The sequence below is a fragment of the Parapusillimonas sp. JC17 genome, assembly GCF_052180245.1.
Lineage (GTDB): Bacteria > Pseudomonadota > Gammaproteobacteria > Burkholderiales > Burkholderiaceae_B > Parapusillimonas.
In genome coordinates, this window is sequence record NZ_CP197474.1 from 2,197,830 (window position 1) to 2,253,392 (window position 55,563).

Here is a 55,563-nt window from a genome sequence, read left to right on the forward strand (position 1 = left end):
AAAAGCGCTGATCGACGGCAACAGGCTGCCCCAGGGGCTTTCATGCCCCGCCGAGGCCATCATAGGCGGCGACGCCTCGCACGCTGCGATCTCGGCTGCGTCCATCCTGGCCAAGACGGCGCGCGATGCGGACTGCCTGCTCTTGCACGAAACCCATCCGGAATACGGTTTCGATCAGAACAAAGGCTATGGCACGGCGCTCCATCTGGAGCGGCTGCAGGCGCACGGCCCTTGTCTCGCGCACCGGCGCAGCTTCGCTCCGGTACGGCTGCTGCTGGGCTCGCCCGAAGAGGCGAGCAGGACCGGTCAACGTATTCGCCGATGAAACTCATCAGTTCCCGCGACAATCCTCTGTATAAACGCCTGCTGCGGGTGGCGGACGGCAAGCGGGATCCTGCAGTCGAGCGCGGGCGCGAGGGCTACCGTGTCCTGCTGGAAGGCGTGCATCTGTGCCAGTCATGGCTGGAGCGCGTGGGCGAGCCCGAGCTCGCCTTGTTCGATATACAGCGGCTGGAGGCCCACGAAGAGCTGCAGGCGCTTGCGCAGGCGCTGCATCCCGATTCCCGCATAGGCCTGGACTCCCGGCTTTCCGCAGGCTTGTCGCAAGTCGGACACGGGCAGGGCGTCTATTTCCTGGTATCCGCGCCGGCGCCCGAACTGCCGTCCGTGATCGACCATAATTGCCTCTGGCTGGACCGCATCCAGGACCCCGGCAACGTCGGCACGCTATTGCGCACGGCGGCGGCGGCCGGACTGCGTCATGCTTACCTGTCGCGCGGATGCGCCGCCGCATGGTCGGCCAAGGTGCTGCGCAGCGCACAGGGCGCGCATTTTGCATTGTCGATACACGAACACGTCGACTTGCCGGCGGCCTGCGGAAAGCTTCGTGTTCCGCTGGTGGCGACATCCCTGAGCGACGCGACCGCGCTTTATGATGCGGAACTGCCCCGGAACTGCGCCTGGGTATTCGGAAACGAGGGGCAGGGCGTAGACGCCGGACTGCTCGCACGCGCGGACCTCAAAGTGTTCATTCCGCAGGCGGAAAACGTGGAATCGCTGAACGTCGGCGTGGCGGCCGGCGTCTGCCTGTTCGAGCAGCGCAGGCGGGCAGGGGGTCAGACCCCGCATGGGGTCTGACCCCACTGCCTGAAGGGACAGACCCCGTACGGGGTCTGTCCCTATCCAACCCTATAGCCGTGGGGTCAGACCCCGTACGGGGTCTGACCCCTGCATCTCGTCATGGGGTCTGGCCCCTGCACCCCGTCAATACATCCGCCGATTGAGTCCGACCTCGTCCAGCACTTTGGACGAGATCTCTTCGATGGACTTGGTGGTGGTCGACAGCCAGGGGATGTTTTCCATGCGCATCAGGCGTTCTGCTTCCGCCACTTCATGCCGGCATTGCTTGATGGACGAATACTGGCTGTTGGGCCGCCGTTCGTTGCGGACCTCCGCCAGGCGGGATGGCAGGATGGACAGGCCGAACAGCTTTTTACGGAAGGGCATGAGCGTGGCCGGCAGCGAACCGCGATCGAAATCTTCGGGGATCAAAGGGAAGTTGGCGGCCTTCACCGCGTACTGCATGGCCAGATAAAGACTGGTGGGCGTCTTCCCGCAGCGCGACACCCCAACCAGGATGACGTCGGCTTCCTCGAGGCCATGGACAAACTGGCCGTCGTCGTGGGCCAGGCTGAAGTTGATGGCTTCGATGCGGTCGTGATATTGCTTGGTGAGCCCGCCCATGTGCGAACGGCCCACCGAATGGTTGGATTTCATGCCCAGCGCGGTTTCGATATGCTGCACGAAGGTGCCGAACAGATCGAGAAACGTGCAATTGGCGCTGCGGATTTCCTGCGCGATGTCCTGGTTCACCAGGGTGCTGAACACCAGAGGCGGCGCGCCTTGCTCGTCGGCGCAGCGATTGATGCGCACTGCGGCGGCCGCGGCTTTTTCAAGGGTGTCCAGAAAGGGCATGCGTATGGCTTCGAATTTGACCTGCTCGAATTGGGACAGTACTGAGTTGCTGAAGGTTTCAGCCGTAATGCCCGTGCTATCGGAAACGACAAAAACGGTGCGTTCGATCAAAGGTGCTGACATGGAATAAACTAAATGCAGAGTAGGCCAGAAAAGGTACAATCGCCAAAGATTAACAGTCACCGTACCAGCAGGCAAGGCTGGTTTGCTTAGTACGCTGCCACAAGGGGTCAGACCCCACAGGCAACAGTATGCGGACATGGGGTCGGACCCCGTACGGGGTCCGACCCCGGCAACAGATGGGTCCGACCCCATGCCGCAACATGGCGCGCATTAAGCAAACAAGCTTTCTTTATATTAGTCAAAGGTGACTTTATGTCTTATGTAGTGTCTTTCGAGCAGCTCCGCATGACGGATGTCGACTCGGTAGGAGGTAAAAACGCATCGTTAGGTGAAATGATCAGTCAGTTGGCGGGGGCCGGTGTCCGGGTTCCCGGCGGGTTCGCGACCACCGCTGACGCATTTCGCGAGTTCCTGAAATCCACGTCCCTCGACCAGCGCATCGCCGATCGCCTCACGACGCTCGACTCCGAAGACGTGCGCGAGCTGGCCAGCGCGGGTGCCGAGATTCGCCAATGGATCATCGACACGCCTTTCCCCGCCGCGCTCGAACAAGCCATACGCAAGGCGTTCGCCGAACTCGATGCCGACGGCAAGGGTTCGTTTGCCGTACGCTCGTCCGCCACCGCGGAAGACCTGCCCGATGCGTCGTTTGCGGGCCAGCAGGAAACCTATTTGAACGTGGTCGGCATCGAAGAAGTCCTGGAGAAAATCCGCCACGTCTTCGCGTCGCTGTATAACGACCGCGCCATTTCCTATCGCGTTCACAAAGGCTATGCCCATGCCGACGTCGCCTTGTCCGCCGGCATCCAGCGCATGGTGCGGTCCGACCGCGGCAGCGCCGGCGTGATGTTCACGCTCGACACCGAATCCGGCTTCAACGACGTGGTCTTCATCACCTCGTCCTATGGCCTGGGCGAAACCGTGGTGCAGGGCGCGGTCAATCCCGACGAGTTCTATGTCTTCAAGCCCACGCTGGCGGCCGGGCACTATCCCATCATCAGCCGGCGCATCGGCTCCAAGCTGATCAAGATGGAATTCGACCCCGAGCGCACTTCGGGCCATGCCGTGCGCACCGTCGACGTGCCCGTGTCCGAGCGCAACCGCTATTCGCTCACCGATGAAGAGGTCATCGAGCTGGCCCGCTACGCCGTCATCATCGAGAACCACTACAAGCGTCCCATGGACATCGAATGGGGCCGCGACGGCATCGACGGCAAGATCTACATCCTTCAGGCTCGTCCTGAAACCGTCAAGTCCCAGCAACAGCATGCGGACGTGCAGGAACGCTATCGCCTGAAGGCCACCGGCGAAGTCCTGATCACGGGCAGGGCGATCGGCCAGAAAATCGGCTCGGGCAAAGTCCGCATCGTGGGCGACATCTCGGAAATGGACCAGGTCAAGGCCGGCGACATTCTGGTCACCGACATGACCGACCCCAACTGGGAACCTGTCATGAAGCTGGCGTCGGCCATCGTCACCAATCGCGGCGGCCGCACCTGCCACGCGGCGATCATCGCGCGCGAGCTGGGCATCCCTGCCGTCGTGGGCTGCGCCACCGCCACCGATGTGCTGACCAATGGCAGCGAGGTCACGGTTTCCTGCGCCGAGGGCGACGAAGGGCGCATCTACGATGGCCTGATCGAAACCGAGATCGAAGAAGTCCAATGGGGCGAGATGCCCGACATCGGCCTGAAGGTCATGATGAACGTCGGCAACCCGCAACTGGCTTTCGACTTCTCGCAGATTCCCAACGACGGCGTCGGCCTGGCCCGGCTGGAATTCATCATCAACAACAACATCAACGTCCACCCCAAGGCGGTCCTCGACTACCCCAACGTGGACGGCGAGCTCAAGCAGGCGGTGGAGTCGGCGGCCAGGGGCTATGCCAGCCCGCGCGCTTTCTTCGTAGAGAAGCTCGCCGAGGGCATCGGCACCATTGCCGCTGCGTTCTATCCCAAGCCGGTCATCGTGCGCTTGTCCGACTTCAAGTCCAACGAGTACCGCAAGCTGGTGGGCGGTTCCCGCTACGAGCCCGAGGAAGAGAACCCCATGCTGGGCTTCCGCGGCGCATCGCGCTATGTGTCCGAGGACTTCGCCGAGTGCTTCCGCATGGAATGCGAGGCGCTGAAGAAAGTGCGCGATGAAATGGGGCTCACCAACGTCGAGATCATGGTGCCTTTCGTGCGGACCCTGCCGCAGGCCGCCAAAGTGGTGGATCTATTGGCCAGCCATGGGCTCGAGCGCGGCCGCAACGGATTGCGCCTGGTCATGATGTGCGAAGTGCCGTCCAATGCGATTCTGGCCGAGCAATTCCTGCAGTATTTCGACGGATTCTCCATCGGGTCGAACGACATGACCCAGCTCACGCTGGGCCTGGACCGCGATTCGGGCATGGAGCTGCTGGCCGCCGATTTCGACGAGCGCGACGAGGCCGTCAAATTCATGCTTGGCCGTGCCATCAAGGCATGCCTGGCTGCGGGCAAGTACGTGGGCATTTGCGGCCAAGGCCCCAGCGACCACGCCGATCTGGCTCAATGGCTGAGGGATGAAGGCATTCTCTCGATGTCGCTGAACCCGGACACGGTGGTCGACACTTGGCAGCGACTGGCCAAGTAGGACGGCCGCCGGGGGTCAGACCCCGTACGGGGTCTGACCCCTAGTTCGGGTGGGGTCTGACCCCACCTCGCTTAAATTAGTGTCAGACCCCGCCCCGAGCCGGGGGTCTGACCCCGCCTTGCCGTAAGTCTTCAAAAAAATGCCCACGATGCAGTCGGCCTTGCGCTCGATGCTGTCGGCCGTCTGTTCGCCGGATGCCCCCAGCAAGTTCGGAATCAGGTCCACCTCGCATAAGCAGCGTAAGTGCATGGCCATTACCGCCGGATCCGCATCGGCGCGCAAGGCACCTGCCTGCACCTGCTGCTCCAGGGTGTTGCCGATGGTTTCCCAAACCCGGTGCGATCCCAGTTCATAGAAGCGCTTGCCGATATTCGTGCTGCCCCCCACCGAAATGGCCACGCGCAGGATCTCGGTGGTTTTCGGCGCGTTGATCAAGTCCAGCAGCGATCGAACGAAGTCGCGCAGCTGCAAGGCCAGGTCGCCATCCGCCTGCAACAAAGCCAGGATATCCTCGGCATGTTTTCTGCCTGAGAAGAGCATGGCCTCGAGGAGCAGCTCTTCCTTTGAGGCGAAATAGTTGTAAAGCGTGGCTTTGGAGCCCCCGACCCGCGCTGAGATCAGCGACATGGAAGCGGCCTCGAAGCCCAGTTCGCGAAATGTATCGAGGGCGACAGCCAATATCGCGTCGCGCCGCTCTTCGCTTTTCGTCCTCATGGTTATTCCTCATTAACTGAACTTATCCGTACAGTTTTGCTTGACGCTGGCTTTTTGTCAAGCTTAAAATGACCGTACCATACGGTTATAATCTTCCCGGATTCCATCAATGAAGCAACAAAAGATATTTCGTCGCCTTGGGTCTCTGTCTGGCCTGGCGTTTGTCGCCGCGCTTGCCGGCTGCAGCGAGCCCGTCGCACAAAGCGGTCCGCCGCCCTTGCCCGAGGTCGGGGTCGTCACGACTCAGACGCAAACCCTGTCGATGACGACCGAGCTGGCCGGTCGCACCAATCCCTACATGGTGTCCGAGCTGCGGCCACAGGTTGGCGGCATCCTGAAAGAGAGGCTGTTCAAGGAGGGCGGCGAGGTGAGGGCCGGCGATATCCTCTATCAGATCGACGACGCCATTTTCAAGGCGCGGCACAACAGCGCCAAGGCGGCGCTGGCCAAGGCGGAAGCGAACCTGAAAGTGACCCGCTTGACTGCCAGCCGATACAAGGAGCTGGTGAAGATCAATGCGGTCAGCAAGCAGGAGAACGACTCCGCACAAGCGGAACTGCTCCGGGCCCAGGCCGATGTGGCGGCTGCCAAGGCAGCCCTGGACATGGAGGCCATCAACTTGGCCTACACCCGTGTGGAAGCGCCTATTTCAGGACGCATCGGCCAGTCCAGCGTCACGCCGGGCGCGCTGCTGTCGGCCAATCAGCCCGACCCCCTGGCCGTCATTCAACAGCTCGATCCCATCTATGTGGATGTCACCCAATCGAGCGTGGAGCTCTTGCGGCTACGCGAGGCGCTGGCTTCGGGCGCGCTCAAAAGATCAGACACAGCGGCCGCCAGCGTCAAGCTGAAACTGGAAGACGGCTCGGTCTATGAGCACCCGGGAGAGCTGCAGTTCTCCGAGGTCCGCGTGGAGCCCGGCACCGGCATGGTCACCCTGCGCGCCGTATTTCCGAATCCGGACAACAAGCTGCTGCCCGGCATGTATGTACGCGCGCAGATCGAGGAAGGGCTGCGCGACGATGCGATGCTGCTGCCCCAGCGCGCCGTGATGCGGGACGGGAAGGGAACGCCGACCGCACTGGTCTTGAATCCGGACAACAAGGTCGAGCTGCGCGTGCTGGAAACATCGCGCGCGATAGGCGATCAGTGGCTGGTCGAGCGTGGCATCAGTCCGGGCGAACGCCTGATCGTGGAAGGCGTGCAGAAGGTGCGCCCCGGCGCCGAAGCGCGTGCCGTGGAAGCCGGCGCGCCGGCGCCCTCGCTTGCCGCAACATCCGCCGCAGCGCAATAAGCCCCCCGACCTCAGGAACAACACGACATGTCTCGATTTTTCATCGACCGCCCGATCTTTGCCTGGGTGATCGCCCTGGTGATCATGCTGGCGGGCGGAATTTCCATCTTGAATCTGCCGGTCGCGCAGTACCCCGACATCGCGCCGCCGCAGGTCACCATCCGCGCGGCATACCCGGGCGCATCCGCGCAGACCGTGCAGGACACGGTCACGCAGGTGATAGAGCAGCAAATGAAGGGCATAGACGGCATGAGCTACATGTCGTCCACCAGCGATTCCAACGGCAGCACGTCCATTACCATCACTTTTGCGGCGGGCACCGACCCCGATATTGCGCAGGTGCAGGTGCAGAACAAGCTGGCAATCGCCACCCCGATGCTGCCACAGGAAGTGCAACGCCAGGGAGTCCAGGTAACCAAGTCCACCATGAACTTCGTGATGGTCGTCGGCCTGGTGTCCGAAGACGGCAGCATGAGCGGCACGGATCTGGGCGATTACGCCATGTCGAACTTGCGCGACCCCTTGAGCAGGGTGGAAGGCGTGGGCGAGATCGAAATCTTCGGCAGCCAGTACGCCATGCGCGTCTGGCTGGATCCGGACAAGCTCAGCAGCTACAGCCTGATGCCGCAAGACGTTGCGGCCGCCATACGCGAGCAGAACGCGCAGGTGTCGGCGGGGCAGGTAGGGGCTTTGCCGGCTTTGCCGGGCCAGCAGCTCAATGCGACGGTCACCGCCCAGTCCCTGCTTCAGACGCCCGAGCACTTCGGCAACATCTTGCTGCGCTCCACACCCGACGGCGCCGCCGTGCACCTGCGCGATGTCGCACGCATAGAGCTGGGCAGCGAAAGCTACAACGTGTTGGCCCGCTACAATGGCCAACCGTCCGCCGGCATGGGCTTCAAGCTCGCCACCGGCGCCAACGCGCTGGATACGGCAGAGGCCATCAAAGCAGGCGTCGCGCAGCTGGAGCAATCCTTTCCACCGGGGATGAAGGCGGTCGTCGCCTTCGACACGACGCCTTTTGTGGAGATCTCCATCCAGGGCGTGATTTCCACCCTCATCGAAGCGATCATCCTCGTTTTCCTGGTGATGTATCTGTTCCTGCAGAATATCCGCGCCACCCTGATCCCCACGATCGCGGTGCCGGTTGTACTGCTGGGTACATTCGGAATCCTGGCGGCGTTCGGATATTCGATCAATACGCTGACGCTTTTCGGCGTGGTGCTGGCCATCGGCCTGCTGGTGGACGATGCCATCGTGGTCGTCGAGAACGTTGAAAGGTTGATGGCCGAAGAGGGGCTGGGGCCGCTCGAAGCCACCCGTAAATCCATGGATCAGATCACCGGCGCGCTGGTGGGCATCGGCCTGGTGATATCGGCGGTGCTGGTTCCCATGGCGTTTTTCGGCGGATCCACCGGCGTGATCTATCGGCAGTTCTCCATCACGATCGTTTCGGCGATGGGGCTGTCGGTGCTGGTGGCGCTCATCCTCACGCCCGCACTGTGCGCCACCATGCTCAAGCCCGTTTCCAAGGGACACCACGAGGACAAGAAAGGCTTCTTCGGCTGGTTCAACCGGGTATTCGACCGCGGCACCGCCAAGTACCAGTCGGGCGTCGGCAAGATGCTGGGCCGCGGAAAGCGCTATCTGCTGATCTACGGCGGCTTGGTCGTAGTGACGGGCCTCCTGTTCGTGCGCATGCCGACCTCCTTCCTGCCGGATGAGGACCAGGGCGTACTGTTCTCGCAGGCCATCCTGCCCGCAGGCGCCACCCAGGAGCGCACGGTTGCCGTGCTTGACACCATAGACCGCCATTTTCGGGAGGTCGAAAAAAATAATGTGGAATCGGTCTTTACCGTCGCGGGTTTCAGCTTCGCCGGAGCAGGCCAGAACGGAGGGCTCGGCTTTGTCCGCCTGACCGATTGGGATGAGCGCAAGGGCGACGAAAATGGCGTGGCCGCGATTGCGGGCAGGGGCATGGGCGTGCTGTCTCAGATCAAGGACGCGATGGCGTTCGCGTTCGCGCCGCCGGCCGTCCTTGAACTGGGAAACGCCAAGGGCTTCGACTTCTACCTGCAGGACTTGAGCGGGCATGGGCACGAAAGCCTGACGGAAGTCCGTAATCAATTGCTTGGCATGGCGGCGCAGAATCCCTTGCTGGTCGCGGTCCGGCCCAACGGGCAGGAGAACACACCGCAGCTGGAGATCGATGTGGACGAAGCCAAGGCGGGCGCGCTGGGACTGTCCATGACCGACATCAACAATACGTTGTCCTATGCGTGGGGCGGCGCCTACGTCAACGATTTCATCGACAAGGGGCGTGTGAAGAAGGTCTACATGCAGTCGGAAGCCGATGCGCGCAAGGCGCCCGAGGACTTGTCCAAATGGCATGTCCGCAACAAAGAAGGCGACATGGTTCCGTTCTCGGCCTTCGCGACCATGCGGTGGACTTCCGGCTCGCCGCGCCTGGAGCGCTATAACGGTCTGCCCGCGATGCAGATCCAAGGCGAACCCGCGCCCGGTGTCAGTTCAGGCGACGCCATGGCGGCCATCGAGGAAATCGCCGCCAGCTTACCCGAGGGTTTCGGCATCGAATGGACCGGCCTGTCCTATCAGGAACGAATGTCGGGTTCCCAGGCGCCTGCGCTGTTCGCGTTGTCGCTGCTGGTGGTCTTCCTGTGCCTGGCGGCGCTTTACGAGAGCTGGTCCATTCCGCTGTCCGTGATGCTGGTAGTGCCCTTGGGCGTGCTCGGCGCCTTGCTGGCGGCCGGCGGCAGGGGATTATCCAACGACGTGTATTTCCAAGTGGGACTGTTGGTGACCATCGGCCTTGCATCGAAGAACGCCATCATGATCGTCGAGTTCGCCAAGGATCTGACCAACCAGGGCAGGACAGTCGTCGAGGCGGCGGTTGAAGCGTCTCGCATGCGCTTGCGGCCCATCCTGATGACGTCGATCGCCTTCGGCCTTGGCGTGCTGCCGCTGGCGCTCTCCACCGGTGCAGGATCGGGCAGCCAGAATGCGATCGGAACAGGAGTGCTGGGCGGTACCATCGCAGCCACCTTCATCGGGATCTTCTTTATCCCGCTGTTCTTTGTCGTGGTAAGCCGGTCCGGTTCCCGCCGACAGGCCCGGAAGCCTGAGGGACGGGCGGTCGATGGACTTGCCACGGAGGAAAGCTGATATGAAACGCAATATCTCGGCCTTCGCGGCTACGGTCCTGCTGCTGAGCGGATGCGTCAGCATGGCTCCCGACTATCAGCGCCCCGGCATGCCGGTGGCCACGGCATGGCCGACAGGCCCTGCCTATGGCAACGAAACCGGGCAGGATACGGCGGACAAGCCGGCTGCTTCGATCGGCTGGCGGGATTTCGCTTTGGATCCCAGGCTGCGCGCCGTGCTGGCGTTGGGGCTGGAGCACAATCGCGATCTGCGGGTGGCCGCGTTGAATATCGAACGCTCGCGCGCTCAATACCAGATCCGCAGCGCGGATACGTTGCCTTCCGTCGGCGCTTCCGGTTCGGCGACGACTCAGCGCATGCCCGCCGACCTTTCTCCCAGCGGCGAGGCGGGCATCAGTCGGCAGTACTCGGCCGGGATCGCAGCCAGCGCGTACGAACTCGATCTGTTTGGCCGAGTGCGGAGCCTGAAGGACGAGGCGCTGCAACGCTATCTGGCGACCGAAGAAGCGCGCAGGTCCGTGCAGCTGGGCCTGGTGGCGGAAATCGCCAATGCATATTTGTCACTGGGTGCGGACAACGAGCGCCTGGTCCTGGCAAGACACACGCTGGAGAACCGCAACGCCGCCTACCAGCTCATGAAGCGGCGCCATGAACTGGGCACGGCTTCCATGCTCGACCTGCGCCAGGCGCAGACCGTCGTGGAGGGCGCCAAGGTGGATGTCGCGCGCTTTACCAGCGATGTCGCGCAGGGCATGAATATGCTGACCTTGCTGGTGGGCGCCCCGGTGCCGCCGGACCTGCTGCCGTCGGAGCAGGGCGACGGCCGGCTGACGCTGGCCGGACTGGACGCCGGCTTGCCGTCCGAAGTCTTGCGGCAGCGTCCCGACGTGCTGGAAGCCGAGCATTTGCTGCAGGCGGCCAATGCCAACATCGGCGCCGCGCGCGCCGCGTTCTTTCCCAGCATCACGCTGACGGCTTCCGCAGGCACGGCAAGCAGCGCTTTGTCGAGCTTGTTCGATGCGGGGACCGGCTTCTGGAGCTTCGTCCCGCAGGTCCACCTGCCGATTTTCGATAGCGGCCGGAACCGGGCCAATCTCAGGGTGTCGGAAGCGGACCGCGACATTGCCGTGGCGACCTACGAAAAGTCCATCCAGAATGCCTTCCGTGAGGTGGCGGATGCGTTGGCGCGGCAAGGAACCATCGGTGACCAGGTGGATGCGCAGAGCGCGCTGGTGGAGGCGGCGGGGGACTACCAGGCCTTGTCGCAGGCCCGATTTGAAAGAGGCCTGGACAACTACCTGAACGTGCTGGATGCGCAGCGCAGCTTGTACGCCGCGCAGCAAGGACTGATCGACTTGCGGCAAGCGCGTAATAGTAATCATATACTGTTGTACAAAGCGCTGGGCGGAGGCTGGCAGGGATCGTAAGGGGTCAGACCCTGTGGGTCTGACCCCGGGTCCGTCCGGGGCGTCATGAGGGGTCAGACCCTTAGGGTCTGACCCCAGGTCTGTCCCCGTGCTTGGGTCAGGGGTCAGACCCCGCACGGGGTCTGACCCCTCAAGTCAATACATCAGAGACATTCATGGCATACCATGCACAGCTTGCCACATCACTTGGAACCATGCTGTTCCGGTCCGACGGCGAGCATCTCACAGGCCTGTTTTTCATCGGCCAGAAGGACTGCCCCAGTCTTCCAGGCCTGCCGGAGGCGCGGCCGGAGCGTCGGGATCCGACTGCGGGTCTCATGGGAGGACGGCCGATCAAGAACATCCGTATCGGGTCCAGCCAGGGCGAGCTGCCTTTATGCGATGCGGAGTCGAACGGTGGCGCATCGTTTCAAGACTCGGTCTTGCCCAAGCCATCGATCCCGCCCGGGTCGGAGCTCTTGCTCATGCAGGACGGCACGCCTTCCTCGACGCTCGATCTGTTTCGCGCCTCGGCGGCAGAGCTGGCGGAATACTTTTCCGGTGAAAGAAAGGTCTTCAGCCTGCCTTTGAAGCTGGAGGGCAGCGGTTTCCAGAAAGAGGTCTGGGACGCGCTGCTCGCCATTCCCTATGGCCACTGCGTTTCCTACAAGGACGTGACGCTGTCGGCGGGCAAGACCGCCCAGCATGTGCGCGCGGTAGGCTCGGCAGTGGGCCGCAACCCGGTATCCATCATCGTCCCCTGTCATCGCGTGCTGTCGAGCGCCGGAACGCTCAACGGCTACACCGGCGGCCTGGACCGCAAGTACGCGTTGCTGCAGCTCGAGGGCTGGGGTCAGACCCCAAATGGGGTCTGACCCCAAAACCGCGACACCTGTGATGGACCGGGGGTCAGACCCCGTATGGGGTCTGACCCCGAAACCGCGATGCCTGCGATGGACTGGGGTCAGACCCCGTACGGGGTCTGACCCCTTGGACAACCTCTCGTCCCTTTAGTTGTCCCGCCGGGCATTCCGGGTGTCGTGCTTCATGATGCGTTCTTTTTCGCGCGCCCAGTCTTTATCGCGCGCGGTGTCGCGCTTGTCGTGCAGTTTCTTGCCGCGCCCCAGGCCGAAGTCCAGCTTGATGCGCCCGTTCTTGTAATGCAGGTTCAGCGGCACGAGCGTATAGCCGCGTTGTTCCACCTTGCCGATGAGCTTGTTGATTTCCTCGGCCTTGAGCAGAAGCTTGCGGGTGCGGGTCGCGTTGGGATGGATATGAGTGGAAGCGGTGGGCAACGGGCTGATGTGCATGCCCAGGATCCAGAGTTCGCCGTCGCGCACAATGACGTAGCTTTCCTTCAGTTGAACGTGTCCGGCCCGGATGGCTTTTACCTCCCAGCCCTCCAGCACGAGCCCGGCTTCGAACCGTTCCTCGATGAAGTAGTCGTGCGTTGCTTTGCGGTTGTCGACAATGCTCATGAATCAATAAAGTTTTAAACTGTAAAATCAATACATTCTATCCATTAACTCCTTTCGATGCATAAAGTACAGCGTTCCGTCCTTGTTCCTCACAGCAATGCGCAAATGTTCGACCTGGTCGCCGATGTCGCCAGCTATCCGCAGTTCATGCCGTGGTGCGGCGGCGCCACCGTGCACCGGCAAGACGAACACGGCATGGAGGCCTCCATCACCATCAGCATTGCGGGCATCAAGCAAACTTTCACCACGCGCAACGAACACGAGTACCCGACGCTGATCACCTTCCACCTCGTCGACGGTCCTTTTTCCATGCTGACGGGCACCTGGGAGTTCCTGGAGCTGGCTCCGGACGCCTGCAAGGTGGTCTACACCATGGACTACGCATTTTCCAGCCGGGCGCTCGAAGCGGTGGTGGGGCCCATCTTCAACCGCATCGCCACCAGTTTCATCGACTCCTTCACGCAGCGCGCGCAAACGGTTTATGGCGGATGAAGCCGGTGGCCTTCAATGCAACGCAATGCCCATGGATACCATCCGGATAGAGCTCGTATATGCCGAACCGGCCAGAGTCTGGCTCAAGCCGTTGGCGCTGCCCCAGGGCAGCACGGTAGGGGACGCGATTGCCGCCTCCGATTTTTCCAGCCAGTTCCCGGACTATCCGATGCAAGAGCTCAAAGTCGGGGTGTACGGGCAGCTTTGCGATACGGAACGGCTGCTGTCGGACTCGGATCGTGTCGAAATCTATCGGCCCTTGGTGTTCGACCCGATGGAATCACGGCGCCGCCGGGCGCTGCATCGCAAAGCCTTCATGACCAAGTCCAAGAATCGTCCGCGGCGTCGCAAGGTGCGCATCGCCGCCGGCCTGATTCCGGCCGACCGGGAATCAACAACCTAACGACGGCCGCTACGGTGTAGGCAAGATTGTCGCGTAATTGACAAATAAGCCTATGATATTGCGCTAATGTGCTTGCGGGGCATACGCATGCCAACGACAAGGAGACCGCATCATGGATTTCCGTCTTAGCGACGAACAACAGGCTTTCGCTCAAGCGGCGCGCGATTTCGCGCTTGGCGAGCTCGAACCGCACGCGGCCCGCTGGGATGCCGAAGGAATATTTCCGCGCGATACCTTCGCCAAGGCGGGCAAGCTTGGCTTCTGCTCCATCTATGCGCCCGAGTCCATCGGCGGCCTGGGCCTTCCCCGGCTGGATGCCACCTTGGTCTTCGAGGAAATGGCGGCCATCGACCCCTCCACGACGGCATTTCTGACCATCCACAATATGGCAACATGGATGATAGGCACATGGGGCGGGCAAGGCTTGCGCAATGAATGGGGCCCGATGCTGGCCAGCGGCGAAAAACTGGCTTCGTACTGCCTGACCGAGCCGGGCTCCGGGTCGGATGCCGCTTCGCTGGCGACACGCGCGGAGAAGACAGGCGGCCATTACGTGCTCAACGGCTCAAAGGCATTCATTTCCGGTGCGGGCGATACGGATATCCTGGTCGTCATGGCGCGCACCGGTGCGGCCGGGCCGGGAGGTATCTCGGCTTTCGCGGTTCCAGCCGACACTCCTGGCATCAGCTACGGCCGCAAAGAAGAAAAAATGGGCTGGAACAGCCAGTCCACCCGTCCCATCACCTTCGATAACGTCCAGGTGCCCCAGGAAAACCGGTTGGGCGAGGAGGGCGAGGGCTTTCGCTTCGCCATGAAGGGTCTGGACGGAGGGCGCATCAACATCGCAACCTGCTCGGTGGGCGCCGCTCAGGGCGCCTACGATGCCGCCCGGCGTTACATGGGCGAAAGACGCCAGTTCGGCCGCGCCTTGTCGGAGTTCCAGGCCTTGCAATTCAAGCTCGCCGACATGGTCACCCACATCGTCGCCGCACGGCAAATGGTCCGGCTGGCGGCCGCGAAGCTCGATGAGGAAGACCCGCAGGCGCCCAGCTATTGCGCAATGGCCAAGCGCCTCGCCACTGATTTGTGCTTTCAGGCCTGCCTCGATGCGCAACAGATACATGGCGGCTACGGCTACCTGAAGGACTATCCGCTGGAAAGGCTGGTGCGCGACACACGCGTCCATCAGATACTGGAAGGCACGAATGAAATCATGCGCGTCATCGTTGCGCGGCAGATACTGGAAAAAGGAGCAGACATCCGATGACTTCCCCTGTGCTTTTCGAGGAAATCGCCACCGCCGGCGGCCGGAAGGCCGGCCTGGCTGTTCTGAACAGCCCGCAAACGCTCAATGGCTTGTCGCTGGACATGTGCAAGGCGCTGGCGGCACGGCTCGAGCTATGGGCATCGGATCCCGCCATCGCGCTCGTGATGCTGCGTGGCGCCGGGAACAAATCGTTCAGCGCGGGCGGTGATCTGCACGGACTTTACAAAGCCATGCAGAACAATACAAGCGGCGACGCCTGGGCCAATGAAACGGCCCGGGAATTCTTCGACGTGGAATACAGGCTGGACTACCGCATACATACCTATCCCAAGCCCATACTGTGCTGGGGCAGTGGCATCGTCATGGGCGGCGGCGTAGGCCTGATGATGGGCGCCAGCCATCGGGTCGTGACCGACAGCACACGCTTTGCCATGCCCGAAATCTCCATAGGGCTCTTCCCGGATGTCGGCGGCACCTGGATGCTCTCGCGCCTGCCCGGCGGTGTAGGAAACTTCCTGGCGCTTACCGGCGCGCAGCTGGGCGCGGGCGATTGCCTGGCGCTCGGGTTGGCCGACTACCTGCTGGGCAGCGAAGATTGGGATGCGTTGCTGGCGCGCATACAGGCTGCGGCATGGCCGGATTCGGCGGACGGAGCATCCGAGCAATTGCGCGAACTGCTGCTTGAGCTGGGAAGCGGCCACGCGTGGCAGGCCGGCCCGCTGCAACGGAACCTGCAAGCCATACGCCGCGCCTGCGACGGCGACGACTTCCTTGCGGTCTGCAGCGGCATCACAGCCTGGGCGCAAAGCGACGACCCCTGGCTCAAGCGCGCGGCGGATACTTTCCTGGCGGGCTCGCCGGGGTCCGCTCGGCTCAGCTTCACGCTGCTTCGCCGGGCACGCCTGATGTCGCTCGCCGATGTCTTCCGGCAGGAATACATCGCGGCGCTCCAGTGCGGCGTGCAGGGCGATTTCCAGGAAGGCATACGCGCCTTGCTGATCGACAAGGATAAGCAACCGAAATGGAATCCTTCCAGCGTGGAACAGGCTTCGGAAACCTGGGTCCAGCGCTATTTCCAGCCGCCATGGCCGGAGGGACAGCCGCATCCGCTGACTGATCTGGGCACATCGGCCGGCTGAGCACCGGTCAACATTCATCAACGCATCAAGGAGAGGGTATGAGCCGTATCGCATTCATCGGGCTAGGCAACATGGGCGCACCAATGGCCCGCAATCTGCTCAAGGCGGGACACGAGCTGGTGGTGTTCGACCTGGTGCCCACCACCGTCAAATCGTTGGTGGACGTGGGGGCTCGCGCCGGCGCCTCCGCTCACGAGGCCGTGCGCGACGCGGAAGTGGTCATCAGCATGCTGCCTGCAAGCAGGCACGTCGAGGGCCTTTACCTGGGCGAACCGCCGCTCCTTGACCACATCGCCGAAAACACCCTGGTGCTCGAGTGCAGCACGATCGCGCCGGATTCCGCGCGCAAGGTCGCCCATGCGGCTTCGGAACGTGGCATCCGCATGGTGGATGCTCCTGTTTCGGGCGGCACGGCGGGTGCAGTGGCCGGCACGCTGACATTCATCGTCGGCGGCGAGATAGAGCACCTTGAAGCGGCCCGGCCTTACCTGGAAAAAATGGGCAAGAACATTTTCCATGCCGGCGCAGCCGGCGCGGGCCAGGTCGCAAAAATCTGCAACAACATGCTGCTGGGCATCCTGATGGCGGGCACGTCCGAGGCCCTGGCGCTGGGCGCGGCCAACGGCCTGGATCCCAAGGTGCTGTCCGACATCATCGCCAAGAGCTCCGGCCGAAACTGGGCGACCGAGCTCTACAATCCATGGCCGGGCGTAATGGACAACGTGCCGTCCTCCAAAGGCTATGCCGGGGGATTCGGCGTGGACCTCATGCTGAAGGATCTAGGGCTGGCGGCGGAAGCCGCCTTGGGCACCGGCGCCAGCACGCCGCTGGGGGAACTGGCCAGGAACCTTTATTCGCTGCACAGCAAGCAAGGCCATGGCGGCCTGGACTTTTCCAGCATACTGACGCTGTACCAGCGCCAGGCCGGGGGTTAAGCCGGGGGTCAGACCCCGAATGGGGTCTGACCCCAACCAAAAAAGGGCCCGGCTCAGTCCCCGAACAGGGTCTGACCCTTCTGCACCCGCAGCGCAGGCCCCGTCGCTGACTTCAGCCGGAAGTCCGCCGCATCAAGGTCCGCCAGCTGCACTTCCATCAGCACGTGCAAGGTGCCGTCCAAATCGTTTGCCGCGTTGACGATACGCCCGCAGGGCGCATCGGGCCGGTTGCCATCGAAGGTATCGACGCCGGCAAGGGTGGCGGCGTCGATACCGGGGGCCGCTTCCGCCACGGCATGCACCATGCGCCGCTTGACGGTACCCCGGTAATGGCTGCGCGCGACCACTTCTTGCCCTGGATAGCAGCCTTTGCTGAAGCTTACGCCGCCGATGAGGTCCAGGTTCAGCGTCTGGGGGATGAATACATCTTGTGTGGCGGCCTGCACCCACGGCAATCCGGCCGCGATATCGGCCACGTGCCATGGGCTGCTGTGGCCGGCGCTGGATTCCGGCAGGACTTGGGAGCCGGATATCAGCCACCAACGCGTCCCGCCTTCCGCTGCAGGCGCGCAAATCCAGCTGCCATGCGTGTCGTGCACGACCGTCCATGGCTCGACGGGAGGCGGAAACCCGATCTGCACGCCAGAGCCTGAAGTCTGCTGGGCGGCATGCCCCGATGACGGGGACGAAGCCGGAATGGCGCCGTGGATCTTCAGTGGCACCAAGCCAAGCTTGACCTTGGCGCGCAGCACGAACATGGACAAGCGCTTCAGCAAGGCTTCGGCCAAGTCGGTTTTCACCAGCATGCGTAGCGCGGTATCGTCAGAGGATTCGGCGCGCCATACCACCATGCTGGCCAGAAGCCTGCCCTTGGCGGTGCAATAGCCGGCCAGGCAGGCGCGGCCGCCATCCAGCGCGGAAACATCATTGGTCAACTGCCCTTGCAGAAAGGCGACGGCATCGGCGCCGCGCGCTTCGATGACCGACAGATCGGGCAGGGGAAAAACGAAACCGGAAAATGAAGTCATGGATTGCAGCTCTTGTAAACAGGGTACGCTCGTAGCGTTTATGATAATGGCCTCATGAAAAAACTCAAATTCGCCATTCTCTTCCTGATTCTTGCCGTCGCACTGGGCGCTACCGCCATATCCGGCTATGCCTGGTATTGGTCGGAGCATCCCGTCGAAATGGATCATGACCGTGTCGACTACATCGTCGAGTCGGGCAGCCGGCCGCGCAGCATCGCCCGCAGCATGCGGGAAGCCGGCATAGACATCCACGAAGACGGCTTCGTACTGCTGTCCCGGCTGACCGGCAGCGACACGCTGCTGCAGGCGGGCGCTTACGAGGCGGTAAAAGGGGATACGCCGCGCACGCTGCTCGAACGCATGGCAAGCGGCGACATGACCCAGACGCGCCTGACGCTGGTCGAGGGATGGACCTATCAACGTATCCGCCAGACTCTGCGCGAACACCCGCAAGTGAAGCAGACGCTGGGGGACATTTCAGACGAGGATCTTCTCAAGCGGCTGAGATCCGGCCAGAGCAGTCCCGAAGGACTGTTCCACCCGGACACCTATGTATTCGTACCGGGCTCCAGCGACTTCGACATCCTGCGCCGCGCCTACGAGGCGCAAGAAAGCATGCTGGGCAAAATGTGGGAAGAGCGCGATCCGGAGCTGCCGCTCAAGTCGCCCTACGAAGCGCTCATCCTGGCGTCCATCGTCGAGAAGGAAACCGGGCACAGCGAAGACCGGCAACGCGTGGCCGGCGTCTTCATCAACCGCCTGCGCGTCGGCATGCCCTTGCAGACCGATCCCACCGTCATCTACGGCATGGGCGAAGCCTACCAGGGCCGCATCCGTAAACGGGACTTGACCACCGACACACCGTGGAACACCTATACCCGTCCAGGCCTGCCGCCCACGCCCATTGCAAGCCCCGGACGGGCGGCCTTGCTGGCCACCCTGCACCCCGAAGGGCACAAGTTCTTCTACTTCGTGTCCCGCGGCGACGGCACCAGCGAATTTTCAACGAACCTGGCCGCGCATAACCGCGCCGTCGCCAAATACATCTTGAAGCGGCCATAAGGCCTGGGGTCAGACCCCATGCGGGGTCTGACCCCCACGGCTCGATGTTTTGGGGTCAGACCCCGTACGGGGTCTGACCCCAGCGTCATGTTTCTGGGGTCAGACCCCGCCTGGGGTCTGACCCCTCGATCCGGCGCCAGGCTTCGTCGACCCGGCCGGCCAATTGATCCAGTGTGCCATTGTTGTCGATCACGATGTCGCCCGGTGCGATGGCGATGCCGTGCTCGGAGGAATGGTCGTCGATGCGCTGCGTGCTGCGCCGTATATGCCAGACCAGGCCGCCGCGCCGGCGGATGTAGCTTGCTTCGTTCTCGAAACGGATGTCCTTGAGGATGAGGAAATCCGTATGCGGCGCAATTCGAGCGCGACGGGTGGGAGGCGTCACCGGACGCTCCATCCGGCGTTGCATGAAGTCCGGATAGTCGTCCAGCGCAAAACGGCGAAGCAGCTCGAACATCTCGTTCGGCGTCATGCGCCAAAATGCATCTTCACTATCGCCGGCTTCCAGGTTCCAGGCCTGGCAGCAGGACAGACCGAATATGGCCTCGGCGCCAAGCCTGAATACCGCGTCCGGGTCTTGCAGGCGCGAGCCGTCGACATCGCCCGCCCGCGCGGGGGCATTCAGTTCCCGCTCGGCCCGCATCAGCCAGTGATCGGGATCGTGGCCCCGCATCCACTCGGTGCCCACGCGCTGAAAGAGCTGGCGTGGGGAACGGCCCCAGAGCGCTATGGTGTTTTCCTTCCCATCGTCGCCCCAGGCCTGGTCGTCGGACAGGCCGAACAAGACTTGGCACCCCTCCTTCAGCGGATCCGCCAGGGCATAGGCGGCAACCCTGTCATGCTCGAGCAGCATGCGGGCGACGGTATCCTTGCCAGAGCGGGCGAGCCCGGCCAGACCGATGATGCGTTTTGACGAGGAGGGGGGATTTGCGCTTGTCATACCTGGCGTTTCCATACAGTGCCCGCCATTTTACAGACCAAGAATATAATGGCGAGATGCCAATGAAAGCCCTGAACCCTAAACCGCGCGGTCTGCAATCCCGGAATCGGGCGGTCCATCGTGTTGCAACCATTCGCGCCAGCTGTGGATCCGCCGCCGGGCGCATCTTGTGCCCATGAGCGATCTCCTGCCTTTCCTGCCCTGGCAACAAGATATCGCCGAGACATGGCTGGGGCAACGCGACCGGTTTGCGCATGCCTGGCTGATCCACGGTCTTGCAGGCATCGGCAAGCGCCAGTTCGCGCTCGCCGCCGCTGCCAGTTTGTTGTGCGAATCCCCCCAGGGGGGAATGGCATGCATGCACTGCGCCGCCTGCCAGTGGCTGTCCAGTGGAAACCATCCCGACCTGCGTCGCATACGGCCCGATGCCCTTGCGGCGGAAGAAGGCGCGGCCACTGCCGAGCAGGACACCGAAGGGCCAAAGAAAGCGCCTTCCCGCGACATCCGGGTCGAACAGCTACGCACATTGGGCAACTGGTTCAACACTGCCACTCATCGGGGTGGATGGCGCGTGGCCTTGCTGTATCCGGCCAGGGCGATGAACGTGGTCACCGCCAACGCGCTATTGAAAGTCCTCGAAGAACCGCCGGCGCATACGGTGTTCCTGTTGGTCGCCGACGCACCCGACCTGCTTTTGCCAACCCTGGTTTCACGCTGCAGGCGTTTGCCACTGCCCGTGCCCGGGGCCGAGCAGAGCTTGCAGTGGCTGGAGTCCGAAGGCATCGCGAACGCCGATCAATGGCTCGCCGCGGCTGGCGGAGCCCCTCTGTTGGCGCGCCAGCTTGCGCAATCCGGCAGCGGCCCGTGCCCCGACTGGCTTGCCGGCTTCATTTCGGGGCTGGCCGACGGGCGCGGGCAGGAGATAGGCGCCTTGGCCGACGAACTCGAAAAGGTCGCCCCGGAAATCTGGATAGATGCCTTGCAACGCATCTTCGTCGATCTGTCGCTGGCGTCCGTGGGAACGCCGGTGCGTTATTTTCCGGCACTGGCGCGGCATACGCAGCGGGTTGCAGCCCAGGCTTCCGCGGCGCAGCTTTCGGAAATGGGGAAGTGGCTGGCGCAGCAGCGCGCAGTGGCCAATCATCCGCTCAACGCCAAGCTCTTCACCCACAGCGCATTGCAGCGCAGTGCGCTGGCTTGCCTGCCGGCGGGCTGAACGCAGCCGGCCTAAAATCGCTACACTGACGCTTTGGATTGCGGACACCGGTGCCCGCGTCCGCACAGAACAATAGAACCTTGAGATCATGTTTGTAGATTCGCATTGCCATCTGGATTTTCCCGACTTGGCCAACAAGCTTCCGGAAATACTCGACCGCATGGCGCAGAACCAGGTGACGCATGCGCTGGTAGTCAGCGTGAACATGCCCGATTGGCCCCGGCTGATGGAGCTCGTGGCGCCGCACCCGAATCTCTTTGCGTCGGTGGGCGTGCATCCGGATTACGAGGACGCACACAACCCCAGCGTGGAAGAGCTGGTAGCGCATGCTCGGTCGCCCAAGGTGGTCGCCATCGGTGAAACCGGGCTCGACTATTTCCGCATGTCCGAGCCGCTTGAATGGCAGCGCGAACGCTTTCGCACTCACATCCGCGCAAGCCGCGAAGCCGGCCTGCCGCTGATCATCCATACGCGAGCCGCGAGCGCCGACACGCTGCGGATCATGAAGGAAGAAGGGGCGGACCAGTGCGGCGGCGTCATGCACTGCTTCACCGAGTCCTGGGAGGTCGCCCAGGCAGCCATGGAAATGAATTTCCTGATTTCGCTTTCGGGCATCGTCACCTTCAAGAAAGCAGAGGAGCTCCATGAGCTCGCGCGCAAGCTGCCGCTGGACCGGCTCCTGATCGAAACGGATTCCCCTTATCTGGCCCCGGTACCTTACCGAGGCAAGACCAATGATCCCTCCCTTGTCATGCATGTGGCCGAGAAGATCGCAGAACTGAAGGGCGTGCCCCTCAGCCAGGTCGCCGAGCACAGCACCCGCAACTTTTTTACGCTTTTCAGCAAAGCGAAGGAATGAGAACATGAAACGCATCGCCTTGGGGCTGGCCGGCCTCTTGCTTTGTGCTGCCTCGTACGCGGCAGTGCCCAAGAGCTGGTGGAATGACATCGCCAACGACCGGGCCGATTCAGTTCAAACCATGCTGGCTCGCGGCACCGATCCCAATGCGGTGAGCCCGGAGGGCCAGCCGGCGATCATGCAGGCCATCCGGACCGGTTCATGGGACGTCTACGAGGTTCTGGCCAAGAACCGCAAGACGAACCTGAATATCGCGAACGCCAACGATGAAACGCCCTTGATGTACCTGGCGGTCGTGGGCGAGACCGCCCGTGCCCAGGCACTCATTCAGCGCGGCGCGCAAGTCAACCGCCTGGGATGGACGCCGTTGCAGTACGCCGCCTCCAAAGGGCATCTCGATACCGTGCAGATGCTGCTGGCCAACAAGGCGATCGTGAACGCGCCGGGGCCGGACGGCACGACGGCCCTCATGATGGCCGCGCTGTCGGGCAAGCAGCCCGTCGTCCAGGCGCTGCTCGATGCCGGCGCGGATCCCACCATGGTCAACCTGAAGAAACAGGACGCGGTATTCTGGGCCCGCTTGCGTAATCACGACGCGCTGGCGGACAAGCTCGAAGCGCTCACGAAGCGCATCCTTGCCGAACGTCAGGCCCAGCGGGCAAGCGCCGGCACAGCGGCCCAGGCGTCTTCCACCGGTGTCGACCTGGATGCGCCATCGCCCGAAAGCCTGAGGCCGGCCGCTCAAACCGACTCGTCCACGTCCAAATATTTCGACCTGAAACGATTCGAGAAGGAATGAGGGTGGGGGGTCAGACCCCATGCGGGGTCTGACCCCGATTCGAGGTGACGGCAGAGGGTCAGACCCCATACGGGGTCTGACCCTGGTTCGAAGGAGCGGAAGCTGGAAGGGGTCAGACCCATTGGGTCTGACCCCTTCAGCCCGGCATGTACTCCGGCCGGAGCACGCCCTGCAGCTGATCGTAGGGAATCAACAATTCCGGCTGACCGGAACTGTATGGTGCGATTTGGTATGAGTCGTACTTGACGACAATGCCTTGGTCGCTCAGGCCGAAATTTTCGCTGGGCTGGAATGGCCATACGCGCCGGAATCCCTCGGGGTCGCGCTGCGCGTCCGGGTGGTTCTGCAGCCACTGCGCGTGAACACGCTGCAGGGCGGCTTCGAAAGCAGGTCGAGCCCCGTTTTGCAGCACGTCGTTCATGCCTAGCACCTTCTGATGGTCGTTGTCCCAATTCAGGAACTGGGTGGCGGACATGCCGTGGGCGGCGCCGGTCTTGTACATCCAGCTGTTCAGTTCAACCAGCGTGATGTGCCTGTTCCGGTAGCGCGTGCGTGCCGAAAGCAGCGTCGAGTCGCGGGCTGCGGCGGTTTTCCAGAAGTAATCCTCGTAGCCGGCTATGGTCGAGTACGGCGCTGCGGAATTACCGGCTATGTCGGTCATGGTCGCCAGGGCGTGATCGATAAGTTCGGTCAGGCGGGGAACGCCCGGGAATATGATCGAATCCAGCTCGAGCTTGGGGCATTCGCCCTTGCAGCCGGGCTTGCCCCGTTCCCACTTGATGGGTTGCGTAAAAAGGCCGTCCTTGCTGGTTTGCTCGGCGGTTTGAGCCGGGATCAAGGAGATGTTCTCGGTAGGGCCGCTGGCGCAGGCGGCCAGCACGGCGGCGAGGGCAAGCAATACGGCGCTGCGTCCGGCGCGCATTGGAAGGAGCATGGCGTTCATCTGACTGTGCTGGCGTCCTGTCCGAACAAAAGCTTCCGGGCCGCTTCGTCGTGCGCGGTGGGTGCCGGGTTGATTTCCTTCACCAGCTCATAAGCTCGCCGCGTCGCCGGGCGGGCCGCGATGGTTTCAAACCAGCGCTTGAGATGCGGGAAGTCGTTGAGGTCCTGGCTCTGGCGCTCGTGGGAGACCACCCATGGGTAGCATGCCATATCGGCGATGGAGTATTCCTCGGCGATGAATTCCCGGTCGGACAGCTGCTTGTTGAGCACGCCGTACAGCCTGCTGGTTTCCCGCACGTAGCGATCGATGGCGTAGGGAATTTTCTCGGTGGCGTAGGCATTGAAATGGTGATTCTGCCCGGCCATGGGCCCGAGCCCGGCCATCTGCCAGAACAGCCACTGCAGGGCGTCGTGGCGCCCACGCAGATCCTGGGGCAGGAACTGGCCGGTCTTCTCCGCCAGGTAGAGCAGGATGGCGCCGGATTCGAACAGGGAAATCGCGGGCCCGCCGTCAGCCGGATCGTGATCGACGATGGCCGGGATGCGGTTATTGGGTGCAATCTTGAGGAAATCGGGCTGGAACTGATCGCCCTTGCCGATATTGATGGGAAATATCTTGTACTCGAGGCCTGTTTCCTCAAGAAACATGGTGATCTTATGCCCGTTCGGGGTAGTCCAGTAATACAGATCTATCATGCGGAGCCTTTTCAGTGTTCGACGAATAGAAGGACAATGAATCTACTTTACCATGGGGGGTCAGACCCCGTACGGGGTCTGACCCCGAGTTTCGGCTTCTGGGGTAAGACCCCGCATGGGGGTCTGACCCCGGCCCGTCCTTGGAGTAATATGGCGCTTTCGTGACAACTATATGACAGCGATACGGCAATGAACAGGATCTATCATAATCCCCGCTGCGGTACCTCCCGCAGCGCTTTGCAAACCCTGCAGGATCGGGGACTGCAAGTTGAAATCATCGAATATCTGAAAACGCCGTTGTCCCGCGCCGAGCTGGCGCAATTGATCGCGGATGCCGGACTCACGGTCAGGGAAGCCGTCCGCGAAAAAGAGGACATCTACCGCGAACTGGGTCTGGACGACCCCGCCGTCGGCGACGACCGCCTGCTCGACGCCATGGCCGAGCATCCCATCTTGCTGAATCGTCCTTTCGTGGTCACGGAAAAAGGCACGCGACTTTGCCGTCCCGCAACGGTGATCGAAGAAATACTCTAATACCCGTTGACGCCGCCGGCCGTTTGGCGGCACCGGACCGTAGCCCAATCGTTCCACCGCCCGCGTATCTGCGCAAAGACCGATGACCCTCGAAACATTCTTGCTGGTGATTTGCGCCGCCGGGCTGCATGCCACGTGGAACATCATATCCAAGAAGGCCACCGGCGCCGCCGGGCACTTCGTCTTTTGCTATCGCAGCCTGTCGGCGCTGCTGTACGCGCCCTGGGTCGTCTACATATTGCTGGTGGACGGCATGACGTGGACCTGGCCCGCAGTGCTGTTCATTTTTCTGTCCAGTGTGCTGCACCTGGGATACAGCCTGTGCCTGCAATGGGGATACCAGGCCGCCGACCTGTCGGTGGTGTATCCCATCGCCCGGGGCACGGGCCCCTTGCTGTCCAGCCTGGCAGCCTTCGTCCTGCTGGGAGAGCCTGCGACGGTTCTGGGCCTCGCGGGCATCGGCTGTATCGTCGTCGGCATATTGCTGATCGCCTCCGGGGGTTCCTTGCGCCGATTCACGACGCCCCACGCGTGGGCAGGGGTGAAATGGGGGCTTTTCATCGGGCTGTTCATCGCCGCATACACGGTCACCGATGCGTATACGGTGAAAGTGCTCCTGGTGGCGCCCGTCGTGCTGGACTGGTTCTCGGCCACGGGCGGCGCTGCACTATTGGCGCCGAGGGCTTGGGTCCGGCGCCGCGAGCTTGTGCGCCAGATGCGCGGCAAATGGGGTTATGCCTTCGCCGTGGGCGCCTTGTCGCCCATGGCGTACATATTGGTGCTTTATGCGCTGCAGATGGGCGCACACGTCAGCCTGGTGGCGCCGCTGCGCGAAACCTCACTGATGATCGCCACGGTAGCGGGTTTCTTCATCCTCAAGGAGAAAGTCTCGGTTCCACGTGTCGCGGGATGCGTCATCATCGTCGCCGGGGTGATCCTGCTGGCATAAGGCCCGTCAACGCTTAAACACAGGCGGCGCCGGCTGGAGCCGCTTGCGCGTCATGACGGGCACAGGTGTATATTCTGTTGCTTTCGCGACAAGACGGAGACAGCTCGATGAGCCTTTATGCAAAACTACAAAAGCGCGCGGCCGACAACCGGCCTATACGTGTCGGCCTGATCGGCGCGGGGAAATTCGGCGCCATGTATCTGGCGCAGATTCCGCGCACACCCGGCGTACACTTGGTCGGCATTGCCGACCTTTCGCCGGATGCCGCCCGGACCAACCTTGGCCGGGTAGGCTGGGACAGCGCACGTCTGGAAGCGTCGTCCCTGCAGGATGCGCTGCGCCGGGGCACAACCTGGGTCGGGGACGACTGGCGAGCGTTGGTCGGCATGAGCGAGATCGACGTCATCGTGGAATGTACCGGCAACCCCATCGCCGCGGTCGAGCATTGCCTTGCCGCATTTCACCATGGAAAACACGTCGTGAACGTCACCGTCGAAGCCGATGCGTTTTGCGGCCCGTTGCTCGGCCGCAAGGCCGAGGAGGCCGGCGTGGTGTATTCCCTGGCGTTCGGCGACCAGCCCGCGCTCATCTGCGACCTCGTCGACTGGGCCCGGACCTGCGGTTTTCCAGTGGTGGCAGCGGGGCGCGGACATAAATGGCTGCCGCATTATGCGCAGTCGACACCTGAAACGGTTTGGGGATATTACGGGCTGACGCCCGAGCAAGCGGCTCGCGGCGGCCTGAATCCCAAGATGTTCAACAGCTTCCTGGATGGCTCCAAGCCTTCCATAGAGAGCTCTGCCGTCGCCAATGCCACGGGTCTGGCCGTGCCTTCCAACGGACTTTTGTATCCACCGGCGAGCATCGAAGACATCCCTTATGTGACCCGTCCCGTGGACGAGGGCGGGGTGCTGGAACGCAAGGGCATGGTCGAGGTCGTATCCTCGCTGGAACCGGACGGACGGCGCATCCCGTACGACATCCGCATGGGCGTGTGGGTGACGGTCGAGGCGGAAACCGACTACATCAAGAATTGCTTCGAAGAATACAACGCGCACACCGATCCCACCGGCCGCTATTTCACTTTGTACAAGCGCTGGCATCTGATCGGGCTGGAAGTCGGGATGTCGGTGGCGTCGGTTGCGCTGCGCGGCGAAGCCACCGGCGTTGCCACGGCATGGCACGCGGACGTCGTGGCCACCGCCAAGCGTGATCTGAAGCCCGGCGAAATGCTCGACGGCGAAGGCGGCTACACCGTGTGGGGCAAGCTGTTGCCCGCAGGCAAATCAACCGGAATCGGAGGCGTGCCCCTGGGCCTCGCCCACAACGTCAAGGTGATACGGCCCGTGAAGGCGGGCCAGAGCCTATGCTGGGACGACGTCGCCATGGATACCGCCACACCCGCCTACAAGGTCAGGCGGGAAATGGAGTTGCTGTTTGGTCAGGGGCGCTCCACAGGGCTATAGCCGGCGTCGCGAATGGCGGCTTCGACGCGATCGGCATTCGCAACGCCGCCCACTTTGACCGTGTGGGTCGCCAGGTCGATGTCGACGACCGCATCCGCCGCGACTTCCTTGATCGCTTTGGTGATGGTGGCTTCGCAATGCTTGCAGGTCATGTCCTGTACTTCGAATTCGATCATAAGATGCTCCTTGCTGAATTGATAAAATCATAAACCTTACAACTATGGTAATGTCAAACCGGGAGCACAGGGGTTCCCGTCTTCATTCCGGAGTGATCTCATGAACATCGGAGAAGCATCGGAAGCGTCCGCCGTGTCGCGCAAGATGATCCGCTACTACGAAAGCATAGGGCTCATACAGCCTGCGCGGCGCAGCGACGCCGGATATCGCAAGTACGGCGCGAACGACGTGCAGACGCTGCGCTTCATCAAACGATCGCGTGAATTGGGGTTTTCTCTGGATCGTATCCGGACGCTGATCGGACTTTGGGAAGACACGACGCGCCAGAGCGCCGACGTCAAACAATTGGCGCAGCAGCATATCGCCGAGTTGGACAGCGATATCGCCAAATTGCAGTCCATACGCGATCAGCTCGCGCATCTTGTGAATTGCTGCCATGGGGATAGCCGGCCCGAATGCCCGATACTGGCCGACCTGGGGGCAAGCCAGAACGGTTGAGGGGTCAGACCCCCTGCGGGGTCTGACCCCAAATCCCGAAAGGTTAAGGGGTCGGACCCCGTAGGGGGTCTGACCCCATGTCTCATGGCCCTATTCACGCACTCGGGGTCAGACCCCATACGGGGTCTGACCCCATCTCACAGCCCGGCTCACGCACTCAATCTGAGCGCCAGGGCGGCCAGGGTCAGCAATAGCACGGGAAGGGTCAGCACAATGCCTACCCGGAAGTAGTATCCCCAAGAAATGATCACACCCTTGCGCGCCAGCACATGCAGCCAGAGCAGTGTCGCCAGGCTGCCGATAGGGGTGATCTTGGGTCCCAGGTCGCTGCCTATCACGTTCGCATAAATCATGGCTTCCTTTACGACACCGCTGGCTTGGCTGGCATCGATCGACAATGCGCCGATCAATACGGTGGGCAGGTTGTTCATGACTGACGACAGCACTGCGGCTAGCACGCCTGTGCCCAGCGCCGCGCTCCATATTCCGTGGGTCGCGAAGTAGTCGAGCAGAGCGGTTACCCAGGCAGTGAGTCCGGCATTTCGCAGTCCGTAGACGACGAGATACATGCCCAGGGAAAAAACGACGATATGCCAGGGCGCTTCCCGCATGACCTTGCGCGTGCTGATGCGATGCCCGCGTCCGGCCACCAGCAGCAGGATGATCGCGCCCAGGGCCGCGATGGCGCTTACGGGGATGCCGGTGTGGCTCAGTCCGAAAAACCCCCCCAGCAGTCCCGCCAGCACCAGCCAGCCGGCGCGGAAGGTAGGAAGGTCGCGGATCACGCTGCGAGGTTCCGCCAACCGGCCTTCATAAGTGCGAGGAATGAAGCGGCCGAAATAGATGAGCAGTACGGCGAGCGTCGCACCGATGGAAACGAGATTGACGGGCGCCATGACCGAGGCATAGCGGGCAAAGCTGACCCCGAAAAAATCCGCCGACACGATATTGACCAAGTTGGAGACGACCAGCGGCAGGCTGGCGGTGTCCGAAATGAAACCGGCGGCCATGACGAACGCCAGGGTTGCAGCGGGGGTGAATCCAAGCGCCGACAGCATGGCCATGACGATGGGCGTCAGGATGAGCGCCGCGCCGTCGTTGGCGAACAGCGCTGAAACCGCGGCGCCCAACAGTATGATCAAGACAAAGAGCAGACGCCCGCTGCCACGGCCCCAGCGGGCGACGTGCAAAGCGGCCCATTCGAAGAATCCCGCCTCGTCGAGAAGCAGGCTGATGACGATGATGGCGATGAAGGCGGCGGTGGCGTTCCAGACGATTTGCCAGACTACGGGGATGTCGCTGGGCGCGACTACGCCGGATAGAAGACTAAGCGCCGCGCCCAGGCAGGCGCTCCAGCCGATTCCCAACCCGCGCGGCTGCCAGATGACGAGCACCAGGGTCAAGACAAAAATCAGCGCTGCAATACTCATAGGAGTGGAAGGCGGAGGGAGAAACAGATGGCGCTTGCCGCGCATTGGTCCCGCATACGGGACAGGCGCGATTATACGGGCTGCCGCTCAAAAAGGGCGGAAGGGAAGAGCGGGAGAAGGAGAACGTGCGGATCGCCGTTGGACGGCGGTCCGCACGCGGGCAAAAAAAAGCCGGGCCGGCCTGGAACAGACGGTCCGGCTTTCGCCGATAGGACGGGAACGGTTTAGCCGCTCAGCTTCACGGTGCCGGTCATGATGGCCCAGTGACCCGGGAAGGAGCAAAAGAATACGTAATTGTCGCTAGCCGAAAGCTTGCTGGCGTCGAAGGTAACGGACGTGGACTCGCCACCGCCGATGACCTTGGTATGAGCAATGACGCGATCGTCGCCTTCCTTGACATAGTCTTTGTCAAGGCCGGCGGTCATGCCGTCAGTGGCGACGCCTTGCTTGTCTACTTCCTTGGTGATCACGATATTGTGGCCCATTGCCGCCTTGGGCAGTTGGCCGGAGTGCTTGAGATTGACGGTGAATTCCTTGCATGACTTGTCAACGACGATTTCCTTCGTGCTGAACTGCATGGCGTCATTGCTATCGACGGTGACGTCACACTGCGCGGCCAATGCAGGCAGGCTCATGGCTGAAAGCAGGGCGGCGAAAGTGATTTTAGCTAGCATAGAAATCTCCAAAAGGAAAAAGGGGAAAAGCGGGAGGCAATGATGACGTAATGCTTGCATTGCCCAACATGGAAATTAAAACGCATTACATCAAGGGCAGTCTTGATACGTATCAACCATAACAGTTTTTAGCCCACACTCGCAGCAAGGTCTTGCATATAAACGCATTGGGAAACGAGGCCTTTCAATTCGTCTCGGGCGCTTACCCGGTGAAAGGCCTGGGGTCAGACCCCATTCGGGGTGTGACCCGCTGCATGTTTCTGAGGTCAGACCCTACAGGGTCTGACCCCCGGGCGTCATGGGTCTGACCCCTCAGACTTCATCAGCCCGCCCCTACGGAGCAGGCCTCCAGCGGCCCGGTCTGCACATTGAAGTGTTGCGCCAGTATTTCCACCGCCTCTTCCGCTTGCTCGACATGCGTGACCAGAGCGACGTCTTCATGTCCGATCATGCCTTGCTCCGCCAGAAAATCCAGATTCAAGGCCTGGTCCCAGAACTGCTTGCCGAAGAGCAGGATCGGTATGGGCGCCATTTTGCGTGTCTGGACCAGAGTTAGGACCTCGAACAGTTCATCGAGCGTTCCATAGCCACCAGGAAAAACGACCAGGGCGCGGGCGCGCAAAAGGAAATGCATTTTGCGCAGTGCAAAATAACGGAAATGAAAAGCGAGCTCGGGCGTGATGTAAGGATTCGGCTCCTGTTCGTGCGGGAGGGTGATGTTCAGGCCGATGGACCGGGATCCGACCTCGAAGGCGCCGCGATTGGCCGCCTCCATGATGCCCGGCCCGCCGCCCGTGACCACCGCGCATTCGAAGCAGGCGTTGTTCTGGAAAAGCTCCGACATCAAGTGTGTGAATCGTCTGGATTCGTTGTAGTAGTGCGAGTAGCGCACCTGGCGTTGCGCATCGGCCAGCATGCCGGCCATCTCTTTGTCGCGCGGATTGGCATCCACCAGCTCCTGCGCCTGAACGAGATAAGCCTGGGCGGTTTCGGGCGACATGATGCGCGCGCTGCCGTAAACCACCACTGTGCGCGTGATCTTGTGTTTGAGCAAGGCGTGCTCGACCTTGAGATATTCCAGCTGGAGACGCAAGGCGCGCGTTTCATCGCTGTTGAGCCAATCGAGATCTTCCGTAGCAGGCAGGTATGCGCTTGCCTGCCGGATCTTGTCTATCAAAGATTGGCGCTCTTCGTTCTTCATTGTTGCCCTCGGATGCCGCGTAAATAAGCCCGAGTGTAGCGCGCCGGCCTCGCGCGCATCCGAGGGAGCGATCAGGCGGCGGGCGGATCCGTTTCCCTGCCAAAATGACGATGCTTGCCCAGGGCCTGGATAAAGCTGTCGGCAGAGGACGCATCGACCATGTCGGACACCAGCAGCCCTTCGACGTTGCGCGCATTGTGCGGGATTCCGGCGGCATCGAGCAGCAACGATCCGGCCCCCAGCGCAAGCATGGCCTTGCTGTGCCGGAACTGATCGCGTACGAATTCCAGTGCGCGGCCATCCGCCGCCAATGCTTCCATGCCCACGGCGCCATCGGGTATCACCATGCCGTCGAACAGAGGCGAGGGGCTGTTTTCCAGTGTCGCGTCGGCATCCAGCACCAGCCCGTCATCGGCGGTGCATGGGCCGATCCGGCTGCCCACCAGGCGCACGACGGCGCCCGCGGCAATCAGGGCGTCGGCCACTGCCTGCGTCGTGGCGCCGGCGATATCGTCAGCAACGAGCACGGCGATCTTGCGCGTGGCAATGCGACCGTCTCCGGGCCGCGCCATCAAGGACAGGGCGGGAGACGTCTGCACTTCGGGCGCCGGCGGATTCGCGATGGCCAGAGGCATGGGCTCGGGCAATGCCATGCCCAGGCCGCCGGCTACGCCACTGGCGAGCACTTCTGACACATTGCGCAGCATGGAAACGATGCGTTCCCGCACGGCGGGTACGGTCACCTTGCTCAGTTCGAATGCAAAAGCCGAGATGATGTGCCGCTGCTCCGGCTCTGTCTGGCTATTGAAAAAGAGCGCCGCCTGATTGTAGTGTTCGCCGAACTTTTCTGGCTTGCCCCGAAGTTCGTCTCCCTTCACCGGCTCGGGGAAGGGCACGAAGCCCTGCATGCCGGCCTGGAATGGGCAGCCGCCTGCGAGCGAATTGGGTTCGTAAGAGACGCCGCCGCGATGAATGGCTTGCCGATGCATGCCGTCGCGCTGGTTGTTATGGACGGGAGCGAGCGGCGTGTTGATGGGCAGTTCGTGGAAATTCGGCCCGCCAAGGCGCGTGATCTGCGTATCGATGTAGGAATGGATGCGTCCGGCCAGCAAGGGATCGTTGGTGAAATCGATCCCGGGCACGACATGGGCCGTACAGAATGCGACCTGCTCCGTCTCGGCGAAGAAGTTGTCGGGATTGCGATTCAGGACCATGCGCCCGATGGGAGTGATAGGCACAAGCTCCTCCGGCACGATCTTGGTCGAGTCCAGCACATCGAAACTGAAGGCGTCGGCCTGCTCCTCGGTGAAGATCTGCACGCCCAGCTCCCACTCGGGATAATTGCCCGAGTTGATGGCCTCCCACAGATCCCTGCGGTGGAAATCGGGATCCGCGCCGGATATCTTCACCGCTTCGTCCCAGACCAGCGAATGGGTGCCCAGCATGGGGCTCCAGTGAAACTTGACCAATACCGACGAGCCGGCATTGTTTACAAAGCGGAAAGTGTGCACGCCGAAGCCCTGCATCATGCGGTAGCTTCGCGGAATCGCCCGGTCGGACATCTGCCACATCAGCATGTGTGTCGATTCCGGCATCAAGGAAACGAAATCCCAGAAGGTATCGTGCGCGGACGCGGCTTGAGGCATGGCATGGTGGGGCTCGGGCTTGACCGCATGCACGAGATCGGGGAACTTCATCGCGTCCTGAATGAAGAAGACCGGCATGTTGTTGCCGACCAAGTCCCAGATGCCCTCGTCGGTATAGAACTTCACCGCAAAGCCTCTTACGTCCCGGGCGGTGTCCTTGGACCCGCGCTCGCCGGCCACGGTGGAGAACCGTACGAAGACGGGGGTGATTTTGCCGGTTTCCTGGAAGGGCGCGGCGGCAGTCAGATCGGTCAAGGCCTTGTAGCATTCAAAGTAGCCATGCGCGCCCGAGCCTCGCGCATGCACGACTCGCTCGGGGATGCGTTCATGGTCGAAATGCGTAAGCTTTTCGCGAAGGATGAAGTCCTTCAGCAGTGCAGGGCCGCGCAGGCCGGCTTTGAGCGAATCCTGGTTGTTGGGTACCCTGACGCCCTGGTTGGTGGTCAACATCTGCCCGCTGCTGTCCGCCCGCACGCGCGACAGCTCTCCACTTGCGGCATTGAGCCCCTCGACCGCGGGTCCTTCGGTCTTGGCGGATGCGTTGCTTTCGGAAAGGGTGCTGGCAGTGACCAGGGAAGACGGAGGCTCGACGCTTTCCCCGGCAACAGGGTGGCGCGCATGCTCCAGGCCGTATTCGGTCTCTTTGGTCCGATTGTAAGGCCGAGCGGCGGCGGTTGCATTTCTGCCTCCGGCGAACTGCTCGGGTTCGGAATTGCCAGTGGGCCCAGACGCGGGCCCACTGTCGGTGTTGATAAAAGCGGTGGGCACGGGGCCCTGGCGTGGATTCTTAGGGGGACGGGTAGCCATGAGAGGACTCCATTGCTTGCAGTATGTCCGGCCGGGTTCGGCCGCTGCCCGTCACAGCAATATTCATGCCGAAATCTACTTGCGGTGGCAGAGCATCCCCAGCAGGAATCCAACCCCGGCTGCGCACGTGATGGCGTGCCATGGCCGCGTCTCTACGTAGACGTCCGCGCAATCCACCGCACGGCGCATGTAACCGCTAGCCGCATCGGCCGCGGTATCGACCGCGTCGCCAAGGGCGCCCCTGGCCACGTTGAGTTGTTCCCGCAGCCGCTGTCTCAGCGCGGCGATATCTGTCTGGCTCTCATCGTCCAGAATTGCGTCCAGCTCATTCAGCCAGACCGCCGCATCACCTTTTCCTCGCCGACCGCGCTCGCTGTAGGAAGAACCCCTGTCCGCCCGCGTGGTGCCCTCGGTTTCAAAAGAATCGTTCGGTGTTTCAGCCATGATCGCTCCCCAATAAGTCGGTTGGCCCGGCATTTTCCAGGCAGAGGCGGGGAAGCAATTGGCGTTCCCGGCACCGTGGACTCCTGATGGTTTTTCACCCAATTGACGTTATGAACATCGTTCAATATCATGAACATCATGGTAAAACATATGAACTTTCATGCATACTGATTTCAGAGAAATGGCCGATCGATTCGTACAGCGCAGCCCATTCAATCGCTGGTTGGGCATGTCGTGCACCGACGCGGAAGAGGGCAGGGTCGTTCTATCCATCAAATGGCGGGAAGAATTGATATCCAGCCCCGAACTTCAATCCACTCATGGCGGCATCCTGGCCGCTATGGTGGATTGCGCCGCCGACTACGCAATCGCCCTAAGCGTTGGCCATGCGGTCCCTACGATGGATCTGCGCATCGATTATCACCGCATGGCAACACCGGGAGACTTGGTGGCGGAAGGCAAAGTCATCAACCTGGGCAAACGTTTCGGAACCGCCGAGGCGCGGGTGCACGATATGAAGGGAAGACTGATCGCCAGCGGACGCGGGTTGTATCTGGTTCGTGCGCCGGAACACGGGACTACCGCCACGGCACTCCCCGCCCAGTCTCATATCCGACCCGCTCAATAAAGGACTAACCATCATGCTTGGAGGATGCCGTCTTGGGACCGCTTGAAGGAGTAAAAATCGTCGAACTGGCAGGGATAGGCCCCAGTCCCATGGCCGCCATGCTGTTGGCCGATCTCGGCGCCACGGTCCTGCGCATCGAAAGAACGGTGCCCGCCGCGCTTGGAATCGAGCGGCCTCTCAAATACAACGTATTGCTGCGCAACCGGAAAACCATCGCCATCGACCTTAAAAGCACGGAGGGCAAGGATTTCGTCCTGCGGTTGATACAGGAAGCCGATGCGCTGATCGAAGGTTTCCGGCCGGGCGTGACTGAACGCCTGGGCCTGGGTCCTGAGGCCTGCTTTGCCCGAAATCCGCGCCTCGTCTACGGGCGTATGACGGGTTGGGGCCAGAACGGTCCGCTCTCCCAGGTAGCGGGGCACGATCTGAACTATATCGGCCTGACCGGCGTACTGGACGCCACGGGACGTGCCGGCGCGCCTCCGACGCCACCTCTCAATCTTGTCGGGGACTTTGGCGGAGGCGCGCTGTATCTCGCACTGGGCGTATTGGCCGGCATAATCGAAGCACGCCGATCAGGCATAGGCCAGGTTGTCGATGCGGCCATCGTAGATGGCGCCGCATCGCTTGCAACTTCGCTGTTCGGCCTGCATGCCGCAGGACTCTGGAGCGGCTCCCGCGGGAATAATTTGCTCGATTCCGGCGCTTACTTCTACGAAGTCTATGAATGCGCAGATGGAAAATGGATATCCGTGGCGGCAATCGAAAAGAAATTCCATGACAGACTGCTCGAATTGATCGGTGTGGATCACGAGGAGATCGGTCTTCAGAACGATCCCAGCGGATGGCCGCGTGCGAAGGCCGTCCTGTCTGCTCGGTTCAAGACCCGTACCCAGCAAGAGTGGTGCGATTTGCTTAGCCAAGAGGACGTATGCGTGGCGCCTGTACTGTCGCTCGACGAGGCCGCCCTTCATGCGCATATCCGGGAACGCGAGGTACTGATCGATGTCGATGGCGTGATGCAGCCCGCACCGGCTCCGCGCTTTTCGCGCACAGTGCCCGATCGTCCCTCGCCGCCGAAGGCTGCCGGCGCCGAGAGCGTGGCCGAGGCGCTCTGCGGCTGGCTGTCCCCAAGCGAGCTCCAGGCGTGGGGTCAGACCCCGTACGGGGTCTGACCCCTGGCTACGCTGCCGGTTCTTTTCTTTGGGGTCAGACCCCATACGAGGTCTGACCCTTGGCTACGCTGCCGGTTCTTTTTTGGGGTCAGACCCCATACGGGGTCTGACCCCGCCTTCGGCGTTAACAGGCCCCGACCTGGGTCGGGCGCGGGGTCAATTACCCGGCATGTGGGCAAGCGTCTGGGAAGCGCTGGCGGCGACTTCCGCGATGATGGTCCGAAGCTGCGGTATGGCCTCTTTGAGCCGTTCGCTGGGTGCGACGACCAGCAATGCGTGCGTTGCCGTGCCATCGGCCTTGACGATGGGCGCCGCAATGCCGGATGCCCCGGAGACCAAGCTGCCCAGATTGAGCGCAATTCGGGAAATCCGTATTTCATCGAGTTCTTTCTGAAGCTCGGATTTCGTGATCGGGAATTTCGCCGCCAGCGGTTTCAGCTTCACGTTCTTCAGATAATTCTGGCACCACGTTGGTTCCTGGAAAGCAAGCAGCGCCTTGCCGGCGGCGGACCCGTACAAGGGGCGCGTCGTACCGATGGGCGCCGAATAGCGGATGGGCTGCCTGCTTTCTATGCCGTCGACATAGGTGACGAGCTTGGCCTCCTTGTCGATGACCGACAGGTAGACGCTTTCGTTGCTGCGCTCGGCCAGCTCTTCCATGTACGGCCGCATGATCTGCGTGGTGCCCGCACTGGCCAGAACTTCCGCCGACAGTTGGAATATGGACGGGCCCAGCTCGTAGCGCCCCGAAGAATGAGCAAGATACTTGTGCGCAACCAGTGGTCTCAATATAAGCAACAAGCTGCTTTTCGGAGCATCGAGCGCAGCGCTGAGCTCGGCCAGCGTCACGCCTTCGCGGGTCCGTGCGATGGCTTCGAAAATGCCAAGAATACGCAGCAGCGAACGAGGCTCATTTGGCGAGGATTTGCTTTTGGGGGGACTGGAAGCCATGAAGACGACAATGAGATGAAAACGCGAACCGCGGATGATATCCGCCGTTCATAATCATGAATGATACCTTAATCAAAGGCTTGAGCAAATATGGACCATGAAGAATTCAAGGCGTTCCAGATCCGCAGGAACGGCGAAATCAGCTCCGGTTTGACACGCGTCGTGCTGGACGACCTGTCGCCGGGCAATGTGCTGATCCGCAGCGCGTTCGCCGGCGTCAACTACAAGGACGCCTTGGCGACGACGCCTCATGGAAACGTCATTCGCCACTTTCCCCGTATCGGCGGGAGCGACGCATCCGGCTGGGTGGCCGCGTCGACCGACCCTCGCTTCAAGGAGGGCGACAAAGTCGTGGTGTGCGGCCGGGGATTCGGCACGGAGCATGATGGCGGCTTCGCTGAGCTCATCCGGGTTCCGGCGGACTGGGTCGTCAAAATACCGTCAGCCATGAGCCTGCGCGACGCCGCAGGCCTGGGCATCGCCGGCTATACCGCAGCGCTTGCGGTGGTCCTGCTGCATGAAGCGGGGCTGCGTCCGGAGCTGGGTAGAGTGTTCGTCAATGGCGCAACAGGTGCGGTGTCCGGCATGGGGATCGAAATGCTGGCTAGCCTGGGGTATCAAGTGACTGCGGCCAGCTCGAAATCCGGCGCAAACTCATACCTTGAAGCCTTGGGCGCTGACGAAATCCTGGATGCATCCATGGCGGACAGCGGCAAACCCCTGGAGAAGGCCCGTTGGGCGGCAGCGCTGGATGCCTTGGGAGGGCAGGACCTGAGTTTCCTGCTGCGCTCCTTGAAACCTAGGGGCTGCGTCGCGAGCTTCGGCAATGTAAAAGGCAACGAGGTCAACATGAGCGTATTGCCGTTCATTCTGCGCGGCGTAAAGCTCATCGGCGTGAATGTGACCTACTACATGGATCGCGAAGTCGAGCTGTGGGATAGGCTTGCAAGCGATTTGAATCCCGCGCGCATGCTCGCGGACGTCCGTTCCATCTCTCTGGAAGAGCTGCCGGGGCACTTGGAGCGCATGCTGGAAGGGCGGACTACGGGCAGGACGGTCGTGGCATTTCCCGCATGAAATACCACGACTGCCACGCCCTGGCGGTCTGGGACTCAGTCTAGCGACAGATTGGCGTCCTTGATGACCTTGGAGAGCGCGTCGATTTCCTTCTTCAGGAAGACGCCGTACTCTTCAGCCGAGGATGGCGTTGCCTGCGCGCTCTGGCCTGCAAAGAATTCCCGCACTTCTTTGGCCGACAGCGCCTTGTTCACGGCGGCGTTCAGCTTGGCGACGATGTCCGTGGGTGTGCCCGCCGGCGCCATCAGGCCTGACCAAGCGGCCAGGTCGAGGTCCTTGGCAACCGTCTCGTGTAGAGTGGGCACGCCCGGCAGGGTCTGTAGCGGCTGTATGGTGGCCACGGCAAGCGCTTTCGCACGGCCCGATTGGACGGCGGGTATGGCGCCCGCCGATGTGGCAAAGTAGTAGTCCACTTGCCCGGCCATCAGGTCCACGATCGCGGGCGCTTCGCCTTTGTAAGGAATATGCGTGCCTTTGATGCCGACCGCATCCTCGAACGACAGGGCGGCAAGGTGGGTGACATTCCCGTTTCCAGCCGACGCATAGTTGAGTTCACCGGGGTTCTTCTTTGCGTAGGCCACAAACTCCTCCACCGTCGCGAAGCGCGACTTGGCCGGGACGATCAGCACGATGGGCAGGCTCGCCGTACGTGCTACGGGAACGAAATCGGTGCTGACATTGTAGGTCAGGCGCTTGCCGTACAGCGCGGGGCTCGATGCGATGGACGAGGTGTTGTACAGCAGCGTGTAGCCATCGGCGGGCGCTCGCGCCACCGACTCCGCGGCGATATTGCCATTGGCGCCCGGCTTGTTGTCGATGACGACATTCGCGTTCAGCGTATCCGCCATATGCCGGGCGATCGCCCTGGCGATGGCGTCCGTGCCTCCGCCCGCGGAAAAGCCCAGTACGATCTTGATCGGCTTGGACGGAGAGGCATCCTGGGCGATTGCCGGCGCCGATACGGAAAACAGCGACATGCCTGCCGCCGCGACGAGGCTTGCGCCCGCCAGCTTCAGGAGAACGCGGCGATTCTTGCTTGAGGCAGATACGCCGTTCAGGTTGAAATGAGGGTTGCGCATGATTGGGGTCATTATGTTGGTCTCCATACATTAATCAGGCCAGAGAGGCGTGCAGGCCTCTCCGGCATCAGCCAGCCATCGTCAATCCGCCGGAAACCGACAGAACCTGGCCCGTGATGAACGCTGCATCATCGGAGGCAAGGAAACAGATGGCGCCCACGACATCGCCGGGCTGTCCCAGGCGGCCGAAGGGTATTGCGCGCTCCAGGGCCTTTCGGAGCTTTTCACCGCTTTCCCCCTCACCGGCGAAATCGCGGAACAGGGCGGTGTCCGTCGGGCCGGGGCAAACTACGTTGACATTGATCTGCTTGCGGGCAAATTCGCGCGCAATCGTCTTGGTGAAAGCGATGATGCCCCCCTTGCAGGCCGAGTACACGGACTCGCCCGAAGAGCCGACCCGACCGGCGTCCGAGGCTACATTCACGATGCGCCCACGGCCCCGTTCGGCCATACCTTTGAGTACTGCATGATGCAGATTGATCGGTCCCTTCAGATTGATGCTGATGAGCTTGTCCCAAAGCGGCGGATCGGTGTCCAGAAAACGGGCGGCATGGTCCCAGCCGGCATTGTTCACCAGGACATCGACAGGGCCGTGCCGCTGCTCGATGTCAGAGATGGCACCGACTACGAGCTCATAGTCGCTGATGTCGACGGCATGCGCCGAGGCGGTCCCGCCCGCGCCGGTGATTTCTTCCTGAACGCTTCGGGCGCCGGCTTCGTTCAGGTCGATGATTGCCACTTTTGCGCCTTCCTCGGCGAAGCGTTTGCACAGCGCGGCGCCGATTCCGCCGCTGCCGCCGGTGATGACGACTACCTTGTCCTTCAAATTCTTCATTGCTTGCTCCTGCCGGGTTCGGATCATTGTTTGCGGCACTTGATCATGCGCAACGGGGTATAGACCAGCACGACGGTGCCGTCCTGCTTGACCACCTTGTTGCGCGTCCTGACCAGGCCGCGACCGGGCCTGCTGCTGGAAAGCCTGGCTTCGATGACTTCGCACTCCACATGGACGGTATCGCCGACGAAAGCCGGATTCTTGATATCCAGTTCCATATTCAGAAAGGCATAGCCTGTCTTCTGCATCGTGGACTGAGTCAGCAGGCCTTCGGCAATGCCATAGACGAACGAGCCGGGCGCGAAACGGCCCTTGATGTCGGACTCGTTCTTGACGAACTCCATATCGGTGAAGAGGACTTCAGTCATGTGGATGCAGTTGATGAAGGCGCATACGTCGGCGTCCTGGATCGTTCGCCCCAGGGTCTTGAACCGGCGCCCGACAGGCAGGTCTTCGTAATACATGCCGAGACCGACGGTCTCGATTTCCTCGTTGTTCATGGTCGTTTTCCTTGGTTGGTTTCATTTGCGGGCCGGACGGCCCAATAGACTGTTGCCGATGATGTTGCGCTGTATCTGGTTGGTGCCTTCGATGATCTGAAGCACTTTGGCATCGCGGAAATAACGGTTGATGGGATATTCCGCCGAGATTCCAGCCGCCCCGAAAAGCTGGACGGCATCCGTGGCGACCTTCATTGCCGTGTCGCTGGCAAAGCATTTCGCCATGGCGGCAATCGGGGCGAGTTCAGCCGCTGGCGCGCCCGAGTCGACCAGTGAGGCGGCGCGGTAGACGAGATGCCGCGCGGCTTCGGTTTGCATGGCCATGTCGGCAAGCATCCAGCGCACGCCCTGGAAGTCGCTGACTTGCTGTCCGAACGCCGAACGGTTCTTGACGAAGTCAATCGCATGGTCGATGGCGCCCTGAGCCAGGCCGATGCCGCGCGCACCGATGAGTGGTCGGCTGGCATTGAAGGCTTCCATGACGGACCGGAAGCCGCCTTCGAGTTTGCTGTCCTCAGGAACGAATACATCGTCTATGAACAAAGGGCAGGAAGGTACGCCGCGCGCTCCCATTTTTTCTTCTTTGCGCCCGACTTCCAGGCCCTTGGCATGCCGATCCACGATGAACAGATGGATGCCGTCGCTGTCGTCGATGCGCAGCCTTGCCGCGACCAGGATGAAGTCGGCGATATCGGCATTGGTGCACCAGATCTTGGCGCCGTTCAGCACGAAGCCACCCGTGCATGGTTCAGCGCGAGTCTTGATGCCGTTCACGTCCGAGCCGCTCTGCGCCTCTGTCGTGGAGAAGGCGCCCCGCAGGTCTCCTGCCGCCAAGCCCGGAAGGAGGCGTGCCTTCTGCTCTTCCGTTCCGCTGGCGAGAATCGCGCCGAACGGCAGCCATTGCACCAGGAGCAGGTAGGCGGTGTTGTAGCAGACCCGGCCGAACTCCTCGATCGCCAGGCAGGCGGAAAGCATGCTGCCCGTGCCGCCGTACTGTTCGGGAAAGGGCAGGGTGAAGAGTCCTAATTCCTTCAGCAGCGCGAACATGTCGTGGGGATACTCGCCGGACCGGTCGATCCCGTCGGCCCTCGGAGCAACCCGTTCGCGCGCCACGCGCCGGATCAGGTCCTGGATCTGCCGTTGATCGTCGTTCAATGCGTATTGGCCGTCTTGCATGGCTGAGCTCCGGTTTCAATGATGTTGTCGGATTGAAGTTCGGCGATGGCTGCCGACGTCTTGCCCAGCACGGACGCAAGCACCTCTGCCGTATGCTGCCCACGTAGCGGCGGTGGATGGCGGTACTCGACAGGGGTCGCGGACAAGCGGATGGGATTCGCGACCATGCCGATCGTGCCGCCGTTCGGATGCGGCATATCGACGCGCATCTTGCGGTGCGCGACTTGAGGATGCTGGAAGACCTGCTCGTAATTGTTGATCGAACCACTGGGTACTTCGGACTCGGCCAGCAGGCTCAGCCAGTGCGCCGATGGCCGGCTTCGGAGGATGGCGCCCAGTGCGCTGGTCAGCGCGTCCCGGTTTATGTTTCGCTGCGACATGGTCATGAAACGTGGATCGGTGGCGAGCTCGGCGCAACCGATCAGGGCGCATAGTTTTCGATACTGTCCATCGTTCCCGCAGGCGATGATGATGTGGCCGTCCGCTGTCTCGAAGGTCTGGTACGGCGTGAGATTCGGATGCTCGTTGCCCCAGCGGCGGGGAATCTTGCCGCTCGCGAAATAGCTTGCGATCTGATTCGAGCCGAAGTTGACGACAGTATCCAGCAACGCGACGTCGATGTGCTGCCCGGCGCCGGTAAGATGCCGGCTTTCGATCGCGGCCAGGATGCCGATCGTGGCATTCAGGCCGGTCAGCACGTCACCCACGGCGATGGCCGACTTCATTGGGCCGCCGCCCGCTTTGTCGTCGCGCTCCCCGTTGATGCTCATCAGGCCGCCTTCGCCCTGAAAGATGAAATCGTAGCCAGGACGTTTCGCATACGGACCGTCCTGCCCGTAACCGGTGATCGAGCAATAGATGAGACCGGGGTTGAGCGATTTCAGGTCGGCGTAGGACAGGCCGTAGCGGGCGAGGTCTCCGACCTTGTAGTTCTCGACCAGTACGTCGCACTCGCGAGCCAGCTCGCGGACGAGCGCCTGTCCTTGCGGGCTGGCAAGATCAACGGCAATGGATCGCTTATTGCGATTGGTGGAGCTGAAGTAGGCCGAATCTTCGGTGTTTCCGCCATCGGCGTCCGGTATCCAGGGCGGCCCCCAGTGCCGGGTATCATCTCCTGACACCGGCCTTTCCACCTTGATGACGTCCGCGCCAAGGTCGGCCAGCATTTGCGTGCACCACGGACCGGCCAGTACGCGCGTCAAATCGAGAACGCGGATGTGTGAAAGAGCGCCGGACATATCAGCGACCTCCTGTCTTGCTGTGTACTTTCATGAAACCCAGTTTCCTGCCTAAAAAATGAAGCCTTGCTTCCGTTGTGACACGGGCATCGGCGGTTGCTACATAATCATGTTGATATAAAAAGAAGATCGACTTGCCTTAAGCGCATCAATCCAGGCTGATGCCCGAGGACTCGACGACTTGCTTCCACTGCCCGATGTGCCCGTCGAGAAATGCCGCGAACTCCGCCGGACCGGATCCGATGGCTTCGGCGCCTTGCGAAGCCAGGCGTGCCTTGACTTCCGAGTTGCTCAGCGCATCCTTGTAGGCGGCATTGAGTCTTTGGATGACCGCCTCGGGCGTGCCGGCCGGCACCATGAGGGCCTGCCATGCGCCCATTTGAAAGCCGGGCAGTATGACTTCGCTGGCGGTAGGAACGTCGGGCAGCAGTGGCGACCTCTTCTCGCTGGTTACCGCAAGAGCCCTTACTTGTCCGGCATCCACGTAGGCCCGAGCGGAATTGATGGGGTCCGCCAGCAAATCGATGCGTCCGGCAATGAAATCGGGAAACGCGCCGGCACCGCCTTTATAGGGAACATGGGTGGCCTCGATACCGGCGGCCTTGAGGATCACGTACATGCCCAGGTGTGTCAGATTGCCCGTTCCCGAGGAACCATAATTGAGGCTGCCCGAGTGCTTGCGTTCGTATTCACCCAGTTCAGCCAGGCTTTTCACCCCAAGTTGGTTGCTGGCCATGATGAGCAGAGGCTGGTCGACCAGCAGCGAAACCGGTGCCAGATCTTTATGCAAGTCGTAAGACACTTTCTGGCCAAAGGCGGCGGTGTAGCCCAGGGCGGATGTGCTGTGCAGCAAGGTATAGCCGTCGGGCTTGGCATTGGCGACGGCTTCGGCGCCGATGTTGCCATTGGCGCCAGGCCGGTTTTCAACGATGACCGGCACGCCCAGATTGCCGGAAACATGATTGGCCAGCAGCCGCGCGACCTGATCGGTGGAACCGCCGGGCGCGAAGGGAACCACGATGCGTATGGGTTTGGTTGGATAGGCCTGCGCTGTGGCGGCGTGTACCGGAGTCGATAAGACGCAGCCGATCGCAAGATTCCTGAGTAGGCGGGAAAAGATCATTTTTTGTCTCCTGAGGTGGCTTGGCAAGTTACGCTTTTATTCATAATGATGAATGATGTTCATTTATTCTATAAGACGAATATCCGGAAAGCAATAAAAAAAGCTGTACAATTTTCCCTACGTCAATCAACATATTGATATAAATAGATAAACGAAGGACCTGAAAATGGCGATAAACATGAGTGTTCGAGACGGCATTGCCGTCATAGAACTGGATCGTAAAGAAGCGATGAATGCGCTCAATCATCAACTCCTGCTTGACCTGGCGTCCGCGCTGGACAGCCTGCAAGCCATCCAATACAGGGGTTTGGTCTTTACAGGAGCCGGCGACAAGGCATTCTGCGCAGGCGCGGATATCGTTGAGCTCAAGGAAAGAACGCCTGCGGAGCACCGGCACAACGTCGAAACAACACAATGGTTGTTCGAGCGTATCCATCAACTGGATGTCCCTTCCGTTGCGGCGATCCAGGGCTATGCTTTCGGTGGCGGACTGGAGCTCGCACTCGCCTGCACATTCCGTATCGCTAACAGCAAGGCCAAGCTGGGCCTGCCGGAAGCCAAGCTCGGACTCATTCCGGGCTACGGTGGAACACAAAGGCTTCCGCGTATCGTCGGTGAGGCAAGGGCGCTCGAACTCATCCTTTCAGGCCGCAGCGTAAACGCCGAAGAGGCCCATGCAATGGGACTCGTCAATCAGATCTTTGAACAGCAATCCGCCATCGAGGCGGGGCTGGCCTATATCAGCGCCGTGACATCCTACAGCCCGACCGCGGCAGCCCACGCTCTTCGGGCCGTGAGGCGCGGCCTGGAAGCAGGGCTCGTCCAAGGCCTGTCGATCGAAGCGGACCAGTTTGCGCTCAGCGCTCAATCCCGCGATGCCCATGAGGGGATGGCGGCATTCATTGAAAAACGCAGCCCGGCATTCGGCCGCGGCTGAAACAAAGGAAACAACATGGAAAATCGTTACGCACGCTATACACGCTTGAAATTCGACCGTCCTCATCAAAAAGTCTTGCGCATCACCCTGGCGTCGCCTTTGAAGATGGGCGCAATGGACGCGGATATGCATCGGGAGATTTCGGAGATCTGGAAGGACGTCGACGCCGACCCCTCGGTATCGTGCATTCTGTTGACCGGGGAAGGGCGTACGTTCTCCGCCGGCGGGGACTTGAACCATGAACGCAAGGGATCCGACGACTACGACATCCGCATGCAGACGATGAAAGAAGCCCGCGACATCGTTTACGGCATGATCAACTGCTCCAAGCCCATCGTCACTGCGGCACGCGGCTGGGCGGTAGGCGCCGGGCTCGCCTGCGTCATCCTCGCCGATGTCTCGATCGCGTCGAAGGACGCCCGTTTCTCTGACGGGCATCTTAAAATCGGCGTGGCGGCCGGCGACCATGCCACCATCATCTGGCCGTTGCTGTGCGGCATGGCCAAAGCCAAGTACTATCTGCTCACCGCGGAAAGCTTCACCGGCGAAGAAGCCGAACGCATGAACCTGATCTCGCTTGCGCTGGACGACGCCGAGGTCGAGCAGCGGTCGGTGGAAATCGCCTCTCGCCTGGCCGAAGGCGCACCGGGGGCGACGCGCTGGACCAAGTACGCGCTGAACAATTGGCTGCGCCAAGCGGGGCCGATCTTCGATGCCTCGCTGGCAATGGAGTTCATCGGCATGGCCAGTCCGGAAGGCAAGGAAGGCATGGACGCTTTCCTGCAAAAGCGGTCCCCGCGGTATCCCGACGACACCGCCTTCTGATCACATTCCATTGCTGCAAGGAGTCAACAAGCATTGAAGCAGAAACAAGTTTCCGAGGTCCATAACCGGCTCTTCTTCCGTCTGTTTCAGCTGGGCAACTCGCTACAGCGGCAAGCCATCAAAGAACTGGGCATCACGACCGTGCAATGGGCGGTGCTGGGCGCCCTGGCCCGGCCCCAGGCCGACCAGGGGATGACGTTCGGGCAACTGGCTGACTATCTGCTCGTCAGCCGCCAGAGCCTGGATGGCGTCCTGAAGCGGCTGGAGCGCGACGCTTACGTGCGGCGCGTACCGCACGAAACCGACAAGCGCGCGCGCGTCGTGATCCTGCTGCCGGCCGGCAAACAATTCTGGGATGATGCACAACCCCATATCTACGAGTTCTATGCCCAGGCGATGAAGAATTTTCGTTTCGACGATTCCGTGACCTTCGTGCACTTCCTGAATCGTTTGCAGCACGACTTGGGCGAGGTGGAATTATGATGCCGGTGCACAAAGAATTTCCTCATCTGCTCAGCCCCCTGCAAGTAGGCGCACTGACGCTTCCCAATCGCATGGTGATGGGCGCGATGCATACCCGGCTGGAGACGCTGGACCGCCCACAGCAGCGCCTGGCGGCTTTTTACGCCGCGCGGGCTGCCGGCGAAATCGGCCTGATACTGACGGGCGGCTGCGCGCCGGCGCCGGAAGGCGTGATGGAAGAGGGCGCGCCCGTCTTGAATAGCGAGGCGCAGCTACACGAGCACTTGCCCATTGCTTCGGCAGTACACCGGGCCGGCGGGCGCATTGTCCTGCAGATCCTGCACGCGGGCCGCTATGCGAAAGTTCCCGAATGCGTCTCGCCGTCGGCGGACAAGGCGAGAATCAACGCCTATGCGCCCAGGCCGCTTGCCACCCATGAAGTCTGGAGCACGATAGCCGGCTTCGCTCACACGGCGGCGCTGGCGCAGCAAGCCGGCTACGACGGGGTGGAGATCATGGGTTCCGAAGGGTATCTCATCAACGAGTTCACCGCGGCGCTCACCAACAAGCGGGAAGACGAGTTCGGGGGAGACTTCGACGGGCGCGTCCGCTTTCCTCTTGAGATCGTCAAGGCAATCAGGGCGCGCGTCGGCCCTGGTTTCATGATCATCTATCGGATATCGGCGATCGACCTGGTGGAGGAGGGCATGACCGCGACGGAAGTGGCCGAGCTGGCGCGCCGTGTCGAAAAGGCCGGCGCCGATGTCATCAATACCGGTATTGGCTGGCATGAGTCCGCCGTTCCCACGATCGCCGCTTCCGTACCGCGAGCGGCGTGGACGGACGCCGTACGCAATGTAAAGAACGCGGTTTCGATTCCCGTCATGGCCTCCAACCGGATCAACATGCCGGAGGTCGCCGAGGCGCTCTTGGCGTCGGGCGCGGCGGACCTGGTGTCCATGGCCCGCCCGCTCCTGGCTGATCCCGAGTTCGCCAAGAAGGTCCGTCTTGGGCGCACGGATGAAATCAACACCTGTATCGCCTGCAATCAAGCCTGCCTGGACAGAATCTTTACAGGGCGTACAGCGACCTGTCTGGTCAATCCGGCCGCTGGGCGCGAGCTTGAGCTCGGCGGCGGCCGCACGAACCGGCCGCGGCGCTTCGCCGTCGTGGGTGGCGGACCGGCCGGTCTCTCTTTCGCTATTCATGCCGCCAGGCGCGGGCACGACATCACGCTTTTCGAGGCGTCCGATGCGCTGGGCGGCCAGCTCAATCTGGCCAGGAAGATTCCCGGAAAGAGCGAGTTCAACGAGCTTTTGCGATACTTCGAGATCTCCCTGCAGCATGCTGGAGTGGCGGTGCATCTTGCCGCCGCGATGGACGCCGATCGCCTGAGCCAAGGGAAGTACGACGCAGTGATTCTCGCCACCGGCGTGACCCCGAGAAAGCCGGAATTCGCGGGAGTCGATCACCCCAAAGTCGTCACTTATCAAGACGTCCTGACCGGCCGGGTCCAAGTGGGCGAGAAAGTCGCCATACTGGGGGCAGGCGGCATTGGTTTCGACGTTGCCGATTTCCTGATTTCCGATCCGCAGGAGTCGCTCGATACCGCCGCTTTCCTCAAAGCCTGGGGAGTGGATCCGGCCATCACCACGCCTGGCGGTTTGCAGGCGCCCGAGGCACCGGCAAGGCCTTCGCACCACATTCACATGTTTCAGCGAAAGCCCAGCTCCTTTGGCCGCAGCCTGGGCAAATCGACGGGATGGATACTGAAATCCAGGCTGCGCAAAGCCGGTGTCACGATGACCGGCGGCGTCAACTACGATGCGGTGGAAGACGACGGGCTGCATTACACCGTGGATGGCGAAGCGAAACGCTTCGAGGCGGATACCATCATCCTGTGCACCGGTCAGAACGCGCAACGCGAACTTCATGATCAGTTGCAGGCGCGCGGGATGCCCAGCTACCTGATCGGCGGCGCACACCAGGCGAGCGAGCTCGATGCGCAGCGGGCGATCGACCAGGCGGTCAGGTTGGCGGACGCGCTTTAGTGTCCGTCAACAGGGGTCAGACCCCAATGGCACTACCTTAAGCGTTCTGGTGTATTTTCTGGTCAGTGAACACGGTCAGCTTGGCATACAGGGGCGTCGGGCTCCGTCGCATGCGGTGCTGGCCGTTGGCCATCACTTCCCGGTTTTGGCTTGGCGCCGGGGCGGCCGGGAAACTCGGGCGCTCGGGCCAGTGGCCCGAGAGCGCGCCCTCACACAGTCCCGACCTTGCCTCCCCGGCGCCAAGCCAAACCCGGCGCCTGCGAAAGTCGCCCTCAACCCCTATATGCCAAGCTGCCCTGCCGCTGTCCTGAACGGACGGCCCAAAGACCAAGGGGTCAGACCCCGCACGGGGTCTGACCCCATCACATCGCCGCAGCCCGAGCAGCTCTGAGGCCTGTCAGTGGCTTATGGGGTGAGGAGGGCGACTTCGGGCGCCGCCGGCCAAGGACGGGATGGCGTGGAGGCAAGGGCGCAGCTGTTTGAACGCCCGGTTTCGGGCCACCGGCCCGAGGGCGTGAGTTCTGCGCCCGCCCCGACAGCCTGACCTTGGCCGGGAAGTCCTGCGCCAGCAGGACCGGCGCACGGGAGCCCGACCGCCCCATAAGCCGCTGGCAGGCCGCTTTAGAGACTAAAACGCAAATGGGCAACGCGGTGATTGATCCAGCAGATACAAGCACCGTCAGTTCTTAAAGTAGTGACATTGGGGTCAGACCCCATCGGGGCCTGACCCCAAGTCTATCAAAGCTCGTTGAGCAGGGAAGCCAGTTCGGACGCATAGCGTTCCGGGGCAATGGCGGCCAGCCGCTTGAAGGTGGCACCCACCGAGTCCGCGATTTCATGGGCCGCTTCGCTGTCGCGGGCCATTTGGGCGTAGTATCCCAGATCTTTGTTCGCATTCGCGAGCGTGAATCGCAAGGCATTGGGATCCTGGCTCAGCAGATAAGGCTTGACGCGCTCCAGAGCGGCGCCGCCGCCGCCGCCTTTGGCAAGCACCTCGACCAGCACGGCCGGATCGATGTCGGCCCTGGCGGCGCATGCCGCTGCTTCGCCGAGCAGCGCCACTTGACCCAGAGACACGAAATTGTGCAGTAGCTTCATGCGATGGCCGGAGCCCACCGGACCCGTGTGCGTGATGTTCTCGGCAAAGCTTTGCAGGAGCGGCAGCATTTCGTCGAACAGGGCGCGATCCCCGCCCACCAGCAGGTTCAAGCGGCCTTCCGCCGCCTCTTTGGGCGTGCGCGTCATTGGCGCATCGAGGAATCTGCCGCCCCGTTCGGCGACCTGCCCGGCGATGCGCAAGGTGGACGACGGAATCGCCGTCGAACAATCAATGATGACGCAGCCTTGGCGCAACCCTTCGAGCACGCCATCCGGCTGGCAAAGAACCGCCTCGACCTGCGGGGAGCCGGTGACGCACAGAATGACGACCTCGGAATCGGCGGCCAGTTCGCGCGCGCTGCCATAGGCCACCGCACCTTGCGCGAGCAGGCTGTCCAGGGGCTGGTTTCCGGGATGCTCCAGGACGCCGAGCGGATAGCCCGCCTTTCTGACGTTGGTGGCAATGCCGTGCCCCATCATGCCTATGCCGACCATTCCGATTTTCTTCATGTTGCTCCTTGATAGAGGATAGATGCGCCGCGCATCAGCACAGCTGATTGGCGGGTCTTGCGCCCGTGGACCAGGCCTGCAGGCCCGCGCACAACATTTCGCCCATCGCGATGCGCGTGCCGATGGTGCTGCTGCCGATATGCGGCAGGCCGAATACATTGGGCAGGCTGCGGTAGGCGGGATGGATGTCGGGCTCGCCCGCATACACGTCGAGCCCGGCGGCGGCGATGGCGCCGCTTTGCAGCGCCTGGATCAGATCGTCGTCGCAAATGATGTCGCCGCGTGCCACATTGCATACGATGGCCTGGGCGGGCAGACGGGCCAGGACGTCCGCGTTGACGATGCCGCGCGTACTGTCGTTGGCGGGGCAGGCGATGCAGAGGAAATCGCTATGGCTTGCCAGGGACTCCAGGCTCTCGTGATACTGGGCGCCTGCTTCCGCGTCGGGTGCCAGCCGGCTTCTGTTGTGGTAGTGGACCTGCATGCCGAAGCCGAGTGCGCGCTTGGCGATGGCTCGGCCAATGCGGCCCATGCCCAATACGCCCAGCCGCTTGCCCCATACATCGTGGCCGATCAGCTGCTGCGGGGTCCATCCGGTCCATGTGCCATCGCGCACGAGCGCGATGCCTTCGATCGCCCGCCGGGCCGCACCAAGCATCAGCAGCATCGCCGTGTCGGCGCAGGACTCGCTGAGCACATCCGGCGTGCTGAACACGGCGATTCCTTTTGCGCGCAGGGCTTCCAGATCGAGGTGGTCCGTACCGACCGAATAGGTGCAGATCGCCTTGACGGACGCGGGCAGTGCGGCCACCACGTCCTTGTCGATGCGGTTGGTGACCGTGATCACCAGCGCGTCCATGCCCCGGGCGCTCGCGATGAGCGCTTCCGTGTCGAGCACCGCGCCCGTGTCGTTGTAGGCCGCGCCGAAGCGCTGGACGAACAAGCCCAGCACCGGAGCGGGAAAAAGGCAGGCGACATAGACGCGCATGGTCTTACTTGCTCTTGGCGCCGGACGCCTCGACGATCGGACCCCATTTCTTACGGTCGCGTGCGATGGTTTCCGCAAACTCGGCGGAGGTGCCGCCTAGAGGCTCTGCGCCTTGCGCGCCCATCGCCTTCTTCATTTCGTCAGTGGTGAGGATCTTGTTGACCTCTGCATTGACCTTCTGCACGATGGCCTCCGGCGTTCCGGCGGGCGCCAGCAAGCCGTACCAGACGGTAACGTCGAAATCCTTATAGCCCAGCTCCGCAACGGTGGGGACATCGGGAGTGATCGCGCTGCGCTTGCTGGACGTGACCGCGAGTGCACGGATGGAGCCGGCTTTCAACTGGCCGAAGGCGGAGGGCAGGGAGGTGAACAAAATGGGGACCTGGCCACTGAGCAGGTCGGCCATGGCCGGGGCCGAACCTTTGTAGGGAACGTGCTGCAAGGTGATGCCGGCCTGCTCTTGCAGCAGCACGGCCGCCAGGTGGGTGATGGTGCCGGCGCCAGGCGAGCCATAGTCGATGCTGCCCGGCTTTTCTTTCGCGGCCTTGATCATGTCTTGCAAGGTCTTGTAGGGAGAGTCCGTTCGAGTGACGATGACGACCGAGGTGCCTGCCACGTTCACGATGGGCGCGAAGTCTTTCACGGAATCGTAGGACAGGTTCGAATACAGCCAGGGCGCCACGGCCAGGTTGTCCACCTGACCCATGACGAGCTGATAGCCGTTGGGCGTTCCACGCGCGGCGCTGGCGATGCCGATGGTGCCGCCTGCGCCGGCGCGGTTCTCGGCGATCACGTTCCAGCCGGTCGATTGCGCCAGATGATTGCTGACCAGACGCGTCATGCTGTCGGTGCCCCCGCCGGGCGGGAAGGGCGCGATGATGTTGATCGGGCTTGCCGGATAAGTGTCCGCCATGGAAGGCGTCGCGAACGCCAGGGGCAGCAAGGCAAGAAGTAGCTTACGTATCATGTCGTGTCTCCTGATCTGTTGTAGATGCTTTTTAAACGTTGATGCTGGGGGAGGAAATCACGCCGGACTGTTGCAGGCGTTCGATTTCCGCGGCGCTGACGCCTATGGATTCTAGAACGCTTTGGGTATCCGCGCCCAGTTCGGGCGCCGGCAGCCTGCATGAAGAGGGTGCTTCGGAAAACTTGATGGGAAATCCCAGCATGCGCACGTCGCCATGCCCGGGCTGATGGACGGTGATCGCCATCTCCTGGTCCTTGACCTGCGGGTCTTCGAAGACCTCGGCCAGGCCGAGTACCGGCCCGCAGGGCACGCCGAACTCATTCAGGCGCTGTATCCAGTATGCGCTGGATTGAGTCTGCGTGCGCGACTCGATGATTCCCTTGATTTCGTGCCGACGCTCCATGCGCCCCGCATTGGTGCTGAACTCGGGCATTTCGCGCACATGGGAGAGGCCGGTCGCGTCCAGCAGCTTGTGATAGACGCCGTCGTTGCTTGGGGCAATGGCGACCTGGCCGTCGCTGGTCCGGAACAGGCCGTATGGCGCCACGATGCCGTGATCGTTGCCGCTGCGTGCCGGCACGACGCCGCTGGCCAGGAAGTTGGACGCATGAAAGCTCAGCATGCTGACCATGCAGTTGAGCAGGCCGACATTGATCGAATCGCCGCGTCCGGTCTGTCCGCGCCGAAGCAGGGCGGCCGTGATGCCGAGGGCGCCATGCAGCCCGGCAATGAGGTCGCTGATGGGTGGACCCGCCCGCAGCGGCGGGTCGTCCTCGGCGCCGTTGAGGCTCATGAAACCGCTCATGGCCTGCGCCACGAAATCAAAGGCAGGGCGATCGCGGTAGGGGCCGGTATTGCCGAAGCCGTTGATGCTGCAATGAATGATGTCGGGGCGCAGCGCCTTCAGGCGTTCCGGCCCGAAGCCCATCTTCTCCATGACGCCGGGCCGGAAGTTTTCAACGACCACGTCGCAAGTGGGAATGAGGCGAGCCAGAAGCGCCTTGCCTTCTTCTCCGTACAGGTCGATGGCGATCGACTTCTTGTTGCGGTTGTAGTTGGCGAAGTACCAGCTGATTCCGTCGCGGATGACGCCTTGCTCGCGGACGGGATCCCCCGAGGTCGGCGCTTCGATTTTCAGCACTTCAGCGCCAAGGTCGGCCAGCAGGGCCGTGCAATAAGGTCCCGAGATGATACGGGTAAGGTCTAGGACGCGGATTCCGGAAAGAGGCATGGCATTCAAGGTTATGGTTCGACGGGGACTGCGGGCGGCCGATCAGGGGCGAAGGCGCGGGATCCGGCCTCAGCCCGTGGCGCAGGCGGCGTCTTCGTATTCGTGCAGGCGCAGCCTGGGACCCGACTTCATGACCTGACCGGGGAGGGTGCGCCCCAGGACCGCTTCCATGCGGTTGGCCACGGCGATGAGCTTGTCGAGATCGATGCCGGACTCGATACCCATTTCGTTCAGCATGTAGACCAGGTCCTCCGTGCATATGTTGCCGCTGGCGCCAGGCGCGAACGGGCAGCCGCCCAGTCCGCCTATGGAGGATTCGTAGCTGTCTATGCCGGCATTCAGGCCGGCCATGACGTTGACCAGGCCGATGCCGCGCGTGTTATGGAAATGCAGCGTCAGCCTCATGTCGGGATAGCTCTCGCGGATGGCGGCGACGGTACGCTCCACGAGCGCAGGTGTCGCCATGCCGGTGGTGTCGCCCAGCGTGAGCGCCCGGAAACCGACGGCATGGAAATGCCCGACGATGCGCATGAGCGCCGACAGCTCGATGTCGCCCTCGAAAGGGCAACCGAAAGCGCAGGCGATGGCGCCTTTCTTCTTGATGTCGGCATGCCGCACTTGCGCGGCAATATTGGAGATATCGTCCAGCGACCGGTCGATGGAGCGGTTCAGGTTCTTACGGTTATGGCTTTCGCTGGCGGAAACGAAGACCACGATTTCGTCGGCTCCGGCTTCGATGGCGCGTTCGACTCCTTTCAGGTTCGGCGCGAGCACGGCGAACCGGGATCCCGAGGGACGATGGGCGCCCGCCAGGACGTCGGCGGCATCCGCTAGCTGCGGCACCGCCCGTGGCGATACGAAGGAGGTCGCCTCGATATGCCGTACGCCGGCATCCATCAGGCCGTTGATCAGCGCAATCTTGGTGCCTGTGTCGACGAAATCGGACTCCATCTGCAGCCCGTCCCGCATGCCCACTTCAATCACTTCCACCTTGGTTGGCACGTTCATTTGCGTCTCCATCTCGCCGGAAGTCGAAAATCCGGCATTTAATGACTATGCCGCATCGTATCCAGCCATACGCATCGCGACAATTACCATTTATTCGCGCAGGCATCGTGTTTGGCGATGGGTCGGGGTCAGACCCCGTACGGGGTCTGACCCCAGAAATGCCGGGAATGGTGCGCCTCGGCTTGCAGGGTCAGACGTGGCCCGCCAAATGGTCGAGCAGGCTTCTCGCCGCCGCCGAAAGCGTTTCGGCCGGACGGACGCAAAGCTTCAGTTTGCGCGATGCCCAGCCATCGCTGAGCGGAACGATGCATATGCCGGCGCAGACATACAGTTCCGTTGCCTTGACCGGCATGATGCCGATGCCCAATCCGGCATCGACCATGGAAACGAGCGCATCATACGAAGTTACCTGGAACTTCAGCTTGAGCTGGCGGTTCGCCGCAATGGCCTCGCGCGCCAACAGCTTGTTGGCGGCGCTGCCCCGATGCATGCCGACGTGGTCATATTCCAGCGTGTCGAGAAAGGCAACGGACTTCCTGGAGGCAAGCGGATGGTCGCGCGGCGCGATCAATACCATGCGGTCTTCATGATAGGGAAAAGTGGTGAGCGCGTACTGCTCGTCGGCCTGGCTGTATATGCCTATGTCCGCTGTATTTTCGGCGACCGCCCGGATGACGTCGGTGCTGACCATCTCGGCCAGGTCTACCGTCACGTCCGGGTATTGCGCGAGGAAGGCCTGCAGTTCCTTCGGCAGGAACTGGGTGATCGATGAAAGATTGGCTGCTATTCTCACGTGGCCGCGCGTTCCCTGCGCGTACCCACCCAGTTCGCTGGCGAGGTCGTCGGCATGGTGCAGAAGATTTCGGGCGCCGCGAGCCAGGGCATGGGCCGCCTTGGTGGCTTCGACGCCTCGCGCGCGCCGGATGAACAGTTCGGTTCCCAGCATCCGCTCCAGTTCGGACAAGCGCTTGCTGAGCGCCGACGCGGCAATGTGTTCGCGATCGGCCGCGGCTGCAATGCTGCCTTCTTCTACAACAGCAATAAAAAGCTGAAGCGTGTAAAGATCAAAACGATGGGACATGCCGCCTTCCTGCCTGCTTGAGGCTTCGGCGGCTCTCCGGTTTGCCAGGTCCACCGTGCTATGTGTCCAGAACGGTTTTCCCCGCATTCCAATGCAAGGGCCGCGCGCCCGCGACCGGCGAACGCCATGCTGAAACCCCCGTATTGAACAAACTGCCCAGATAGGCGGTTTTCAGGTCCGGGCCGCCGAAGGCCACACTGGAAATATTGCGCAGGCTGTAGTGCCTGCCCGT

54 protein-coding genes (2 of these 54 running past the window's edge) are annotated in these 55,563 nt (G+C 62.0%); 27 read left to right on the forward strand and 27 right to left on the reverse strand.

The features are described from left to right. On the forward strand, window positions 1-325 hold the 3' portion of the coding sequence (rnhB, locus tag ACSBPU_RS10605; RefSeq protein ID WP_442597944.1) for a ribonuclease HII. 323 nt of this gene lie to the left of the window's left edge; the window shows 325 of its 648 coding nt (coding positions 324-648); its start codon lies off the left edge, out of view; the stop codon is at window positions 323-325. Next, window positions 322-1,137 carry a TrmH family RNA methyltransferase gene (locus ACSBPU_RS10610; protein ID WP_442597946.1) on the forward strand — a complete coding sequence of 272 codons (816 nt, stop codon included), beginning with the start codon at window positions 322-324 and terminating at the stop codon, window positions 1,135-1,137. Before rnhB ends, ACSBPU_RS10610 begins: the two co-directional genes overlap by 4 nt. Before the next feature lie 126 nt (window positions 1,138-1,263). On the opposite strand, the gene ppsR is transcribed toward ACSBPU_RS10610, so the two are convergent. Continuing rightward, window positions 1,264-2,097: a posphoenolpyruvate synthetase regulatory kinase/phosphorylase PpsR gene (ppsR, locus tag ACSBPU_RS10615; protein ID WP_180069387.1), complete on the reverse strand. Its 834-nt coding sequence runs from the start codon at window positions 2,095-2,097 to the stop codon at window positions 1,264-1,266. 252 nt (window positions 2,098-2,349) lie between these two features. On the opposite strand from ppsR, the gene ppsA reads away from it, so the two are divergent. Further along, window positions 2,350-4,713, forward strand: coding sequence for a phosphoenolpyruvate synthase (gene ppsA, locus ACSBPU_RS10620; protein WP_442597949.1), 2,364 nt, complete (start codon window positions 2,350-2,352; stop codon window positions 4,711-4,713). Between the two features lie 15 nt (window positions 4,714-4,728). Here the strand turns inward: ppsA and ACSBPU_RS10625 are convergent, their stop codons facing one another. Continuing rightward, window positions 4,729-5,427, reverse strand: a complete 699-nt coding sequence (locus ACSBPU_RS10625) for a TetR/AcrR family transcriptional regulator (RefSeq protein WP_442597951.1) — start codon at window positions 5,425-5,427, stop codon at window positions 4,729-4,731. 109 nt (window positions 5,428-5,536) lie between these two features. Here ACSBPU_RS10625 and ACSBPU_RS10630 point away from each other — a divergent pair, with 109 nt between their 5' ends. From ACSBPU_RS10630 to ACSBPU_RS10645, 4 genes are all read left to right on the forward strand, one after another. Beyond that, entirely contained in the window at window positions 5,537-6,721 is a 1,185-nt protein-coding gene (locus tag ACSBPU_RS10630; RefSeq protein ID WP_442597953.1) for an efflux RND transporter periplasmic adaptor subunit, read from the forward strand. 27 nt (window positions 6,722-6,748) lie between these two features. Further along, window positions 6,749-9,904: an efflux RND transporter permease subunit gene (locus ACSBPU_RS10635; RefSeq protein ID WP_442597955.1), complete on the forward strand. Its 3,156-nt coding sequence runs from the start codon at window positions 6,749-6,751 to the stop codon at window positions 9,902-9,904. Between the two features lies 1 nt (window position 9,905). Further along, window positions 9,906-11,330, forward strand: a complete 1,425-nt coding sequence (gene adeC / locus ACSBPU_RS10640; protein ID WP_442597957.1) for an AdeC/AdeK/OprM family multidrug efflux complex outer membrane factor — start codon at window positions 9,906-9,908, stop codon at window positions 11,328-11,330. 155 nt (window positions 11,331-11,485) lie between these two features. Beyond that, entirely contained in the window at window positions 11,486-12,184 is a 699-nt protein-coding gene (locus tag ACSBPU_RS10645; RefSeq protein WP_442597959.1) for a methylated-DNA--[protein]-cysteine S-methyltransferase, read from the forward strand. A gap of 135 nt (window positions 12,185-12,319) precedes the next feature. Here the strand turns inward: ACSBPU_RS10645 and smpB are convergent, their stop codons facing one another. Next, window positions 12,320-12,787 carry an SsrA-binding protein SmpB gene (smpB, locus tag ACSBPU_RS10650; RefSeq protein WP_442597961.1) on the reverse strand — a complete coding sequence of 156 codons (468 nt, stop codon included), beginning with the start codon at window positions 12,785-12,787 and terminating at the stop codon, window positions 12,320-12,322. Window positions 12,788-12,844: 57 nt separating this feature from the next. Here smpB and ACSBPU_RS10655 point away from each other — a divergent pair, with 57 nt between their 5' ends. From ACSBPU_RS10655 to mmsB, 5 genes are all read left to right on the forward strand, one after another. Beyond that, window positions 12,845-13,279 (forward strand): type II toxin-antitoxin system RatA family toxin, encoded by a 435-nt coding sequence (locus ACSBPU_RS10655; protein WP_442597963.1) that lies wholly within the window; start codon window positions 12,845-12,847, stop codon window positions 13,277-13,279. A gap of 25 nt (window positions 13,280-13,304) precedes the next feature. Beyond that, window positions 13,305-13,682 (forward strand): RnfH family protein, encoded by a 378-nt coding sequence (locus ACSBPU_RS10660; RefSeq protein WP_442597965.1) that lies wholly within the window; start codon window positions 13,305-13,307, stop codon window positions 13,680-13,682. Window positions 13,683-13,794: 112 nt separating this feature from the next. After that, entirely contained in the window at window positions 13,795-14,949 is a 1,155-nt protein-coding gene (locus tag ACSBPU_RS10665; RefSeq protein WP_442597967.1) for an acyl-CoA dehydrogenase family protein, read from the forward strand. After that, window positions 14,946-16,088 (forward strand): enoyl-CoA hydratase/isomerase family protein, encoded by a 1,143-nt coding sequence (locus ACSBPU_RS10670; RefSeq protein WP_442597969.1) that lies wholly within the window; start codon window positions 14,946-14,948, stop codon window positions 16,086-16,088. The genes ACSBPU_RS10665 and ACSBPU_RS10670 overlap by 4 nt, the downstream gene beginning before the upstream one ends. Before the next feature lie 38 nt (window positions 16,089-16,126). Beyond that, window positions 16,127-17,023, forward strand: coding sequence for a 3-hydroxyisobutyrate dehydrogenase (gene mmsB / locus ACSBPU_RS10675; protein ID WP_442597971.1), 897 nt, complete (start codon window positions 16,127-16,129; stop codon window positions 17,021-17,023). 53 nt (window positions 17,024-17,076) lie between these two features. Here the strand turns inward: mmsB and ygfZ are convergent, their stop codons facing one another. Continuing rightward, a complete protein-coding gene (gene ygfZ / locus ACSBPU_RS10680) occupies window positions 17,077-18,051 on the reverse strand; it encodes a CAF17-like 4Fe-4S cluster assembly/insertion protein YgfZ (RefSeq protein ID WP_442597973.1) in 975 nt (324 codons plus the stop codon). Between the two features lie 54 nt (window positions 18,052-18,105). Here ygfZ and mltG point away from each other — a divergent pair, with 54 nt between their 5' ends. Continuing rightward, a complete protein-coding gene (gene mltG, locus ACSBPU_RS10685) occupies window positions 18,106-19,113 on the forward strand; it encodes an endolytic transglycosylase MltG (protein ID WP_442597975.1) in 1,008 nt (335 codons plus the stop codon). 85 nt (window positions 19,114-19,198) lie between these two features. Here mltG and ACSBPU_RS10690 read toward each other — a convergent pair whose 3' ends face one another. After that, entirely contained in the window at window positions 19,199-20,053 is an 855-nt protein-coding gene (locus ACSBPU_RS10690) for a deoxynucleotide monophosphate kinase (protein WP_442597977.1), read from the reverse strand. Between the two features lie 175 nt (window positions 20,054-20,228). Between ACSBPU_RS10690 and holB the strand changes: the two genes are divergently transcribed. From holB to ACSBPU_RS10705, 3 genes are all read left to right on the forward strand, one after another. Then, the gene (holB, locus tag ACSBPU_RS10695; RefSeq protein WP_442597979.1) at window positions 20,229-21,269 is read left to right on the forward strand and encodes a DNA polymerase III subunit delta'; all 1,041 of its coding nucleotides are present in this window, start codon (window positions 20,229-20,231) and stop codon (window positions 21,267-21,269) included. A gap of 88 nt (window positions 21,270-21,357) precedes the next feature. Then, the gene (locus tag ACSBPU_RS10700) at window positions 21,358-22,128 is read left to right on the forward strand and encodes a TatD family hydrolase (RefSeq protein ID WP_442597981.1); all 771 of its coding nucleotides are present in this window, start codon (window positions 21,358-21,360) and stop codon (window positions 22,126-22,128) included. A gap of 4 nt (window positions 22,129-22,132) precedes the next feature. Further along, the gene (locus ACSBPU_RS10705) at window positions 22,133-22,927 is read left to right on the forward strand and encodes an ankyrin repeat domain-containing protein (protein WP_442597983.1); all 795 of its coding nucleotides are present in this window, start codon (window positions 22,133-22,135) and stop codon (window positions 22,925-22,927) included. 136 nt (window positions 22,928-23,063) lie between these two features. Here the strand turns inward: ACSBPU_RS10705 and ACSBPU_RS10710 are convergent, their stop codons facing one another. Both ACSBPU_RS10710 and ACSBPU_RS10715 read right to left on the reverse strand, forming a co-directional pair. Further along, window positions 23,064-23,870 carry an RsiV family protein gene (locus ACSBPU_RS10710; RefSeq protein ID WP_442597985.1) on the reverse strand — a complete coding sequence of 269 codons (807 nt, stop codon included), beginning with the start codon at window positions 23,868-23,870 and terminating at the stop codon, window positions 23,064-23,066. Beyond that, entirely contained in the window at window positions 23,867-24,565 is a 699-nt protein-coding gene (locus ACSBPU_RS10715) for a glutathione binding-like protein (RefSeq protein WP_442597987.1), read from the reverse strand. The genes ACSBPU_RS10710 and ACSBPU_RS10715 overlap by 4 nt, the downstream gene beginning before the upstream one ends. Window positions 24,566-24,754: 189 nt before the next feature. On the opposite strand from ACSBPU_RS10715, the gene arsC reads away from it, so the two are divergent. The 3 genes from arsC (at window position 24,755) to ACSBPU_RS10730 (ending at window position 27,514) form a co-directional block, all read left to right on the forward strand. Next, a complete protein-coding gene (gene arsC, locus ACSBPU_RS10720) occupies window positions 24,755-25,099 on the forward strand; it encodes an arsenate reductase (glutaredoxin) (RefSeq protein ID WP_442597989.1) in 345 nt (114 codons plus the stop codon). Between the two features lie 82 nt (window positions 25,100-25,181). Further along, complete coding sequence (locus ACSBPU_RS10725; RefSeq protein WP_180069319.1) at window positions 25,182-26,048, forward strand: EamA family transporter; 867 nt, start codon at window positions 25,182-25,184, stop codon at window positions 26,046-26,048. 107 nt (window positions 26,049-26,155) lie between these two features. Further along, window positions 26,156-27,514 (forward strand): NAD(P)H-dependent oxidoreductase, encoded by a 1,359-nt coding sequence (locus tag ACSBPU_RS10730; protein ID WP_442597991.1) that lies wholly within the window; start codon window positions 26,156-26,158, stop codon window positions 27,512-27,514. Here ACSBPU_RS10730 and ACSBPU_RS10735 read toward each other — a convergent pair. Beyond that, window positions 27,490-27,690, reverse strand: coding sequence for a cation transporter (locus tag ACSBPU_RS10735; RefSeq protein ID WP_180069312.1), 201 nt, complete (start codon window positions 27,688-27,690; stop codon window positions 27,490-27,492). The two genes, ACSBPU_RS10730 and ACSBPU_RS10735, sit on opposite strands and share 25 nt — an antisense overlap. Before the next feature lie 100 nt (window positions 27,691-27,790). Here ACSBPU_RS10735 and cueR point away from each other — a divergent pair, with 100 nt between their 5' ends. Beyond that, window positions 27,791-28,189 carry a Cu(I)-responsive transcriptional regulator gene (cueR, locus tag ACSBPU_RS10740; RefSeq protein ID WP_442597993.1) on the forward strand — a complete coding sequence of 133 codons (399 nt, stop codon included), beginning with the start codon at window positions 27,791-27,793 and terminating at the stop codon, window positions 28,187-28,189. A gap of 149 nt (window positions 28,190-28,338) precedes the next feature. Here cueR and ACSBPU_RS10745 read toward each other — a convergent pair whose 3' ends face one another. The 5 genes from ACSBPU_RS10745 to ACSBPU_RS10765 form a co-directional block, all read right to left on the reverse strand. Next, entirely contained in the window at window positions 28,339-29,619 is a 1,281-nt protein-coding gene (locus tag ACSBPU_RS10745; protein WP_442597995.1) for an arsenic transporter, read from the reverse strand. Window positions 29,620-29,843: 224 nt separating this feature from the next. Next, entirely contained in the window at window positions 29,844-30,293 is a 450-nt protein-coding gene (azu, locus tag ACSBPU_RS10750) for an azurin (protein WP_442597997.1), read from the reverse strand. 322 nt (window positions 30,294-30,615) lie between these two features. Next, entirely contained in the window at window positions 30,616-31,494 is an 879-nt protein-coding gene (locus ACSBPU_RS10755; RefSeq protein ID WP_442597999.1) for an LOG family protein, read from the reverse strand. 71 nt (window positions 31,495-31,565) lie between these two features. After that, window positions 31,566-33,947 (reverse strand): catalase, encoded by a 2,382-nt coding sequence (locus ACSBPU_RS10760; protein WP_442598001.1) that lies wholly within the window; start codon window positions 33,945-33,947, stop codon window positions 31,566-31,568. 75 nt (window positions 33,948-34,022) lie between these two features. Further along, a complete protein-coding gene (locus ACSBPU_RS10765) occupies window positions 34,023-34,391 on the reverse strand; it encodes a DUF883 family protein (RefSeq protein WP_442598003.1) in 369 nt (122 codons plus the stop codon). 160 nt (window positions 34,392-34,551) lie between these two features. Between ACSBPU_RS10765 and ACSBPU_RS10770 the strand changes: the two genes are divergently transcribed. Both ACSBPU_RS10770 and ACSBPU_RS10775 read left to right on the forward strand, forming a co-directional pair. Next, the gene (locus tag ACSBPU_RS10770) at window positions 34,552-35,019 is read left to right on the forward strand and encodes a PaaI family thioesterase (protein ID WP_442598005.1); all 468 of its coding nucleotides are present in this window, start codon (window positions 34,552-34,554) and stop codon (window positions 35,017-35,019) included. 32 nt (window positions 35,020-35,051) lie between these two features. Continuing rightward, on the forward strand, window positions 35,052-36,194 hold the full coding sequence (locus ACSBPU_RS10775) for a CaiB/BaiF CoA transferase family protein (protein ID WP_442598007.1): 1,143 nt from the start codon (window positions 35,052-35,054) through the stop codon (window positions 36,192-36,194). A gap of 156 nt (window positions 36,195-36,350) precedes the next feature. On the opposite strand, the gene ACSBPU_RS10780 is transcribed toward ACSBPU_RS10775, so the two are convergent. Further along, the gene (locus ACSBPU_RS10780; protein WP_442598009.1) at window positions 36,351-37,145 is read right to left on the reverse strand and encodes an IclR family transcriptional regulator; all 795 of its coding nucleotides are present in this window, start codon (window positions 37,143-37,145) and stop codon (window positions 36,351-36,353) included. 90 nt (window positions 37,146-37,235) lie between these two features. Between ACSBPU_RS10780 and ACSBPU_RS10785 the strand changes: the two genes are divergently transcribed. Then, window positions 37,236-38,222, forward strand: a complete 987-nt coding sequence (locus ACSBPU_RS10785) for an acrylyl-CoA reductase family protein (protein WP_442598011.1) — start codon at window positions 37,236-37,238, stop codon at window positions 38,220-38,222. A gap of 35 nt (window positions 38,223-38,257) precedes the next feature. Here ACSBPU_RS10785 and ACSBPU_RS10790 read toward each other — a convergent pair whose 3' ends face one another. The 6 genes from ACSBPU_RS10790 to ACSBPU_RS10815 all read right to left on the reverse strand — a co-directional run bounded on the left by ACSBPU_RS10790 (window position 38,258) and on the right by ACSBPU_RS10815 (window position 44,173). Beyond that, window positions 38,258-39,313 (reverse strand): Bug family tripartite tricarboxylate transporter substrate binding protein, encoded by a 1,056-nt coding sequence (locus ACSBPU_RS10790; protein ID WP_442598013.1) that lies wholly within the window; start codon window positions 39,311-39,313, stop codon window positions 38,258-38,260. 55 nt (window positions 39,314-39,368) lie between these two features. Further along, entirely contained in the window at window positions 39,369-40,136 is a 768-nt protein-coding gene (locus ACSBPU_RS10795; protein WP_442598015.1) for a glucose 1-dehydrogenase, read from the reverse strand. Between the two features lie 23 nt (window positions 40,137-40,159). Further along, window positions 40,160-40,636 carry a MaoC family dehydratase gene (locus tag ACSBPU_RS10800; RefSeq protein ID WP_442598017.1) on the reverse strand — a complete coding sequence of 159 codons (477 nt, stop codon included), beginning with the start codon at window positions 40,634-40,636 and terminating at the stop codon, window positions 40,160-40,162. A 21-nt stretch (window positions 40,637-40,657) separates the two neighbouring features. Next, window positions 40,658-41,812, reverse strand: coding sequence for an acyl-CoA dehydrogenase family protein (locus ACSBPU_RS10805; protein ID WP_442598019.1), 1,155 nt, complete (start codon window positions 41,810-41,812; stop codon window positions 40,658-40,660). Then, entirely contained in the window at window positions 41,788-43,050 is a 1,263-nt protein-coding gene (locus ACSBPU_RS10810) for a CaiB/BaiF CoA transferase family protein (protein ID WP_442598021.1), read from the reverse strand. Before ACSBPU_RS10810 ends, ACSBPU_RS10805 begins: the two co-directional genes overlap by 25 nt. 148 nt (window positions 43,051-43,198) lie before the next feature. Further along, window positions 43,199-44,173 carry a Bug family tripartite tricarboxylate transporter substrate binding protein gene (locus ACSBPU_RS10815; protein ID WP_442598023.1) on the reverse strand — a complete coding sequence of 325 codons (975 nt, stop codon included), beginning with the start codon at window positions 44,171-44,173 and terminating at the stop codon, window positions 43,199-43,201. Between the two features lie 166 nt (window positions 44,174-44,339). Between ACSBPU_RS10815 and ACSBPU_RS10820 the strand changes: the two genes are divergently transcribed. From ACSBPU_RS10820 to ACSBPU_RS10835, 4 genes are read left to right on the forward strand one after another with little or no spacing between them, the layout of a single operon-like run. After that, on the forward strand, window positions 44,340-45,110 hold the full coding sequence (locus ACSBPU_RS10820; RefSeq protein WP_442598025.1) for an enoyl-CoA hydratase/isomerase family protein: 771 nt from the start codon (window positions 44,340-44,342) through the stop codon (window positions 45,108-45,110). A gap of 15 nt (window positions 45,111-45,125) precedes the next feature. Continuing rightward, window positions 45,126-45,935 (forward strand): enoyl-CoA hydratase/isomerase family protein, encoded by an 810-nt coding sequence (locus tag ACSBPU_RS10825; protein WP_442598027.1) that lies wholly within the window; start codon window positions 45,126-45,128, stop codon window positions 45,933-45,935. Between the two features lie 33 nt (window positions 45,936-45,968). Further along, entirely contained in the window at window positions 45,969-46,418 is a 450-nt protein-coding gene (locus ACSBPU_RS10830; RefSeq protein ID WP_180069292.1) for a MarR family transcriptional regulator, read from the forward strand. Further along, window positions 46,415-48,448, forward strand: a complete 2,034-nt coding sequence (locus ACSBPU_RS10835; RefSeq protein WP_442598029.1) for an FAD-dependent oxidoreductase — start codon at window positions 46,415-46,417, stop codon at window positions 48,446-48,448. The genes ACSBPU_RS10830 and ACSBPU_RS10835 overlap by 4 nt, the downstream gene beginning before the upstream one ends. A 738-nt stretch (window positions 48,449-49,186) precedes the next feature. On the opposite strand, the gene ACSBPU_RS10840 is transcribed toward ACSBPU_RS10835, so the two are convergent. The 7 genes from ACSBPU_RS10840 to ACSBPU_RS10870 form a co-directional block, all read right to left on the reverse strand. Then, window positions 49,187-50,056: an NAD(P)-dependent oxidoreductase gene (locus tag ACSBPU_RS10840; RefSeq protein WP_442598031.1), complete on the reverse strand. Its 870-nt coding sequence runs from the start codon at window positions 50,054-50,056 to the stop codon at window positions 49,187-49,189. Window positions 50,057-50,090: 34 nt separating this feature from the next. Next, a complete protein-coding gene (locus tag ACSBPU_RS10845; protein ID WP_442598033.1) occupies window positions 50,091-51,044 on the reverse strand; it encodes a 2-hydroxyacid dehydrogenase in 954 nt (317 codons plus the stop codon). Window positions 51,045-51,048: 4 nt separating this feature from the next. Next, entirely contained in the window at window positions 51,049-52,011 is a 963-nt protein-coding gene (locus ACSBPU_RS10850; protein WP_442598035.1) for a Bug family tripartite tricarboxylate transporter substrate binding protein, read from the reverse strand. 31 nt (window positions 52,012-52,042) lie between these two features. Next, window positions 52,043-53,242, reverse strand: coding sequence for a CaiB/BaiF CoA transferase family protein (locus ACSBPU_RS10855; RefSeq protein ID WP_442598037.1), 1,200 nt, complete (start codon window positions 53,240-53,242; stop codon window positions 52,043-52,045). A gap of 69 nt (window positions 53,243-53,311) precedes the next feature. Continuing rightward, window positions 53,312-54,250, reverse strand: a complete 939-nt coding sequence (locus ACSBPU_RS10860; protein ID WP_442598039.1) for a hydroxymethylglutaryl-CoA lyase — start codon at window positions 54,248-54,250, stop codon at window positions 53,312-53,314. 190 nt (window positions 54,251-54,440) lie between these two features. Further along, window positions 54,441-55,331 carry a LysR family transcriptional regulator gene (locus ACSBPU_RS10865; RefSeq protein WP_442598041.1) on the reverse strand — a complete coding sequence of 297 codons (891 nt, stop codon included), beginning with the start codon at window positions 55,329-55,331 and terminating at the stop codon, window positions 54,441-54,443. Between the two features lie 58 nt (window positions 55,332-55,389). Continuing rightward, window positions 55,390-55,563, reverse strand: partial view of an SMP-30/gluconolactonase/LRE family protein gene (locus ACSBPU_RS10870; RefSeq protein ID WP_442598043.1) — the end only. 804 nt of this gene lie beyond the right edge of the window; the window shows 174 of its 978 coding nt (coding positions 805-978); the start codon falls outside the window, past its right edge; its stop codon occupies window positions 55,390-55,392.

What these genes read in the sequence shown, in the direction of transcription:
- ACSBPU_RS10730 (WP_442597991.1), top strand. Translation starts at nt 26,156, where the DNA reads ATGAGCCTTTATGCAAAACTACAAAAGCGCGCGGCCGACAACCGGCCT.
- ACSBPU_RS10845 (WP_442598033.1), bottom strand. Translation starts at nt 51,044, where the DNA reads ATGCGCGTCTATGTCGCCTGCCTTTTTCCCGCTCCGGTGCTGGGCTTG.
- ACSBPU_RS10850 (WP_442598035.1), bottom strand. Translation starts at nt 52,011, where the DNA reads ATGATACGTAAGCTACTTCTTGCCTTGCTGCCCCTGGCGTTCGCGACG.
- ACSBPU_RS10780 (WP_442598009.1), bottom strand. Translation starts at nt 37,145, where the DNA reads ATGGCTTCCAGTCCCCCCAAAAGCAAATCCTCGCCAAATGAGCCTCGT.
- ACSBPU_RS10795 (WP_442598015.1), bottom strand. Translation starts at nt 40,136, where the DNA reads ATGAAGAATTTGAAGGACAAGGTAGTCGTCATCACCGGCGGCAGCGGC.
- ACSBPU_RS10825 (WP_442598027.1), top strand. Translation starts at nt 45,126, where the DNA reads ATGGAAAATCGTTACGCACGCTATACACGCTTGAAATTCGACCGTCCT.
- ACSBPU_RS10625 (WP_442597951.1), bottom strand. Translation starts at nt 5,427, where the DNA reads ATGAGGACGAAAAGCGAAGAGCGGCGCGACGCGATATTGGCTGTCGCC.
- ACSBPU_RS10725 (WP_180069319.1), top strand. Translation starts at nt 25,182, where the DNA reads ATGACCCTCGAAACATTCTTGCTGGTGATTTGCGCCGCCGGGCTGCAT.
- ACSBPU_RS10670 (WP_442597969.1), top strand. Translation starts at nt 14,946, where the DNA reads ATGACTTCCCCTGTGCTTTTCGAGGAAATCGCCACCGCCGGCGGCCGG.
- ACSBPU_RS10660 (WP_442597965.1), top strand. Translation starts at nt 13,305, where the DNA reads ATGCCCATGGATACCATCCGGATAGAGCTCGTATATGCCGAACCGGCC.
- ACSBPU_RS10820 (WP_442598025.1), top strand. Translation starts at nt 44,340, where the DNA reads ATGGCGATAAACATGAGTGTTCGAGACGGCATTGCCGTCATAGAACTG.
- ACSBPU_RS10610 (WP_442597946.1), top strand. Translation starts at nt 322, where the DNA reads ATGAAACTCATCAGTTCCCGCGACAATCCTCTGTATAAACGCCTGCTG.
- ACSBPU_RS10810 (WP_442598021.1), bottom strand. Translation starts at nt 43,050, where the DNA reads ATGTCCGGCGCTCTTTCACACATCCGCGTTCTCGATTTGACGCGCGTA.
- ppsA (WP_442597949.1), top strand. Translation starts at nt 2,350, where the DNA reads ATGTCTTATGTAGTGTCTTTCGAGCAGCTCCGCATGACGGATGTCGAC.
- ACSBPU_RS10765 (WP_442598003.1), bottom strand. Translation starts at nt 34,391, where the DNA reads ATGGCTGAAACACCGAACGATTCTTTTGAAACCGAGGGCACCACGCGG.
- ygfZ (WP_442597973.1), bottom strand. Translation starts at nt 18,051, where the DNA reads ATGACTTCATTTTCCGGTTTCGTTTTTCCCCTGCCCGATCTGTCGGTC.
- ACSBPU_RS10790 (WP_442598013.1), bottom strand. Translation starts at nt 39,313, where the DNA reads ATGACCCCAATCATGCGCAACCCTCATTTCAACCTGAACGGCGTATCT.
- ACSBPU_RS10800 (WP_442598017.1), bottom strand. Translation starts at nt 40,636, where the DNA reads ATGAACAACGAGGAAATCGAGACCGTCGGTCTCGGCATGTATTACGAA.
- ACSBPU_RS10770 (WP_442598005.1), top strand. Translation starts at nt 34,552, where the DNA reads ATGCATACTGATTTCAGAGAAATGGCCGATCGATTCGTACAGCGCAGC.
- ACSBPU_RS10860 (WP_442598039.1), bottom strand. Translation starts at nt 54,250, where the DNA reads ATGAACGTGCCAACCAAGGTGGAAGTGATTGAAGTGGGCATGCGGGAC.
- mltG (WP_442597975.1), top strand. Translation starts at nt 18,106, where the DNA reads ATGAAAAAACTCAAATTCGCCATTCTCTTCCTGATTCTTGCCGTCGCA.
- ACSBPU_RS10865 (WP_442598041.1), bottom strand. Translation starts at nt 55,331, where the DNA reads ATGTCCCATCGTTTTGATCTTTACACGCTTCAGCTTTTTATTGCTGTT.
- ACSBPU_RS10760 (WP_442598001.1), bottom strand. Translation starts at nt 33,947, where the DNA reads ATGGCTACCCGTCCCCCTAAGAATCCACGCCAGGGCCCCGTGCCCACC.
- ACSBPU_RS10785 (WP_442598011.1), top strand. Translation starts at nt 37,236, where the DNA reads ATGGACCATGAAGAATTCAAGGCGTTCCAGATCCGCAGGAACGGCGAA.
- ACSBPU_RS10855 (WP_442598037.1), bottom strand. Translation starts at nt 53,242, where the DNA reads ATGCCTCTTTCCGGAATCCGCGTCCTAGACCTTACCCGTATCATCTCG.
- ACSBPU_RS10835 (WP_442598029.1), top strand. Translation starts at nt 46,415, where the DNA reads ATGATGCCGGTGCACAAAGAATTTCCTCATCTGCTCAGCCCCCTGCAA.
- ACSBPU_RS10645 (WP_442597959.1), top strand. Translation starts at nt 11,486, where the DNA reads ATGGCATACCATGCACAGCTTGCCACATCACTTGGAACCATGCTGTTC.
- azu (WP_442597997.1), bottom strand. Translation starts at nt 30,293, where the DNA reads ATGCTAGCTAAAATCACTTTCGCCGCCCTGCTTTCAGCCATGAGCCTG.
- adeC (WP_442597957.1), top strand. Translation starts at nt 9,906, where the DNA reads ATGAAACGCAATATCTCGGCCTTCGCGGCTACGGTCCTGCTGCTGAGC.
- ACSBPU_RS10630 (WP_442597953.1), top strand. Translation starts at nt 5,537, where the DNA reads ATGAAGCAACAAAAGATATTTCGTCGCCTTGGGTCTCTGTCTGGCCTG.
- ACSBPU_RS10655 (WP_442597963.1), top strand. Translation starts at nt 12,845, where the DNA reads ATGCATAAAGTACAGCGTTCCGTCCTTGTTCCTCACAGCAATGCGCAA.
- ACSBPU_RS10715 (WP_442597987.1), bottom strand. Translation starts at nt 24,565, where the DNA reads ATGATAGATCTGTATTACTGGACTACCCCGAACGGGCATAAGATCACC.
- ACSBPU_RS10815 (WP_442598023.1), bottom strand. Translation starts at nt 44,173, where the DNA reads ATGATCTTTTCCCGCCTACTCAGGAATCTTGCGATCGGCTGCGTCTTA.
- ACSBPU_RS10710 (WP_442597985.1), bottom strand. Translation starts at nt 23,870, where the DNA reads ATGAACGCCATGCTCCTTCCAATGCGCGCCGGACGCAGCGCCGTATTG.
- ppsR (WP_180069387.1), bottom strand. Translation starts at nt 2,097, where the DNA reads ATGTCAGCACCTTTGATCGAACGCACCGTTTTTGTCGTTTCCGATAGC.
- ACSBPU_RS10745 (WP_442597995.1), bottom strand. Translation starts at nt 29,619, where the DNA reads ATGAGTATTGCAGCGCTGATTTTTGTCTTGACCCTGGTGCTCGTCATC.
- ACSBPU_RS10690 (WP_442597977.1), bottom strand. Translation starts at nt 20,053, where the DNA reads ATGACAAGCGCAAATCCCCCCTCCTCGTCAAAACGCATCATCGGTCTG.
- ACSBPU_RS10755 (WP_442597999.1), bottom strand. Translation starts at nt 31,494, where the DNA reads ATGAAGAACGAAGAGCGCCAATCTTTGATAGACAAGATCCGGCAGGCA.
- ACSBPU_RS10735 (WP_180069312.1), bottom strand. Translation starts at nt 27,690, where the DNA reads ATGATCGAATTCGAAGTACAGGACATGACCTGCAAGCATTGCGAAGCC.
- ACSBPU_RS10840 (WP_442598031.1), bottom strand. Translation starts at nt 50,056, where the DNA reads ATGAAGAAAATCGGAATGGTCGGCATAGGCATGATGGGGCACGGCATT.
- mmsB (WP_442597971.1), top strand. Translation starts at nt 16,127, where the DNA reads ATGAGCCGTATCGCATTCATCGGGCTAGGCAACATGGGCGCACCAATG.
- cueR (WP_442597993.1), top strand. Translation starts at nt 27,791, where the DNA reads ATGAACATCGGAGAAGCATCGGAAGCGTCCGCCGTGTCGCGCAAGATG.
- ACSBPU_RS10705 (WP_442597983.1), top strand. Translation starts at nt 22,133, where the DNA reads ATGAAACGCATCGCCTTGGGGCTGGCCGGCCTCTTGCTTTGTGCTGCC.
- smpB (WP_442597961.1), bottom strand. Translation starts at nt 12,787, where the DNA reads ATGAGCATTGTCGACAACCGCAAAGCAACGCACGACTACTTCATCGAG.
- arsC (WP_442597989.1), top strand. Translation starts at nt 24,755, where the DNA reads ATGAACAGGATCTATCATAATCCCCGCTGCGGTACCTCCCGCAGCGCT.
- holB (WP_442597979.1), top strand. Translation starts at nt 20,229, where the DNA reads ATGAGCGATCTCCTGCCTTTCCTGCCCTGGCAACAAGATATCGCCGAG.
- ACSBPU_RS10700 (WP_442597981.1), top strand. Translation starts at nt 21,358, where the DNA reads ATGTTTGTAGATTCGCATTGCCATCTGGATTTTCCCGACTTGGCCAAC.
- ACSBPU_RS10665 (WP_442597967.1), top strand. Translation starts at nt 13,795, where the DNA reads ATGGATTTCCGTCTTAGCGACGAACAACAGGCTTTCGCTCAAGCGGCG.
- ACSBPU_RS10635 (WP_442597955.1), top strand. Translation starts at nt 6,749, where the DNA reads ATGTCTCGATTTTTCATCGACCGCCCGATCTTTGCCTGGGTGATCGCC.
- ACSBPU_RS10805 (WP_442598019.1), bottom strand. Translation starts at nt 41,812, where the DNA reads ATGCAAGACGGCCAATACGCATTGAACGACGATCAACGGCAGATCCAG.